Annotated in this window: 54 protein-coding genes and 1 tRNA gene (2 of these 55 only partly in view); 9 read left to right on the forward strand and 46 right to left on the reverse strand. The window is 37.6% G+C overall.

Annotated features, from left to right (window positions below; translation table 11 throughout):
- On the reverse strand, window positions 1-551 hold the 5' portion of the coding sequence (glmS, locus tag JG29_RS05595; RefSeq protein ID WP_045922981.1) for a glutamine--fructose-6-phosphate transaminase (isomerizing). The gene continues 1,261 nt to the left of window position 1, outside the view; 551 of the gene's 1,812 nt are visible here — the first part of the coding sequence; the start codon lies at window positions 549-551; its stop codon lies off the left edge, out of view.
- 234 nt (window positions 552-785) lie between these two features.
- Here glmS and JG29_RS05600 point away from each other — a divergent pair, with 234 nt between their 5' ends.
- Window positions 786-1,121, forward strand: a complete 336-nt coding sequence (locus JG29_RS05600; protein ID WP_045922982.1) for a hypothetical protein — start codon at window positions 786-788, stop codon at window positions 1,119-1,121.
- 9 nt (window positions 1,122-1,130) lie between these two features.
- Window positions 1,131-2,015 carry an SPFH domain-containing protein gene (locus JG29_RS05605; protein ID WP_084232611.1) on the forward strand — a complete coding sequence of 295 codons (885 nt, stop codon included), beginning with the start codon at window positions 1,131-1,133 and terminating at the stop codon, window positions 2,013-2,015.
- A gap of 254 nt (window positions 2,016-2,269) precedes the next feature.
- Here JG29_RS05605 and glmM read toward each other — a convergent pair whose 3' ends face one another.
- From glmM to murB, 4 genes are read right to left on the reverse strand one after another with little or no spacing between them, the layout of a single operon-like run.
- A complete protein-coding gene (gene glmM, locus JG29_RS05610; RefSeq protein WP_045922983.1) occupies window positions 2,270-3,625 on the reverse strand; it encodes a phosphoglucosamine mutase in 1,356 nt (451 codons plus the stop codon).
- Between the two features lie 35 nt (window positions 3,626-3,660).
- Window positions 3,661-4,671, reverse strand: coding sequence for a CdaR family protein (locus JG29_RS05615; RefSeq protein WP_045922984.1), 1,011 nt, complete (start codon window positions 4,669-4,671; stop codon window positions 3,661-3,663).
- Entirely contained in the window at window positions 4,668-5,507 is an 840-nt protein-coding gene (gene cdaA, locus JG29_RS05620; protein ID WP_045922985.1) for a diadenylate cyclase CdaA, read from the reverse strand. The genes JG29_RS05615 and cdaA overlap by 4 nt, the downstream gene beginning before the upstream one ends.
- 17 nt (window positions 5,508-5,524) lie before the next feature.
- Window positions 5,525-6,415 carry a UDP-N-acetylmuramate dehydrogenase gene (gene murB, locus JG29_RS05625; RefSeq protein ID WP_045922986.1) on the reverse strand — a complete coding sequence of 297 codons (891 nt, stop codon included), beginning with the start codon at window positions 6,413-6,415 and terminating at the stop codon, window positions 5,525-5,527.
- Between the two features lie 101 nt (window positions 6,416-6,516).
- On the opposite strand from murB, the gene JG29_RS05630 reads away from it, so the two are divergent.
- Window positions 6,517-7,053, forward strand: a complete 537-nt coding sequence (locus JG29_RS05630; RefSeq protein ID WP_045922987.1) for a 3'-5' exonuclease — start codon at window positions 6,517-6,519, stop codon at window positions 7,051-7,053.
- Window positions 7,054-7,076: 23 nt separating this feature from the next.
- Here JG29_RS05630 and tsaE read toward each other — a convergent pair whose 3' ends face one another.
- The 3 genes from tsaE to JG29_RS05645 are packed head-to-tail and all read right to left on the reverse strand — an operon-like array spanning window position 7,077 to window position 9,221.
- Entirely contained in the window at window positions 7,077-7,544 is a 468-nt protein-coding gene (gene tsaE / locus JG29_RS05635) for a tRNA (adenosine(37)-N6)-threonylcarbamoyltransferase complex ATPase subunit type 1 TsaE (protein ID WP_156961653.1), read from the reverse strand.
- Between the two features lie 7 nt (window positions 7,545-7,551).
- Entirely contained in the window at window positions 7,552-8,520 is a 969-nt protein-coding gene (pta, locus tag JG29_RS05640) for a phosphate acetyltransferase (RefSeq protein ID WP_045922989.1), read from the reverse strand.
- Window positions 8,521-8,531: 11 nt separating this feature from the next.
- Window positions 8,532-9,221: a uracil-DNA glycosylase gene (locus tag JG29_RS05645; protein WP_045922990.1), complete on the reverse strand. Its 690-nt coding sequence runs from the start codon at window positions 9,219-9,221 to the stop codon at window positions 8,532-8,534.
- A 724-nt stretch (window positions 9,222-9,945) separates the two neighbouring features.
- On the opposite strand from JG29_RS05645, the gene JG29_RS05650 reads away from it, so the two are divergent.
- Window positions 9,946-10,530 (forward strand): LURP-one-related/scramblase family protein, encoded by a 585-nt coding sequence (locus JG29_RS05650; protein WP_156961637.1) that lies wholly within the window; start codon window positions 9,946-9,948, stop codon window positions 10,528-10,530.
- A gap of 21 nt (window positions 10,531-10,551) precedes the next feature.
- Here JG29_RS05650 and JG29_RS05655 read toward each other — a convergent pair whose 3' ends face one another.
- The 13 genes from JG29_RS05655 to JG29_RS05715 form a co-directional block, all read right to left on the reverse strand.
- A complete protein-coding gene (locus JG29_RS05655) occupies window positions 10,552-11,103 on the reverse strand; it encodes a GNAT family N-acetyltransferase (RefSeq protein ID WP_045922992.1) in 552 nt (183 codons plus the stop codon).
- Window positions 11,104-11,284: 181 nt separating this feature from the next.
- The gene (locus tag JG29_RS05660) at window positions 11,285-11,845 is read right to left on the reverse strand and encodes a TetR/AcrR family transcriptional regulator (protein WP_045922993.1); all 561 of its coding nucleotides are present in this window, start codon (window positions 11,843-11,845) and stop codon (window positions 11,285-11,287) included.
- Window positions 11,846-11,876: 31 nt separating this feature from the next.
- The gene (smpB, locus tag JG29_RS05665; RefSeq protein ID WP_084232613.1) at window positions 11,877-12,350 is read right to left on the reverse strand and encodes an SsrA-binding protein SmpB; all 474 of its coding nucleotides are present in this window, start codon (window positions 12,348-12,350) and stop codon (window positions 11,877-11,879) included.
- Between the two features lie 24 nt (window positions 12,351-12,374).
- Window positions 12,375-14,693 carry a ribonuclease R gene (gene rnr, locus JG29_RS05670; RefSeq protein WP_045922994.1) on the reverse strand — a complete coding sequence of 773 codons (2,319 nt, stop codon included), beginning with the start codon at window positions 14,691-14,693 and terminating at the stop codon, window positions 12,375-12,377.
- Window positions 14,694-15,449 (reverse strand): alpha/beta hydrolase, encoded by a 756-nt coding sequence (locus JG29_RS05675; protein WP_045922995.1) that lies wholly within the window; start codon window positions 15,447-15,449, stop codon window positions 14,694-14,696.
- Window positions 15,450-15,506: 57 nt separating this feature from the next.
- Window positions 15,507-15,743, reverse strand: a complete 237-nt coding sequence (gene secG / locus JG29_RS05680; RefSeq protein ID WP_045922996.1) for a preprotein translocase subunit SecG — start codon at window positions 15,741-15,743, stop codon at window positions 15,507-15,509.
- Window positions 15,744-16,042: 299 nt separating this feature from the next.
- A complete protein-coding gene (locus tag JG29_RS05685) occupies window positions 16,043-17,713 on the reverse strand; it encodes a 6-pyruvoyl-tetrahydropterin synthase-related protein (protein ID WP_045922997.1) in 1,671 nt (556 codons plus the stop codon).
- A 96-nt stretch (window positions 17,714-17,809) separates the two neighbouring features.
- Window positions 17,810-19,105 carry a phosphopyruvate hydratase gene (gene eno / locus JG29_RS05690; protein WP_045922998.1) on the reverse strand — a complete coding sequence of 432 codons (1,296 nt, stop codon included), beginning with the start codon at window positions 19,103-19,105 and terminating at the stop codon, window positions 17,810-17,812.
- Between the two features lie 69 nt (window positions 19,106-19,174).
- Window positions 19,175-19,930: a triose-phosphate isomerase gene (tpiA, locus tag JG29_RS05695; protein WP_045922999.1), complete on the reverse strand. Its 756-nt coding sequence runs from the start codon at window positions 19,928-19,930 to the stop codon at window positions 19,175-19,177.
- A 17-nt stretch (window positions 19,931-19,947) separates the two neighbouring features.
- On the reverse strand, window positions 19,948-21,162 hold the full coding sequence (locus JG29_RS05700) for a phosphoglycerate kinase (protein WP_045923000.1): 1,215 nt from the start codon (window positions 21,160-21,162) through the stop codon (window positions 19,948-19,950).
- A 95-nt stretch (window positions 21,163-21,257) separates the two neighbouring features.
- Window positions 21,258-22,277, reverse strand: a complete 1,020-nt coding sequence (gene gap / locus JG29_RS05705; RefSeq protein WP_045923001.1) for a type I glyceraldehyde-3-phosphate dehydrogenase — start codon at window positions 22,275-22,277, stop codon at window positions 21,258-21,260.
- Between the two features lie 32 nt (window positions 22,278-22,309).
- A complete protein-coding gene (locus tag JG29_RS05710) occupies window positions 22,310-23,353 on the reverse strand; it encodes a sugar-binding transcriptional regulator (RefSeq protein WP_045923002.1) in 1,044 nt (347 codons plus the stop codon).
- A 199-nt stretch (window positions 23,354-23,552) separates the two neighbouring features.
- Window positions 23,553-23,624 (reverse strand) — tRNA-Arg (locus JG29_RS05715).
- A gap of 317 nt (window positions 23,625-23,941) precedes the next feature.
- Here JG29_RS05715 and JG29_RS05720 point away from each other — a divergent pair.
- The 4 genes from JG29_RS05720 (at window position 23,942) to clpP (ending at window position 27,149) form a co-directional block, all read left to right on the forward strand.
- The gene (locus JG29_RS05720) at window positions 23,942-24,361 is read left to right on the forward strand and encodes a GNAT family N-acetyltransferase (protein WP_345787371.1); all 420 of its coding nucleotides are present in this window, start codon (window positions 23,942-23,944) and stop codon (window positions 24,359-24,361) included.
- A 57-nt stretch (window positions 24,362-24,418) separates the two neighbouring features.
- The gene (locus JG29_RS05725) at window positions 24,419-25,741 is read left to right on the forward strand and encodes a replication-associated recombination protein A (protein WP_045923003.1); all 1,323 of its coding nucleotides are present in this window, start codon (window positions 24,419-24,421) and stop codon (window positions 25,739-25,741) included.
- A 110-nt stretch (window positions 25,742-25,851) separates the two neighbouring features.
- The gene (locus tag JG29_RS05730; protein ID WP_045923004.1) at window positions 25,852-26,406 is read left to right on the forward strand and encodes an NADPH-dependent FMN reductase; all 555 of its coding nucleotides are present in this window, start codon (window positions 25,852-25,854) and stop codon (window positions 26,404-26,406) included.
- Between the two features lie 152 nt (window positions 26,407-26,558).
- Window positions 26,559-27,149 (forward strand): ATP-dependent Clp endopeptidase proteolytic subunit ClpP, encoded by a 591-nt coding sequence (gene clpP / locus JG29_RS05735; protein WP_045923005.1) that lies wholly within the window; start codon window positions 26,559-26,561, stop codon window positions 27,147-27,149.
- Window positions 27,150-27,249: 100 nt separating this feature from the next.
- Here clpP and JG29_RS05740 read toward each other — a convergent pair whose 3' ends face one another.
- From JG29_RS05740 to JG29_RS05755, 4 genes are all read right to left on the reverse strand, one after another.
- Window positions 27,250-28,491, reverse strand: a complete 1,242-nt coding sequence (locus JG29_RS05740) for a metal-dependent hydrolase family protein (protein WP_045923006.1) — start codon at window positions 28,489-28,491, stop codon at window positions 27,250-27,252.
- A gap of 33 nt (window positions 28,492-28,524) precedes the next feature.
- Window positions 28,525-30,141 carry a peptide ABC transporter substrate-binding protein gene (locus JG29_RS05745; RefSeq protein WP_198139903.1) on the reverse strand — a complete coding sequence of 539 codons (1,617 nt, stop codon included), beginning with the start codon at window positions 30,139-30,141 and terminating at the stop codon, window positions 28,525-28,527.
- A gap of 630 nt (window positions 30,142-30,771) precedes the next feature.
- The gene (locus JG29_RS05750) at window positions 30,772-31,521 is read right to left on the reverse strand and encodes a tyrosine-protein phosphatase (RefSeq protein WP_045923008.1); all 750 of its coding nucleotides are present in this window, start codon (window positions 31,519-31,521) and stop codon (window positions 30,772-30,774) included.
- A gap of 105 nt (window positions 31,522-31,626) precedes the next feature.
- On the reverse strand, window positions 31,627-32,994 hold the full coding sequence (locus tag JG29_RS05755; RefSeq protein WP_045923009.1) for an amino acid permease: 1,368 nt from the start codon (window positions 32,992-32,994) through the stop codon (window positions 31,627-31,629).
- Window positions 32,995-33,096: 102 nt separating this feature from the next.
- Here JG29_RS05755 and mmuM point away from each other — a divergent pair, with 102 nt between their 5' ends.
- Complete coding sequence (gene mmuM / locus JG29_RS05760; protein WP_045923010.1) at window positions 33,097-34,017, forward strand: homocysteine S-methyltransferase; 921 nt, start codon at window positions 33,097-33,099, stop codon at window positions 34,015-34,017.
- Window positions 34,018-34,412: 395 nt separating this feature from the next.
- Here the strand turns inward: mmuM and JG29_RS05765 are convergent, their stop codons facing one another.
- The 21 genes from JG29_RS05765 to secA form a co-directional block, all read right to left on the reverse strand.
- Window positions 34,413-35,093, reverse strand: a complete 681-nt coding sequence (locus tag JG29_RS05765) for an SDR family oxidoreductase (protein WP_045923011.1) — start codon at window positions 35,091-35,093, stop codon at window positions 34,413-34,415.
- Between the two features lies 1 nt (window position 35,094).
- The gene (gene whiA, locus JG29_RS05770) at window positions 35,095-36,063 is read right to left on the reverse strand and encodes a DNA-binding protein WhiA (protein ID WP_045923012.1); all 969 of its coding nucleotides are present in this window, start codon (window positions 36,061-36,063) and stop codon (window positions 35,095-35,097) included.
- Between the two features lie 2 nt (window positions 36,064-36,065).
- Window positions 36,066-37,106 carry a gluconeogenesis factor YvcK family protein gene (locus JG29_RS05775; RefSeq protein ID WP_045923013.1) on the reverse strand — a complete coding sequence of 347 codons (1,041 nt, stop codon included), beginning with the start codon at window positions 37,104-37,106 and terminating at the stop codon, window positions 36,066-36,068.
- A complete protein-coding gene (rapZ, locus tag JG29_RS05780) occupies window positions 37,103-37,996 on the reverse strand; it encodes an RNase adapter RapZ (RefSeq protein ID WP_084232615.1) in 894 nt (297 codons plus the stop codon). Before rapZ ends, JG29_RS05775 begins: the two co-directional genes overlap by 4 nt.
- Before the next feature lie 135 nt (window positions 37,997-38,131).
- Window positions 38,132-40,969, reverse strand: coding sequence for an excinuclease ABC subunit UvrA (gene uvrA / locus JG29_RS05785; RefSeq protein ID WP_045923014.1), 2,838 nt, complete (start codon window positions 40,967-40,969; stop codon window positions 38,132-38,134).
- Entirely contained in the window at window positions 40,969-42,978 is a 2,010-nt protein-coding gene (gene uvrB / locus JG29_RS05790; RefSeq protein ID WP_045923015.1) for an excinuclease ABC subunit UvrB, read from the reverse strand. Before uvrB ends, uvrA begins: the two co-directional genes overlap by 1 nt.
- Before the next feature lie 97 nt (window positions 42,979-43,075).
- Window positions 43,076-43,711 carry a YfbR-like 5'-deoxynucleotidase gene (locus tag JG29_RS05795; protein ID WP_045923016.1) on the reverse strand — a complete coding sequence of 212 codons (636 nt, stop codon included), beginning with the start codon at window positions 43,709-43,711 and terminating at the stop codon, window positions 43,076-43,078.
- 85 nt (window positions 43,712-43,796) lie between these two features.
- Complete coding sequence (locus JG29_RS05800) at window positions 43,797-45,515, reverse strand: phospho-sugar mutase (protein WP_045923017.1); 1,719 nt, start codon at window positions 45,513-45,515, stop codon at window positions 43,797-43,799.
- A 70-nt stretch (window positions 45,516-45,585) separates the two neighbouring features.
- Window positions 45,586-46,521: a thioredoxin-disulfide reductase gene (trxB, locus tag JG29_RS05805; RefSeq protein WP_045923018.1), complete on the reverse strand. Its 936-nt coding sequence runs from the start codon at window positions 46,519-46,521 to the stop codon at window positions 45,586-45,588.
- 74 nt (window positions 46,522-46,595) lie between these two features.
- Window positions 46,596-47,429: a prolipoprotein diacylglyceryl transferase gene (gene lgt / locus JG29_RS05810; protein ID WP_045923019.1), complete on the reverse strand. Its 834-nt coding sequence runs from the start codon at window positions 47,427-47,429 to the stop codon at window positions 46,596-46,598.
- Window positions 47,426-48,376: an HPr(Ser) kinase/phosphatase gene (hprK, locus tag JG29_RS05815; RefSeq protein ID WP_045923020.1), complete on the reverse strand. Its 951-nt coding sequence runs from the start codon at window positions 48,374-48,376 to the stop codon at window positions 47,426-47,428. The genes lgt and hprK overlap by 4 nt, the downstream gene beginning before the upstream one ends.
- A gap of 23 nt (window positions 48,377-48,399) precedes the next feature.
- Complete coding sequence (locus tag JG29_RS05820; protein WP_045923021.1) at window positions 48,400-48,750, reverse strand: phage holin family protein; 351 nt, start codon at window positions 48,748-48,750, stop codon at window positions 48,400-48,402.
- 72 nt (window positions 48,751-48,822) lie between these two features.
- Window positions 48,823-49,491 carry a phosphate signaling complex protein PhoU gene (phoU, locus tag JG29_RS05825; RefSeq protein WP_045923022.1) on the reverse strand — a complete coding sequence of 223 codons (669 nt, stop codon included), beginning with the start codon at window positions 49,489-49,491 and terminating at the stop codon, window positions 48,823-48,825.
- 41 nt (window positions 49,492-49,532) lie between these two features.
- A complete protein-coding gene (gene pstB / locus JG29_RS05830) occupies window positions 49,533-50,291 on the reverse strand; it encodes a phosphate ABC transporter ATP-binding protein PstB (RefSeq protein WP_045923023.1) in 759 nt (252 codons plus the stop codon).
- Between the two features lie 11 nt (window positions 50,292-50,302).
- Complete coding sequence (gene pstB, locus JG29_RS05835) at window positions 50,303-51,103, reverse strand: phosphate ABC transporter ATP-binding protein PstB (RefSeq protein ID WP_045923024.1); 801 nt, start codon at window positions 51,101-51,103, stop codon at window positions 50,303-50,305.
- Window positions 51,104-51,106: 3 nt separating this feature from the next.
- Window positions 51,107-51,991 (reverse strand): phosphate ABC transporter permease PstA, encoded by an 885-nt coding sequence (pstA, locus tag JG29_RS05840; RefSeq protein WP_045923025.1) that lies wholly within the window; start codon window positions 51,989-51,991, stop codon window positions 51,107-51,109.
- Window positions 51,988-52,908: a phosphate ABC transporter permease subunit PstC gene (pstC, locus tag JG29_RS05845; RefSeq protein WP_045923026.1), complete on the reverse strand. Its 921-nt coding sequence runs from the start codon at window positions 52,906-52,908 to the stop codon at window positions 51,988-51,990. Before pstC ends, pstA begins: the two co-directional genes overlap by 4 nt.
- 1 nt (window position 52,909) lies before the next feature.
- Window positions 52,910-53,773: a phosphate ABC transporter substrate-binding protein PstS family protein gene (locus JG29_RS05850; RefSeq protein WP_045923027.1), complete on the reverse strand. Its 864-nt coding sequence runs from the start codon at window positions 53,771-53,773 to the stop codon at window positions 52,910-52,912.
- 67 nt (window positions 53,774-53,840) lie between these two features.
- Window positions 53,841-55,499 (reverse strand): sensor histidine kinase, encoded by a 1,659-nt coding sequence (locus JG29_RS05855; RefSeq protein ID WP_045923028.1) that lies wholly within the window; start codon window positions 55,497-55,499, stop codon window positions 53,841-53,843.
- A 19-nt stretch (window positions 55,500-55,518) separates the two neighbouring features.
- A protein-coding gene (prfB, locus tag JG29_RS05860; protein WP_232297092.1) for a peptide chain release factor 2 occupies window positions 55,519-56,638 on the reverse strand; the annotation gives its coding sequence in 2 pieces (ribosomal slippage) (window positions 55,519-56,565 and window positions 56,567-56,638; 1,119 coding nt in all).
- 98 nt (window positions 56,639-56,736) lie between these two features.
- Window positions 56,737-57,671, reverse strand: the 3' end of a protein-coding gene (gene secA, locus JG29_RS05865; protein ID WP_045923030.1) for a preprotein translocase subunit SecA. 1,423 nt of this gene lie beyond the right edge of the window; only the last 935 of its 2,358 coding nucleotides appear in the window; its start codon lies off the right edge, out of view; its stop codon occupies window positions 56,737-56,739.

Genomic DNA, 57,671 nt, shown 5'->3' on the forward strand with positions numbered 1-57,671 from the left:
AGACCTATTAATAAAGGGCTCTTATTTTTAGCAATAAAAATCTTATCCGGTTCTTGACGATCCATTAAGGCAAAAGCATAGGAGCCTTCCAATAACTGCAAAGTTTTGCGAAAAGCTGTTAAAGCATCAACTTGATCTGTTACCGCAAAATAATCAACCAGTTGAACTACTACTTCAGAATCAGTATCACTTTGAAATTCTACTCCTGTTAAATATTTAGCTTTCAGCTCTGCAAAATTATTAATTACTCCGTTATGCACTAAATAAAAACGCCGATCTTGAGAAAAATGCGGATGCGCATTACTTTGACTAGGTTTACCGTGAGTGGCCCAGCGAGTATGACCAATCCCGGTTATTCCGCTATCCTCATTAGTGATTGCTTGTTGCAAATTAACGATTTTTCCTACACGTTTAATTAAATGGTCATTCCCATGTTGGTCATTAACATATATTCCTGCAGAATCATAGCCTCGATATTCTAGTCTTTTTAATCCTGATAACAGTATTTCCGTGGCATTATTGTTGCCAACCACGCCTATAACTCCACACATAAATTTCTCTCCTAAAATTGGTATAGTCCTAATTAGTTGAATATAACATCACTCAACAATTGGTATCTTAGCAATATAGGATATAATTGTCAATAAATATCTATAATTGGTATGCCTATTTTTCTTCTCTTTTTATCAAGCCTTTTCAAGTAATCGTTCCTTAATTATAAATTTACTGTATTCTTAATAATACTAGTATGATATTATTAAATTTATAAAAGGAGTCCAGTAAAAATGAAAACGATTTTAGCAACTATTCGCTTTCCTAGTGAACTCTATCAACAATTAAAGAGTGCCGCCCAAGCGCAAAATATTAGTATTGATCAACTTATTATTCAAAGTGTTCGACAAGCTCTACAAAATAATGAGATTCCGTCTATTGAAAATCAGCTAGTACTCAATCAAATAGTAAGTCCAGCGCAAATTTTTCCAGAAAGTGGTTTACTTAAAGTTAACGGGATTTTTTACCGTTATTTAACTGAAAATAATGCACCCATTCTGAATTCGACGGCCTATTTAGTGATTGGCGTTACCGGTAATATACTTACCATTAGAGCAATTAAAAAGTGAGGTTAGACAATGCCCTTAGGAATTAAAATAGTACCCCAAAACTGTCAAGGATTAGTAGAACTATTTGGTAAATATCAACGTAGTGTTGAATCAGGTCTGCATTTTTATATTCCCCTTGTCCAGCATATTCGGACAGTCAGTTTAGCTATGCAACCAATTGAACTGCCGCACTATTCGATTATTACTAAGGATAATGCTGAAGTTTCTACTTCCATTACCCTTAATTACCATGTTACAGATGCTGTTAAATATGAATATAATAATACTGATTCCGTAGAATCAATGGCCCAGCTAGTCAGAGGACATTTACGCGATATTATTGGCCGCATGGAATTAAATGATGCCTTAGGCTCCACGGCTAAAATTAATGCTGATTTATCTGTAGCAATTGGCGATTTAACCAATACATATGGTATTAATGTTGATCGGATCAATATTGATGAATTACTGCCTTCAGAAGAAATTCAACGGGCAATGGACAAACAGTTAACCGCCGATCGGCAACGGATTGCTACTATTGCTAAAGCCGAAGGTGAAGCTGAATCGATTCGCCTTACCAATGAAGCCAAAAATAACGCTTTAATTGCAACTGCTAAAGCGCAGGCAGAAGCAACCCGGACTAAGGCTGATGCGGAGCGTTATCGGATTGATACCGTTCAAGCAGGTTTAACCCATGCGGATGAAAAATATTTTCAGAATCAATCAATTAATGCTTATAGTAAATTAGCTGCTTCACCAGCTAATATTGTGGTTGTGCCTAACAATGACAATAGTAATTACGGTCAGACGGCACTTTTAGCACAGGCTATTACTAATCACGATAAAAATTCAAAGCCTAGTAAAGACGTCCAAGCCCAAAAAGACGAACCAACAAGTCTGGAAGAACATAATTAAAATTTAGATTTTACATTAATTGGTTTATAATCAGGATGAATTTTATAATATAGGTTAAATATTATAAATAACCTCATAGTACAGTTTTTCAACCACTAAAATATATCCTTTTTATTCATCAAAATGAACATTAACCAAAATTTTCCAGTTATTATTTTTCATGGTAACTCTTTGATTAAGAAAAATATTTTTTCAAAAAGAAAAAAGCTTATCTTCAAAAAACACGATAAGCTTTTTATTTTATCTAATTATTCTTAAAATCCCATTTCATTTTGAACTACACGGGCAATTTGCTGCGTGTATTGATTAGCCTGCTCTTCAGTAGCGGCCTCAACCATAATTCTTAGTAAAGGTTCCGTTCCACTCGGCCGAACTAAGACACGACCGTCACCATTCATTTCTTTTTCGACTGTATCAATTTCAGCCTGAATAGCAGGATAGTTACGCCAATTTCTCTTATCAGCAACCTTAATATTAACTAATTTTTGCGGATAAGTTTTTACCGGTGCGGCTAATTCAGACAAACTTTTACCAGTTTGTTTAATAACATTTAACAATTGGATTCCGGTCAACATACCATCGCCAGTATTATGAACATCAAATATAATGATATGTCCGGACTGTTCACCGCCCAAGTTATAACCATTTTTCACAATTTCTGCTGCCACATGACGATCGCCTACAGCGGTTTGCACTGACTTCATTCCGTTAGCCGCCAAAGCTTTATATAATCCTAAATTACTCATCACCGTGGTCACGACGGTATCTTTTTTTAAACGGCCGTGATCTTTAAAATAGCTTCCCAAAATATACATAATTTTATCGCCATCAACAATATTGCCTTTTTCATCAACCGCGATACAACGATCACCATCACCGTCAAAAGCCAGTCCTGCCTGAGCATTTTGGGCAACAACTTCTCGAGCCAGTTTTTCCGGATGAGTAGAACCAACACCGTCATTAATATTCGTACCATCCGGATTAGTGGCTATAGTGGTAAAATCTACATTTAAGTCAGCATACAATTTTGTCAATAAATCACTGGTAGAACCATTAGCACCATCTAAAACTACTTTAATTCCTGATAGATCTTCAGAAATACTCTGTCGTAAAAATTCTAAATATTTGAGCGAACCTTCTTTATAACTTTCTAACGTTCCCAGTCCTTCCGCTGCCGGACGTGGCAAGCTATCAACTTCTTGGTCTAAGAAATGTTCGATTTCCTCTTCCGTAGAATCTTTCAATTTATAACCGTCAGGTCCAAAAAATTTAATCCCATTGTCACTGGCCGGATTATGGGAAGCAGAAATCATTATTCCCGCATCCGCATCTTGGACTTTAACCAAATAGGCTACGGCCGGAGTAGTAATAACACCTAAGTCCAAAACCTCAATTCCAACTGATAATAGTCCTGAAATTAAGGCCATTTCCAACATTTGCCCAGATTTTCTTGTATCGCGAGCAACTAAAACTGTTGGTCTGTCATCATCTTTATCTTTTTGTTCTGATAAAACGTAACCTCCGCAACGACCTAATTTAAAAGCCAGTTCCGGAGAGAGTTCTTTATTAGCAACTCCGCGAACTCCATCAGTACCAAAATATTTAACCATCTTTATTTTTACCTCTTACTTGCTTATTTATTAATTCATTGATTGCTTCCATTAATTTCACCACTATTAGTAGTATTCGATTCAGAGTCATCTCCGCGGTGAATATATACTTTAATAGTGCGCGGGCTTGAGTCTATGATATCAGATTTCACCTGATTAAGGGTTATTATTTCATAATTCTTCTTATCTAACTTATTAACATCAATTGGAATTTCCAGTTCATTAATCTTATCTAAGACAGACTTACGAGCAAAAATTGTGACCGCCGATATCTCGGACGAAAAACTATAGGTCTTGTCACTAGAGCCGGTTTGGGTAAATTTAACGGGAACTCTTTTTTTCGGCAAAGAAATCGGAATTTTAACATTAGCAGTTTGCGGAGACAAGAGAACTGATAAGGTATGACCTTGACTGTCTAAGGCTTGTAACAGTACTTCACGATTAAAATCAGTCGTGGAATCCTTCGGCAAATTAGCACGTGCGACAATTTGACTTACTTTCTGCACTTCCGAGCGGGCTCCGACAACTTGTACTACTTGTGGACGAACAGAGATTTCCCCCACCTGATAGCCTTCAGCTACTCCGGCACTATTATAGGCTGTTTGAATAGGGAAAGTTTTTTCCATGCGCGGTTCAATATCAATATCTACATATTCCGGTTTAATACTATACTTTAACTCACGATTTAAACCATTTTGACGAACACGAACTCGATGCTTGCCAATTCCTAATTGCCGTAAATCAATGTAAGTAGTAAAATTTTGCGTATTTTTGGTAGCTGTGACTAAAGCCGCAGGTCCCTGGATTTTAACTGCTACTTGTTTCGGATATCCAGTGACAAAAAAACTATTAGAATCCACATCTACTTGTAAGCTCATATTAACTGTGGCTGTTTTTTCAGCTACAGCCACATTATTAGAGTTAGTAGCATTACGGGTGCTGCCAATACTGGGAGCAGAAACACTAACATAAATCCAGATTGCTAAAGCCAAAGATAAGAGCATATAAAAATATTTAGAATTAGTAAACTGACGCCATTTATTCATTTAGTATTTTCTCCTTTATGCCCGGTTAAAAGACTACTCAAAAAGGATTTAGTTTTTTCTTCCCGCGGTTCTAATTGGGCTCGCAAGTAATTGAGATAATCCTCACGACTTAAATCTTGCAGCATGTGATTTTTGTGAGTAATCATAACACTGCCGGTTTCTTCAGAAACTACAACCGTCAAAGCATCAGTCACTTCGCTAATACCTACAGCTGCTCGATGTCGGGTACCTAGCTTCTTAGGAATAGCATTGCTTTCAGACAAAGGTAAATAGGCCGCTGCTACTTCGACTTTGTTCTTATTAACGATTACCGCTCCATCATGTAACGGAGTATTGGGAATAAAAATATTGATTAATAATTCACCCGTAACATCGGCATTGAGCTTAATGCCAGTTTCCACATATTCTTCTAAGCCGGTATCCATCTGGATTGTAATTAACGCCCCAATCCGTCTTTTTGACATATACTGAATGGATTTATCCAAAGCTTGAATTAAGTTATCTGCAATATCTTTTTGTTCATTTTTAACAGGCAAAAAGATGGGAATGCGGCCCAATTTCTCTAATCCACGGCGAATTTCCGGAGCAAAAATAATGATAATTACAATTACAGCCCAATTAAAAACTTGATCAGTTAAATAAGCCACCGTGTGAAGATTTAAAAACCAGCTAATCAATTTTATAATAATAATAATTAATAAACCCTTTAATAACTGAATAGCTTTTGTACCGCGAATAAGCATCAATAGTTTATAAATCAAAAACCAAACAAATAAAACATCAATAATATTGGTTAAAGTATTGAGCGTAAATAAGTTACTGATAAAATTTTGCATAGGATCATCCTTAATTTCTAATCTTCCCCAATAATGCGGACTTCAGTTTCTAATTGTACCGCAAATTTTTCCTTGACTGTTTTTTGAATTAACTGAATTAGTTGTAAATAATCCGTGGCAGTGGCATTGCCGGTGTTAATAATGAACCCTGCATGTTTGTTGGATACTTGAGCCCCACCGATACTTTTGCCTTGTAATCCGGCTTTAATAATTAAGGGACCCGTAAAATGGCCTTGTGGCCGTTTAAAGACACTACCGCAAGATGGATATTCTAAAGGCTGTTTTGAACGCCTTAAAGCATTTAATTCATCCATTTTATCTTGAATTTGTGGCTGCTGACCTACCTCTAAATTAAAAGTGGCTGCTACTACGATACCATGATTTTCCTGGACAATACTATGACGATAACCAAAATGCAAGTCTGACCCGCTAATTTGTACTTCGCGGCCATCGGGCAAAATTTCATCAATACTGCTGACTACATTAGCGATTTCTCCTCCATAAGCCCCTGCATTCATAAAAATAGCTCCACCAACACTGCCAGGAATTCCGGCTGCAAATTCCAAGCCAGTGAGACTAGCCTTACTGGCTGCCTTAGTAACTGCAATAATGGCCGCCCCCGCTTCTGCGGTAATTTGCTGTTTTTTGACTTCAATTTTATTGAACTCCGGCAACATAATGACCAAACCCCGGATACCGCCATCTTTAATAATTAAATTGCTGGAATTGCCCAAAGTAGTTACGGGCATTTTTTGTTTTCGAGCCCTTACTAATAGATCTTTTAATTCTTGGCGAGTAGTAGGAAACGCTAGATAATCGGCTGGCCCACCTGTTTTAGTATACGTATACCGACTTAAAGGTTCATTAGTCTTAATTTTAATTGGTAACGTCAGTAAATCATTTGTCATTTAAATTAACCTCTTAACAGTATTAGAAATTAAAACTTCTCCTTGGCAATACTTATAGTATATAATGAAAGACCAGATAGTTACAAAAAAGGAAGTAAATTATGAATTTTGTTGCCATGGATTTTGAAACTGCTAATGGAAAAAGCTCTAGCGCTTGCTCATTAGCTTTAGCCTTAATCGAAAATAACCAAATCACAGATACATTTTATACATTAATTAATCCTTTACAAAATTTTAATTATCGCAACATCGCTATTCACCATATTCAACCAGCGGATGTCCAATCGGCCCCTACCTTTGATCAGGTTTGGCCTCATATTCAATCCCTTTTTACACAAGACAATTTGATCGCTGCGCACAATGCTCCGTTTGATACCCGGGTTCTCCGGGAAACTTTAGCTATGTTTAATTTACCGGCGCCAACTTATCCAGCTATTGATACAGTGCGAACCTCACGAAAATTATATCCGCAAATGCCTAACCATAAGCTCAATACCGTTGCTCAGCTTCTCAAAATCCCATTAAACCACCATCATCACGCTCTTGATGATACCATTGCCTGTGCCGAAATTCTAATTAAAACTGCCCTTCAGTTTGGCGAAGAGCCAATTAAAAAGATGACCAAATTAATTCATTAGTCATCTTTTTAATATGGTTATAATTACTTATCAGCAATTGCTTGTTGGAACTGCTGCAGCAATTGTTGATAACGACAGCCCAAGGCCTGAAAAGTTAATTCACGACTAGTCGGCTGTTGTTGCTTAAGAACGATCCGCAAATAACTTGTAGGTACTAAATCCTTAATAAATTGGGACCATTCAATGACTACAGCTCCATCCCCATTAAAGTATTCACTTAATCCTAATTCATCAGCTGAAGAATTTTCTAAACGATACATATCCATATGATATAAAGGAATTCTCCCCGACTGATATTCGCGAATTAAAGTAAAGGTGGGGCTTTTAATCGGTCGTTTAATTCCTAGCCCTTGGGCAATACCTTGAGTTAGCGTTGTTTTACCAGCTCCCAAATCACCATCTAATAAGATCAGATCTTGGGGCTGTAATAATTGGCCTAATTGATACCCATAAGCGATGGTTGCTTGATAATTGGTAGTTACCAGGTGCATTGTCATATTAGAGTGCTTGGGCTGCAGTAATTAAGGATAATTTATAAACATCCTCTTCATTGCAACCGCGTGATAAATCTGAAACCGGCTTGTTTAATCCCTGCAAAACTGGGCCAATTGCTTCAAAACCACCAAAACGCTGGGCAATCTTATAACCAATATTTCCCGATTGCAATTCTGGGAAAACAAATACTGTAGCCTGACCAGCAACCGCAGAATTAGGTGCTTTTTGTTGAGCTACTTTCGGCACAAAAGCAGCATCAAATTGTAATTCTCCATCCAAGGCCAAATCAGGATCCATCTGTTGAGCCAATTTTGCAGCTTCTGCTACTTTGGTAACCTCATCGCTTTTAGCAGAACCTTTAGTCGAAAAACTTAATAGGGCCACTTTGGGATCAATATCAAATAACTGAGCCGTTTTGGCGGAAGTAACTGCAATTTCGGCCAATTCTTGACTATTAGGATTTATATTGATGGCACAATCTGCAAATAAATAACGCTGATCATCTTTTTGCATAATAAAAGCCCCACTAGTCCGCGTTAACCCCGGCTTAACTTTAATAATTTGTAAAGCCGGACGTACCGTATCTCCAGTAGGATGAACCGCTCCAGAAACCATTCCGTCAACTTGTCCCAAAAAGACAAGCATAGTACCGAAATAATTAGGATCACGGAGCATCTTTTGTGCTTGTTCTTTAGTATTCTTGCCGTGACGTCTTTCTACAAAGGCATCCACCATTTGTTCAAAATCAGAATAATTATTAGGATCTAAAATTTTAATCTGGGAAGTAGTAACTCCAGCAGCAAGTGCTGCTTTTTGAATTTCTTCAGCAGCACCCAAAAAAACTGGTTCGACCAGATTTTCTTGCTGCAAGCGCACAGCCGCTTTTAAAATCCGTTCATCAGTTGCTTCTGGAAATACAATTCGTAAATTTTTTCCCTTAATCTTTTGCTTTAACGATTCAAACAATTCCATCATATTGCCTCCTAATTTTCTGTTTCTGGTTGTGCCGGTAATTGCCAATCTATTGGCGTTTCTCCATACTGGGTCAATGCTTGATTAGCCCGGGAAAAAGGATGCGAACCAAAAAAACCATAATTTGCGGAAAACGGGCTGGGATGAGTTGAACTAATTATAGTATTTTGCCGGGTATCAATTAAACTTGACTTCGATTTGGCTGCTTTTCCCCATAAAATAAAGACTACATGACCTTTTTCAGAAAGTTTGCTAATAGCCTGATCAGTCAATTTTTCCCAACCTTTGCCTTGATGAGAAAAAGCCTTCCCACGGCGCACTGTTAACACAGAATTTAATAATAAGACTCCTTGATCAGCCCAATGTTTTAAATAACCATGATTAACGGGAGTACAGCCGACATCTGCTTGCAATTCCTTATAAATATTTTGTAAGGAAGGTGGTACCTTATTGCCAGGCAAAACGGAAAAACTTAAGCCATGAGCTTGATGTGGTTCATGATAAGGATCCTGCCCTAAGATGACCACCTTAGTTGCTTGAAATGAGGTCCACTCAAAGGCTTGGAAAATATGATACATATCAGGATAAATGGTCTGAGTTTGATATTCCCGCTTCAAAAATTGATGCAGTTGTCGATAATACTCTTTATCAAATTCGGCCCCTAAAACATCCTGCCAGTCATTTTTTATTAGTTGTTTCAACTCAATAATCACCCTGCTTATGGTAAAATTTTAGTATAACGTCAAAAGAAGTTTTCCACATGCCAAAATTTAATAACTGCCACTAAAAGAAACTTACTTTATTCAAGTAACTATTTTAAGCTGCTAATATCTTTTCTTGTTACTGTCATTACAGTCATTTCTCAACCAATTTCTGAGTTCAAGAGCTAACTTCTAGACTAATTTCAAAGATATTTGAAACTAAAAACAACCAGCAAATTTCTTGGTGCGGCCACTATATTTTGACAAATGTTACTTTTTTTAAAAAACATCACCTCTATTATGAAATCGTAACCACCAGTGGTATCTATTCTACCAGTTAGAGGCCCAGAATTCAAAAGACAGTTTAGTTCTCAAAAATCAATTTCTAGTTTTATTGTATAAAACGACAAGAGCTCCTGCAACAACTCATTGTAAATTAATCAACCTCACTTTTACTCACAGCTTGCTTGTTATCAACCAAAGTATACCGAGCTCTAATTTACAATTACTAGCCAGGAGTCTCTTTTTTAACAAAAGCTGCTTCTAGCTAAAATTCTAGAGTATTTTTAATAACCATGTTTAAAAATATTTTGTTGAACGCGCACTTCTTATTATGAATCATACGTAGTAAACTTATTAAACATTACTAATTAACTCTGCAAAACAAGACTATCCCAATAACTTTGATGTTAATAAGCTTTTGTTCAAACCTTAAGTTGAACGGATGCAGAAAGAGTGGTATCAAATAATGATCTTTTATATGCAATTTAATGCTGCTAATATTGCCGGCATTATTCAAATTACCAACGTTAAACAAGAACCTCTGTACTACTTAATTCGGATTCCGCCCCATTGGAAAACCAGTTATAATTTACTAGGCGTTAGTCAAGATGTTATTGGAAGTATTGAACAAATATCTCATAGCAGCTGGCCTAATTATCAAATTAAAATTGGGTCCAATTTAATCACCAAAGTGTATCACCTCAACAATTCCCGTCATCAACTTATGCTCGCTCCTACAGTGCATTGGTTAATTACTGGTAACCTAATCGAAAATAATTATGTGGTTCATGATTTTCATCATCAAGTAATTATGACTGTTGATAACATTTACTTTAAAAATGGACATGAAGGATATCTTTTAAATATTAATGATAATGCAGAATATAAAGTTGGAATTTTACTAGCAGCTGTTTTAAATCAGACTAGTCGTAATACAAAAAATAAACGTTCCTTAGAACGTTTAAAAGGGAGGCAATTAAGAGTGCAATTGAAAAGAAATATTAATTTTCCCTCTGACAAAAACTAATTTTAATCAGCTTCTTCAGCATTAATCATTGGGAAAGATACTTTTTTGCATATGATGATACTGATGAGAACCAATTTTTGTCGTTCCCACAATTCGAAAACCTAAGTGTTGATATAAGCGTAAAGCCCGTTGATTTTGAAAATCAACATTTAGACCCACCAAAGAAACATCAAAAAATTGCGGAAGTGCTGCAATTAATTTAGTAGCTAACCCCTGTCCCTGATAAGCCGGGGCAACGGCGATAGAATCTAAATACCATTCATCAGGCCAGCTTTCTTCTGCAAACAGCTCTAAATTACGTGGTAAACCATATTTAGGAGCTAACTTTTGATAATAACTATTAATTTCTTTTTCTAAAGCCGCTGGATAACCGATCAAGACTCCCACTACCTGCTGCTTTTTTTCGATTACAATTGTATTTTGATAAACCTTTGGTTCACGAAAAGTTTCCTCTAGTAAATTATGAATTTGCTGAGGATATTTTTGCATTATTTCTAATTCCATATCTGTAAAAATTTGTTGTAAAAGTTCTAATACTACTTGCGCATCTTGGGCGTTGGCACGTCTAAGCATAAATCCATCCTTTGTCTATAATTAAATAACATAAATCACAAAAAGGCCGGATGGCCTTTTTTACGATCGTTTACTGATTTAAAAATTTGTCGCCAGCAGAATTGCTGACGCTTTCATGATAACAACATTGCCTGTGAAGATAAAGCTACATTTTAATAAATATGTCTCATTTTGAGAATATTTAATCACATTGATTTTGATAAAAGTGAAATAAAAATAACTGAACTCCGCTCAGCAATTGTTGAATAACTACTTCGGGTTTAGTTTTCAATTGACCATCTAACCAAACTAAAAGCTGAAATAATATACCCGCCGCCAGAAAATCTAATTCATAAGGCCGTTTCTGAACAAAATCCAGTAATTGATCAGCTTGCAGTTGCTGGGTAATATAAGACAACAAAAACTTTTTAAAAATTTTTAACCAAAAACTCGGAGTTTGTTCAAGAATAACTAATTTATAAAGATTAATAAAACGCCAGCGGTGTTGAGCAATGTAATTAACACTAACCTCAATTACACCCTGCCAGCTATTACATTCGTATTGCAACAGCTTATTAGCTTCTTCTTTTAAGATTGCCAAACAAAGATCTTGCAAACCAGCCGGAAAATGTCGATAAATAGTACTACGGCTGACCGCACAACAAGCAGTTAATTCTTTAATAGTTAAATTAGCCCCTTGAGGCTGCTCTAATAAATTACATAATTTTCTAAGCAGATAACCAGAAGTAACCGCAGCTGACATATCCTTCCTCACTTTTAGTTATAGTATTAAATCAACGTAAGACATTTTTTAAATGCCGCCGTATTTCCCGTTCTTGATCCCGGCGTTTTAAAGTCTCACGTTTATCATATAGTTTTTTACCTTCGGCAACCCCCAGCAAAACTTTAGCAAAACCGTGTTTCAAGTAGACTTTTAAAGGCACAACGGTAACACCTTTTTTTTGAATTTGACCAGCTATTTTATTAATTTCTCTTTTATGCAAAAGTAATTTTCGATTGCGTAAAGGGTCATGATTAAATTGATTGCCTTGATCATAAGGACTGATATGCACATTAGACAGTAATAATTCTCCATTATGGATTTGAGCAAAACCATCTTTTATGTTCATACGTCCAGCACGAATTGACTTGATTTCTGTCCCGGTTAAAACGATTCCTGCCTCATAAGTTTCTAAAATATTATAGTTGTGACGGGCTTTTTTATTAGTCGCCATAACATTGGCTGCTTTTTGGGGATGTTTTTTCAAATCAAATCACCTTCTTAATCATAATTACAACTTACGCTCATATTTATTTTTTCTAGAGTTGTTATTTTTGGTTTTAGCAGAATTATTTTTATTGTTAAAACGATGTCTGGATCTTCCTTGAGGCTTAGCAGCTAAGCGCCGTTTCTTTTCTTCATCGGCACGTTTTTGTTCCTCTGGTTTCAAAACCAGTTCAAAGTCGACTTGGCGCTGCTGGGCATCAGCCCGAATCAAACGAACTCTAATGGCCTCACCCATTGTATAGGTCTTATGGGTTCTTTTTCCCACCAAGGATAATTCCTGTTCGTGAAATTCATAATAATCATCTAACATATTAGAAATATGAATTAAGCCTTCAACGGTATTTTCTAAAGAAACAAACATGCCAAAACTGGTGACTGAATTAATAACCCCATCAAATTCCTGACCAACTTTGTCTGTCATATATTCGGCTTTCTTCAAGTCATCGACAGCTCTTTCGACATCAATCGACTTTCGCTCGCAAGCAGAAGTATGAACTGCAACTTCAGGCAAGCGTTCGTTCCATTTTTCCTGAATTGGTAACGCGGTCCCTTCCTGGGCGTAGCTATGAATCATTCTGTGCACCATCAAATCAGGATAACGCCGAATAGGAGAAGTAAAATGAGTATAGTAGGTGGCCGCTAAACCAAAATGTCCGAGCGGATCAGGTGAGTACTTCGCTTGTTGCAAGCTGCGTAATAACATTGTAGTAATTACCGCTTCTTGCGGGGTATCTGCCACTTTTTCTAGCACTGCTTGAAACATTTTTGGAGAAACGTCTTGTGCATTACCAGCAACAGAAAGTCCAAAAGAACTTGCCATTTCAAAAAAGTTTTTTACTTTATCTGGGTCTGGTTGTTCATGAACCCGATATAAAAAGGGAACGTGCATTTTATTATAATGCTCGGCCACAGTTTCATTGGCTGCCAACATAAAAGATTCAATCATTTTTTCAGCAGTTCCGCGTTCCCGCAATTTAATATCAATTGGTTTGCCATTTTCATCTACAATAATTTGAGCTTCAGTTTCTTCAAAATCAATGGCTCCTCGTTGATGACGCATTTTAAATAATATTTCGTGTAGTTGTGCCATTTCTTCCAGCATCGGTACCAGATTATGATATTCCTGCCGCAATAATGGATCCCCATCTAAAATCTTGTTCACATTATTATAAGTTAAGCGGGCCTGGGATCGAATAACACTAGGATAAATTTCATGATGCAAAATTTGTCCAGTAGAGCTAATTTCCATGTCACAACTTAAAGTACAGCGGTCTTCTTGAGGGTTTAGGGAACAAATACCGTTGGATAGACGAAAAGGCAGCATCGGAATGACACGATCAACTAAATAAGTACTCGTGCCCCGCTCATATGCTTCGCGATCCAACCAGCTGCCTACTTTGACATAATGGCTAACATCAGCAATATGAACACCCAAATGGAAATTGCCATTTTCTAATTTCCAAACAGTGACCGCATCGTCAAAGTCCTTAGAATCATCCCCATCAATCGTAACCACTTGCTGTTTGGTATTGTCGCGCCGTCCTTGCCAATCTACTGGTTGTAGCTGATCGGGAATGTTTTGAGCTTCCTGTAAAACTTCATTAGGGAACTCATCTTTTACCTCATTTTGATAAACAATGGTCATTTCATCGACGCCGGGATTATCTTTATTACCAAGAGTTTTCAAGGCAATTCCCAACATACTGCGGGGAAATTCATCACTAGGATAAGAGATGATTTCCACCTGTACCATATCTCCCATTTGCGGACTAATACCAGTATTTTTAATAAAAACAGGGTTATTAGCTAATTTTTTTTCATAACTATGAACATAACCAAGTAGACCAGTTTTACGAGCCTGAATCTCACTGTAAGGCATAAACTCACCCACTAGTTTTTTGACCCCGTGATCCAAAATCTTGGTAATTTGACCCTCAGCTCCATTATCACCCCAAGGATTAGCCGGTTTAACAATCTTCACTTCCACTTCATCATCATTAATAGCATGCAAAGTGTTAGGCCGCGCAATAAAAATATCTGGTTCTTCTTCATCATAACGAACAAACCCAAAACCTCGATCATTAGCCCGAAAAGTACCCGTTACAGTTTGATTAATCGGTGCTAGTTTAAATTGATTATTATTATTAACCGTGATCTTATTTTCGCCTTCTAGGATAGCTAAAGCCTTTAGAATTCGGTTATAAGCAGTTTTGCCGTGCAAACGTAAAAGATCAGTAATTTGTTGTGCCGTATAGCGTCGATCAGGATAATGCCGAAAGATTTCTAAAACATCAGAAATCAACTTGTTTTTTTCAAATTCCATTCAGTTTGTTATACTCCTATTTTTAGATAAAAATTGTAATAAATCTTGTTCCAATTGCGGTCGTGCCTTATTAACTGTAATCACATGGCCAGCATTAGGATAAAGATGGAAATCTACGGTAGTCTGAACATGCTCGCGTAAAAGTTTAGAAGAAACATTATTAATGATTTCATCATTACTTCCATGGCCAATAAAAAGTGGCTGTTTAATTTGGGACAACTGCTGCCGCACTTCTAGTGTCGTCTGCGAAATAGCATTCAGGGCCGGATTGAGTAATTGTTCAATCAACCGCTGTTGCTGAGTTTGTTGTCCAAAGCTCAGATCCTGGTGTTGTTCAATTTTTTGAGCATATTGGAAAAATCCAGCGCGCACGTTGGTCATATCGGAAGCAAACATTGGGGACCCAAAAACTCCTCCCAGATCAATCTGAGGATAATTTTCTAGAGCTTTTAAGGCAAAGATTGAACCTAAAGATAAACCGAAAATTGCCAACAAATGTTTGTTATGCTGCTGAACAAAATCAATAGCCTGTTGGGTGTCCTGCCACCAAGCTTGCACACTGCCCTGTGTTAAAACATCTGTGGGATTGTTCGTTCCGTGGCCGGTAAAGAGGGGAGCATAAACACTATAGTCGGCTTGGGCCAACCCCCGCATTAAGGAACGAAAATCATTCGGTGAACCCGTATAAGAATGAAGCAGGATAATGGCCTGTGGCCCACGATCGGTAAATAAAGTTTGCGGTGGTACTATTTTCATTATTAAAACCTCACAATACAAAAAAATCCTACCGTCAAAAACAGGAGGATTTCATAATTATTTCGATGATAGGAAAGCTAACGCTAACGCACAAACAAAGAAAATAATTGCCAAGATTGCCGTTACCTTTTCCATAAAAGCTTCAAAGCCACGCTTTTTCTGGGTACTAAATAAATCTCCGGCTCCTCCAGACAAAGCATTTAACGCATCTTGCTGTTTTTGAGGCTGCATCATAACGGCAATAACGATTAAAATAGAGTCAATAATCAAAATATTCATGATTAGATTATACAAATTAAAAACCTCCGCTACTAGCACTCTAACTAGGATATCATAAAATTACCGGCTTTACCAGCAAGAGATGCTCTCCAGGCGAAAAATACCGCCATTAATTTTTTGAAAAATCGACAACAATGGAATCTGGAAAATTTTTGCAATTTTTATTGATATAGCAAAAATTGTAGACCATTAAAAACCAATAGAAGTAATTTCGCAATGAATTATGAACCAAATTATTAGGCAAGAAGAATTCAGATCTCATGTCGAAAGTCCAAGTTATTTTAACTGTTTAATTATTAAAACAACACCAATTTCTACTCAGAATTATCAGCTCCAGCATTTAGATTGATGGTCTTCGTAGAGCGAACTAAAAGTAGTAATAACCATCCTAGCGCTAATAGACTTATCAACAGACTAACTTGAGCCAGGAAAGTATAGTGATAACTAATTTCGATCTGATTAACTCCGGGTTGTAGCCGCAATTGAACCGTTCCCCGCGCTGAATTTTGAACTTTTTGCCTAATATTATTAATGCTTGCCTCCACTCCTTGATAGTACAAAACCGGAATATCTAATTTTACGGGGTGTTGACTATAGTATTTAACATTAAAAGTATTAGCAGTAGTATGGTAAAAAGTGTGTACTTTTTTCCCATTTACAAAAAATTGATGCTGTTTAATTGTGGCAAGTACCGGCAGACTTTTTTGGGGATAATAGTCTTGCTGATCAAAACTGTAAATTTTAGATTGGATGTTTTGAGGAGTAACAATTGCCAGCGGCTTGGTGTTTTCAAACAACTGCTGTGAACTAAGCACTACTTGGGTCAAACAACCGGCTAAAACGGCTGAAAAAGCTAATAATTGCATTATTCCGGTACTTTTTTGAAAAATCTTTCTGATAATGTGACTCAAATATACTGCCAAAAAGAAATTAGCCAGATTTAAAAAACGCCACGGAAATTGAAGATAATTAAAGAAAGTATTTTGCAAATATTGCCAAGGAAACAGTTTCGTCGATAGAAAAATCGCCAGTAATGCGGCAACAGCTACTAAACGATAGGCGGTTGTATCTCGCCAGATAAAAATAACAATAGTAATGACTGCTAAAATTGCTATAATCCCAAGCGAATAGCTACGAACGTCTGTCTGTAAAGAATTCTTTAGTAAGAGTAGAGGATCTTGCGCTGTTTGCGCTAAATTAAGTAAGGCCGGACGATTAGTATTAATGGCTTTTTTTTGTTCCAACAATGGAACAATAAAACCGCAACTTAACAAAGCTGACAGCAGCAAAGTTTTCCCCGCACTTAAAAAGAGGTTTCCCCAGTAACGCCAATTATGCGCAATTTTAGTAAACAGCATCAAGACCACGAAAACACCAATCATCATGATTACTAAAAAAGCGGTTAAGGGATGCGTTAAAATAATAAGTCCCAGACCCAAAGCTAATAAGGGCCATTTTTGAAAGTTTCCCTGCAAAATTTTTGCTAAAGCATAAAAAACCATTGGCATAAACATATAAGATAAATATTCAGCTAGACCCACACGATAAAAAACACTGGCTAAGCGGAAAAAAGAAAGTGAATACAGTACTGCAAATAAAAGAGCCTGTAATGTGCTAGTGCTAAATTTATGCATAAAGTAATAGGAACTAACCAGGGTTAAAAAAGTAATAAGAGTTAAAAATATTAAAAAACCGATAAAAGGTGAACCAGCCAACTGAAAAATCAGATATCCCGGTAAAATTGTTAACCAAGGATAAAAAATATTGGTAAAATTACCTACGTGATTCCAATAGTTAAAATTAACAGGTGAAGAAAAAATATTGCCTAAACTACTGATTCGATTCCAATGAAATAATAAATCATAACTATCTAATAACCGAATATTACCAGGTTTAATAAATAAAAATGTGTAAAAAAGACTAATAACTATAAACAGCAAACCAATAATTACGTTTTTAAGTGTTAGATAATTACGATTCTTCATGATGACTCCTAAAATATAAATAATCTATAATAAAAAGAATGAGATAATCAACTATCTCATTCTTTTTATTATAGATTAAAATCGTTTTTTAAAAAACTATTTCTTCAAGTTATAGAAACTTTGAGCACCCTTATATTCAGCAACAGATCCTAATTGTTCTTCGATCCGCATTAACTGGTTATATTTGGCAATACGATCAGTCCGACTCATTGAACCTGTCTTAATTTGTCCAGCATTAGTAGCTACAACTAAATCAGCAATGGTGGTATCTTCAGTTTCACCAGAACGGTGCGATACAATTGCTGTATAGCCGGCTTCTTTAGCCATTTCAATAGCTTCAAAAGTTTCTGTCAAAGTACCAATTTGGTTAACCTTAATCAAAATGGAATTGGCTACACCCATATCAATACCTTTTTTCAGATAATCAGTATTGGTTACAAATAAATCATCACCGACAATTTGTACCTTATTGCCCAATTTAGTAGTGAGTAACTGCCAATCTTCCCAATTATTTTCATCTAAAGGATCTTCAATGGAAATAATCGGATATTTATCTACTAAACCATCTAGCAAGTCAACAATTTCAGCAGCTGTATAAGATTTACCGTCGCCTTTCATATCGTACTTGCCGGTTTCTTTATTATAATATTCAGATGAAGCACAATCAAAGGCAATAGCAATATCAGTACCTGGCTTATAACCTGCACGTTCAATTGCTTCAACTAATACTTGGAAAGGCTCTTCATTATTTTGCATCTTGTTAGGTGCAAATCCACCTTCATCACCAACAGCAGTGGAGTCACCACGTTCTTTTAAAATAGACTGTAAATTATGGAAGGTTTCTGCTCCCATGCGAATAGCTTCATGAATACTTTTAGCTCCAACCGGCATAATCATGAATTCTTGGAAGTCAACATTGTTATTTGCATGTTTACCACCATTGATAACATTCATCATTGGTGTTGGCATCACATGACTATTAGGTCCACCTAGATATTCATACAAAGGCATTCCTAATTCATCTGCTGCTGCATGAGCTGCGGCTAAGGAAACACCTAAAATAGCGTTGGCACCTAATTTACCTTTATTAGGAGTACCGTCTAAATCGATCATTGCTTTATCAATTGCCCGCTGGTCAGTAACATCCATACCCACAATTTTTTTAGCAATTACATCATTAACATTTTTAACAGCTTTTAAGACGCCCTTTCCCATAAAGCGGGATTTGTCGCCATCACGTAATTCCACTGCTTCATGCTCACCAGTGGAAGCACCAGAAGGAACGCTAGCCCGGCCAAAGCCACCTAATTCAGTATAGACTTCGACTTCAACCGTCGGGTTGCCACGAGAATCTAAGATTTCACGCGCAAAAATATCAGTAATTACAGACATTTATAATTCTCCTTTTGTTTAAATACGTTCGCTTTTATTTTAACATTTACCTATTGACAAATAAATATATTAATCTTGATAATTGACAAGCTCTAAAAATGACTCTGGCTGTAGGCTAGCGCCACCTACTAAACCGCCATCGATATCAGGTTTACTCATTAATTCTTTGACATTCGCTGGTTTGACCGAGCCACCGTATTGAATACGAACCTGTTCAGCAGTTGTGTCATCATACAAACTTTTGACCGTTTCACGAATAACATGACAAATCTCCTGAGCCTGATCAGAAGTAGCAGTTTTACCAGTGCCAATAGCCCATATCGGTTCATAAGCAATTACCAATCGTGCTACTTGATCTGCAGACAAATCTTTTAAAGCTGCTGTAACTTGATTTTGAACCCAAGTTTGGGCTTGATTAGCCTCTCTGGTGGCTAAAGTTTCCCCACAGCAAATAATCGGAACCATCTGATTATTAAAAATTGCATGGGCTTTTTTATTGATTTCTTCATCGGTTTCGTGAAAATAATCCCGCCGTTCAGAATGACCAATAATTACGTAATTAATACCCATTTGGTGTAAAACTTGTGGACTAGTCTCACCCGTATAAGCACCGGAATTTTCAAAATAACAGTTTTCAGCCGCGGTTTTTAAATTACTGCCTTGAGCTGCCTCTAATAAGGCAGGCAAATCAACCGCTGGTGCTGCAATCACTGATTCTACTTTTTCAGGGCTGGGCAAGTTAGCTTTAACAGCCGCCACAAATTCGATCGTCGCAGACGGATCATTGTTCATTTTCCAATTACCCGCAATAATTGGTATACGCATATTTAGTCTCCTTTAGCTTATTTATCAGAAATAGCAGCAATTCCCGGCAATTCTTTACCTTCTAAATATTCAAGAGAAGCACCACCGCCAGTAGAAATATGAGTTAATTTATCAGCAATTCCTAATTGTTGAGCTGCAGCAGTAGAATCGCCGCCGCCGACAATCGTAGTTGCACCTTGGAGATCGCCTAAAGCTTTACCAACTTGTAAAGTTCCATTAGCAAAATTACTCATTTCAAAAGCACCCATTGGTCCGTTCCAAACTACAGTCTTAGCGCCTTTTAATGTGTCTTCAAACAACTTAATAGTTTGCGGTCCAATATCTAAAGCCATCATTTCTTCAGGAATCTCTACTCCAGATGTAACTTCATGATCAGCATCATTGGAAAATTCACTAGCAACAACATGATCTACTGGTAAAACAATCTTATCGCCTGCTTTTTGCAATAAATCTTTTGCCATAGATACACGATCTTCTTCAAATAAAGATTTACCAATTTTATGACCTTGAGCTGCTAGGAAAGTGTAGGCCATCCCACCGCCAATTAAAATATGATCAGATTTAGGAATCAAATTATCAATGACAGCAATTTTATCAGAAACCTTGGCACCACCTAAAATCGTAACAAAAGGATGAACCGGATTTTCTACCGCATTACCTAAGAATTTAATTTCTTTTTCCATCAAAAAGCCAGCAGCTACCGGCTTACCTGCAGCTTCCATTGCCTTAGCAATCCCGACGTTGGATGCATGAGAACGATGAGCTGTCCCAAAAGCATCGTTGACAAATACATCACCCAAAGAAGCCCAGTATTCGCCTAATTTTGGATCATTTTTACTTTCGCGCTTGCCAAAATCATTGTCAATATCTTGAAAACGCGTATTTTCCATCAGAATTACATCGCCATCATTCATGTTATTAATGGCTGTTTCTAGTTCAGGACCTTCATTTACAGGAATGAATTTTACATCTTGATTTAATAACTCAGATAAACGTTGAGCAACAGGTTTTAAAGTTAAACCTGCTTTATCAGCAGCACTTTTAACCCGGCCTAAATGTGATAAAAGAATTAACTTACCTTGATGTTCAATAATATACTTAATTGTAGGCAAAGCAGCTACAATCCGGTTATCATTAGTAATTTGATTATCCTTCACCGGCACATTAAAATCCGCCCGCATCAAAACTTTTTTATCTTGGACATCAACATCAGAAACGATTAATTTTGCCATCTATTAAATGCCTCCATTGAAATAAAAAAGGCTGAAGGAGAATGCCTCCCTCCGCCTTCTTCAAGTAATTTTTATCTAACTTTAAGAGTCGTGGTTTACAACAAACTTGCAAATTTTTGCAAAGTACGGATCATTTGAGCTGTAAAGCCGGATTCATTGTCGTACCATGCAACAACCTTAACAACTTGGGCACCATTAGCACCTTCAACAACTTGAGTTTGAGTTGGGTCAAAAACAGAACCGTATTCAGTACCAATAATATCTGAGGAAACAATTTCATCAGCATTGTAACCAAAGGATTCACTGCCATCAGTAACCTTTTTTACAGCGGCATTAACTTCATCAGCTGTAACTTTCTTATCCAAAACAGCAACTAATTCTGTCAAAGAACCGGTAATTACAGGAACACGTTGTGCATGGCCATCTAATTTACCCTTCAATTCAGGAATTACCAAACCGATAGCTTTAGCAGCACCAGTTGAATGTGGAATAATATTTTGAGCAGCTGCACGAGCATTACGTCTGTTACCCTTACGGTCAGGACCATCTTGCAATTTTTGAGTTGCTGTATAAGCATGAATTGTAGTCATAGTACCAGTTTGAATGCCAAAAGCATCATTAATTGCTTTAGCAGCAGGTGCTAAACAGTTAGTAGTACATGATGCAGCGGAGATAATTTGATCATCTTTAGTAATGGTATCATCATTAACACCATAAACGACTGTCTTCAAATCACCAGCAGGTGCAGAAATCAAAACTTTCTTAGCACCAGCATCTAAGTGAGCTTGAGCTTTTTCTTTAGATGTGTAGAAACCAGTACTTTCCAAAACTAATTCTACACCATCATTTTTTACCCAAGGAATGTTGCGGGCATCAGATTCTGCATATACAGGGATCTTCTTACCATCAACAACAATTGCATCATCAGTTGCAGATACTTCATGTTTGAAATTACCATGAGCTGTATCATATTTTAATAAGTGAGCCAACATATCTGGTGATGTTAAATCATTAATTGCAACAACTTCCAAATCATCATTTGCAACTTCATAAATACGACGCAATGCCAAACGACCAATACGTCCGAAACCATTAATACCTACTTTTGTAGCCATGTTAAGATTTCCTCCTTCAGGAAAAATAAGTTTTATTTTAAAGGTTTTTTACCCCTTAAAATCATTTCTGAGGCTGCCTCATCAGTAATTAAAGTTGTCTGGTGAGGAGCAACTTTCATATATGCCGCAATTGCTGCCGCTTTGCTGGGTCCTCCAGCAATTGCAATCACATGTGAAATATCATGAAGATCCGAAATTTGTAACCCTATTTTCGGTACCTTATAAACAACATGTCCTTGAGCATCAAGAAAATCACCAAAAGCTTCTGCTACTGCCTTTTTTCTGGTCAAAAGGTCAATTTCCGAGCTCGTCATATTACGCCGATTAGCCATCGTTCGTGCCCGACCAATGCTATGAATTACGACATCAGCGTGATTAATCAAATCCAACACTGATTTAACCACTGGTTCTTGCAATAAGGGGGCCACGCTTTTAGCGGAAATATCTTCCGGAACATACAAATTACGATATAAACCGCCGCTGTGTTCCGCCATTTCTGCACAAATCGTATTTGCTTGAATGGCCATAGTCTCACCTAATCCACCACGGGCTGGAACAAATAATAAATTTCTCTCATTGGCTAAGCTTGGTGATAATGACTTACTTACCGCTGCCATAGTTGTACCACCCATTACGGCAATAATAGAACGACCACCAGGTAATAACAACTGTAACAGTTCATCTAGCTGTTGTCCCATTAAACTTAAAACACCTTGATGGCGTTCACTGTTACCTGGAACGATAATTACCTGGGCAATACCTAAGACTGCAACCAGTTGTTTTCTTAAAGCCGAAGTATCATGTAATTGATCCATCAAACCACTCAGTTGCTGTACCAATTGCCGACCTTTGCCCGTCAAAGACATTCCTGATTTTGATGTTTCTAATAAGCCATTCTTACGAAACAGATCTGTCTCTCGACGCAAAGTTCGTTCTGATGTTCCTAAATCAGCTGCCAAAATCCGCCGCCCTACAGGTTGCATCCAACTAATTCTCTGCAATATTCGATATCGCCATTGAACTGTTTGTAAAAAGTCGGGCGCAATGGATTCAATGAGCTGTAAATCACTATCCATTTATACACGTCCTTTTTCACGGGACACTTATCGTCCCTGTGTGACTTATTAAGACCCATCACTTCCAAAATAAAGGTGAGTTGTTATTTCCTAACTCACAACTAGATTATAACAACTGCTATTTTCATTTGCAACTCTGAAGCCCAAAATATTTACATAAATAAAAAAGCTTAGACAAAATTTTTGTCTAAGCATACTATGCGCCACCTGGGAGTCGAACCCAGATCCCAAGAACCGGAATCTTGTGTGCTATCCATTACACTAGCGGCGCAACACCTGTTATATTGTACCTTGAGTTTTGGGTTTTGGCAAGACTAAATTTTTTATTTTGAGGAGAAAACAATTATTTGAGGAGAAAACAATTATTAGTCAGATTATTCTGAATTAAAAATTTTCAGAAAAAGGGAAATTAATAATCTTACCTAAGCAGCTGCTAATTGGATTATAATTAGAATAGTTTTATACAAGAATGAAATACTGGAGTATTTGAAAAACACTCTAGTTATATAGTCTTTCAACACTAGTTAGCCCAAACATATTTCTATAACAACCTTATCCAGAAATGACTCCAAAGAAGGCATCTATAAAATGGACATTAAACCTTTTACCAGCGTTTCAGCAGACCAATATGAATTATTGCTAATGGCGGATCCTAGCCGATCAATGATTGCTAGTTATGTAAACCGCGCTTTTAAATTTGCAACAGAAATAGATAATCAATTAGTTGGCGTTATCCTTCTATTACCAACACACCCGCAGACCTTAGAAATTGTCAATCTAGCTGTCAGCAAATGCCACCAAAATCATGGTATTGGTACCAAATTATTACAATTTGCCGCAACTTGGGCTCAAGAAAGGCACTACCACACTCTCGAAATAGCTACTGGCATTACCAGCTTGGGCCCCTATATCTTTACCAAAAGCAGGGCTTTAGAGTTACCAGCATTGAGCAAGACTTCTTTAGCCGCCATTATCCACAAACCATTTGGGAAAATAAACTCATTTTAAAAGCTTTAATTCGGTTACAAAAGTCCCTGTAATGAGAATGTCAAAGAGATGATATTTATGAAACAAGAATCATTATTTGCTAAAGCAGAGCAAAATGAACCTTTGGCTGCAAGAGTTCGACCACAGAATTTGGATCAATTCGTGGGTCAACAACATTTATTGGGTCCAGGAAAAATCCTGCGTGAAATAATTGCCAAAGATCAGGTATCTTCAATGATTTTCTGGGGTCCTCCAGGTGTGGGAAAAACAACCCTGGCTGAAATTATTGCCCGACAAACCCAGGCTCAATTTTGGAGTTTTAGTGCCGTTGACAGCAGCATTAGTAAGATTAAAAAAATTATGCAACAGGCCGAGACTGAACGTGAACTTGGTGGAAAAACAATTGTTTTTATAGATGAAATTCATCGATTTAATAAAGCTCAGCAAGACGCTTTTTTGCCTTATGTAGAAAAAGGCAGCATCATCCTTATTGGTGCTACTACTGAAAATCCTTCCTTTGAAGTCAATTCTGCTTTATTATCCCGGTGTAAGGTTTTTGTTCTCAAAACTCTCAAAGCTTCTGATATTATGCAGTTACTGCACAATGCCCTGCAAAATCCGCGGGCTTTTCCCCAGAAAAAAATCAATATTGACAAAAAGGCCCTAAAAGCTATCGCTGAATTTGCCAGTGGCGATGCACGCACAGCTTTAAATACCTTAGAAATGGCCGTTTTAAATGGTGACCAGCAGGGCCAAGTTATTACTATTACGCACCAAAATCTGCAACAACTAATTAGCAAAAAATTTATGAATTACGATAAAAAAGGTGAAGAGCATTATAATTTAATTTCAGCATTGCATAAGTCGATGCGCAATAGCGATGTTGATGCTGCAATTTATTGGCTTGCCCGGATGTTGGAAGGTGGCGAAGATCCTCTTTATATTGCCCGCAGATTAATTCGCTTTGCCAGTGAAGATATCGGTTTGGCCGACACTAATGCCTTAAATGTCGCCGTTAATGTTTTCTCTGCTTGTCAATTTATTGGAATGCCTGAATGCGATGTCCATCTCGTAGAAGCAGTAGCTTATCTAGCCTTAGCACCCAAGTCTAACGCTATTTATCAAGCCCGCTTAGCTGCTCAAAAAGATGCCCAAAAAACGCTCAATGCCCCTGTACCTTTACAAATTCGCAATGCTCCGACAAAACTAATGAAAGATTTAGGCTATGGTCAAAACTATCAATTAGCCCATAACCATCCTGACAAGCTAACAACCATGAAGACCATGCCACCACAATTACAAGGACACCAGTATTATTTTCCAACTGAACAAGGACATGAAGACCGTTTTAAAAAACGCCTCGAACAAATTAAAGCTTGGCATCAAAAATATGATTCCTGATTAAATTTAATTAATCAGCGTTTTTAACGCCAAACAAATTTTCACAATCTTATAATAATTTAGTTATACTAAAGATTGTGGAAATTAAATTTTGAAATGAGGTCTTTTTCATGACTAAAACTATTGGAATTTTTCTCGGCAGTTTACGGCAAGGCTCCTATTCACGAATTATTGCCCAGGAACTGGCAAAGTTATTACCAGCTGGTTATGTGGCTAAATTCATAGAAATTGGTAATTTACCCTTATATAATCAAGATTTTGACGACGTGGGACCAGTACCTGACGAATATATTAAATTTCGTGCTGAAGTTAAACAGCTTGATGCGGCACTTTTTGTAACTCCTGAATATAATCGTAGCGTGCCGGCTGTCTTAAAAAATGCGCTCGATGTTGCTTCCCGTCCTTATGGGGCCAATGTTTGGGATGGCAAACCCGCAGCTATTATTTCTGTTTCTCCAGGGGCAATGGGTGGATTTGGTGCTAATCACCATTTGCGACAAGCACTTGTGTTTCTCAATATGCCTACCTTGCAACAACCGGAAGCTTATCTTGGCCATGTGGATCAATTTATTGATGAAGACAAAGGAGAAGTTAACAATCAAGGTACGAAAGATTTTCTGCAATCAATTGCTGACGCCTTTGTTCAACTAATTGAGCGTTATTAAATAGTTCCCATCTTTTTTCTTTCCAACGCCGGAACCTAGTCTTCCTGCGTTTTTTCTTTGTTGCCTAAGTTTTAACATTTGACTTTTTCGTTAAATGTGATAAATTAGCAGAGTAACTACTAGAGTGCTAATTATTAAGAGGAGGCTACGTTATGTTAGTTCCAACAGTTATTGAACAAAGTCCCCGTGGCGAGCGGGCCTATGATATTTATTCCCGCCTTTTAAAAGATCGCATCATCATGTTATCAGGTGAAGTCACTGACCAAATGGCTAATACCGTGATTGCACAATTATTATTCTTAGATGCTCAAGATTCTAAAAAAGATATTTACATGTATATAAATTCTCCCGGTGGTTCGGTTACTGCTGGTTTAGCCATCATGGATACAATGAATTTTGTTAAGGCTGATGTTCAAACCATTGCTATGGGAATGGCAGCTTCGATGGCTAGTGTCTTGTTATCATCCGGTACGAAAGGTAAAAGATTTGCTTTGCCTAATTCTACAGTTTTAATTCATCAGCCTTCTGGTGGTGCTCAAGGTCAACAAACAGAAATTGAAATTGTAGCAGAAGAAATTTTAAAAACTCGTGATCGGCTGAATAAAATTTTGGCAGATAATTCTGGTCAAGATATTGAAACGATTAAAAAAGATACCGAACGGGATAATTATATGACCGCTCAAGAAGCCAAAGATTATGGACTAATTGATGATATTATGGTTAATAAATCATCAGAAAAATAAAATTGTACCATTAAAAAGTAAAAAGAACCGTCATCATGACGGTTCTTTTTTTATTTGAACTACATTTAGATCTAGAAATACTGTGACTTTATTATTGATTTTAGCAACCAATGCCACTTTTAACTTCTTGATCAGCTGGGTGATGAACACAGACTCCACCTTGATAGACAGCTTTGTCCTTTTGGAGAATACTAATATCTGTGAGTGGATTATCAGCTGTAACAATAAAATCCGCTATCTTCCCTACGGCAATTTCGCCAAAATCATTAGCTACATGTAGGGCGCGGGCGCAATTAATTGTGGCTGTGTCAATTGCTTGCGCAGGCGTCATACCTGCTTTGTCTACATACAGTTGCATTTCATAAGCACTTTCACTTTCAAAGCCATTATATGGAGTTCCCGCGTCAGTGCCCATTGCAATAGGGATACCGGCAGCAGCAGCTTTTTTGATGCTGGCAAAGTGTTTTTTAATATTGATAATTACCTTATTACGCGCCCAATCTGGAACTGTTCCTTCACCATATTGATAAATAGCATACATGGCATTCATAGTAGGTACAATAAAAGTTCCCTGTTCTTTCATTATTGCAATAGTTTCATCATCAACATCAAAGGCGTGCTCTACTGTGTCTACACCAGCACGCGCTGCTTCTTTTACTCCAGCATTACCCTGAGCATGAGTCGCTACAGTTTTATTTTTATGATGGGCTTCGCGAACGGCAGCTCGAATTTCATCGGCATTAAATTGGATATCATCAGGAGTTTCCCCATTACGTAATACTCCTCCGGTAACCATCAATTTAATATTATCAACACCTCTTTTTAAAGCTTGGCGCACTCCTTTGGTCATTTCATCAACGCCGTCAACTTCAATCCCACTACTATCGCCATGACCTCCGGTAATAGTGAAAGCTCGACCAGAAGTCATCACTCGCGGTCCTGCTATCATTTTTTGCTGTTGCATTATTTTAATTGGTATATCCAAATCATAAGCTGCTCCAACATTACGAATATAAGTTACTCCATTATTAATCAGATCTTGCATATTTTTAATGGCAAACATAGTTTGCATAGCTTTTGCATCAGCAGCTTTAATTGCTGCTTTCTTTTTTGTCCAATAAGTAGGGATATTGGCAATATGTGTATGAGCATTCATAATCCCAGGCAAAACATATTGATTCTGAAAGTCAATAACTTTATCCGAGCCCTGCTCAGTAGGTTGTCCTGACCCTATTGCAGTTATCCGCTGAGTTTGAGTATCAACGGTAAAATATTGCCCCTTTTGAAAATCCTGTTGTTGATGTTGATAAATATTAGCATTAATAAAAGTTATCTTGGTCATCTTTATTATCCTCACTTAATTAATTTTATAAAATTATTTCCAGTATGCATATTGTAATTGTCCTGAATTACCGGACAGAACATCCCACTTTAAACCACCTACCTTTTTATTAACAAAGTGTGCTTGGGCAGCTTGATAAGTTGGAGCTACACCCGCAATTTTCATCAACCGTTGATCAGCCTGTTTCTCAAATTCCCAAAGTTGTTGAGCAGAATAAGTGGTTGTGTCTGAAACTTTATCCATAATTTCGTCATATTGAGCATCTTTAGTTTTCGCAAAGTTAATTTGATTATTGCTGCGCATTCCATCTAGAAAATTCTGAGCATCGGGATAATCTGGTCCCCAACCTACAGTACAGATATCAAAATCACAACTAAAATCCCGGGAAACATGGCTAGCATGAGGTACTGAAACAATATCAATTTTTAAACCAGGTAGGTTTTTGTGAATCGCACCTTGAACATATTCGGCTAATTTCTTCTCGGTATCTACATCATCAACTAAGAAGTCTAAAGTTATTTTGGATTTTCCCAGTTCACCTTGAGCTTTTTGCCAATATTGCTTAGCCTGATTGATATCAGTTGGTGCTAAATCACCTACTTCATCAATAAAATCGCGTCCATTTTGAGGATTTTTAGCATAGTTTTTAGGAACAATATTAGTTGCCGGTTGGGAGCCATCTTGTAAAACGCGTTCAGCCAATTGCTTACGGTCGATGACTAAACTAATTGCATGCCGTAAATTCTCATTAGCGGTGATTTTACGTTTCGAGTTGAAATAAATATAGTTATTTCTTCCAGTCGGCGTTACTACCAGTTCTTTACTACCGCGATTTTGTTTTACAAATTGACCACTGACACTGGTTAAGTCCACACTGCCTGATTTGAACATACTTTGAGCTGTATTATCATCTTTAACAACGTTGACATCGACATGAGCAATTTGTACATTTTTGGCGTTCCAATAATATTTATTCTTAACATAATGCCAAGAATCATTGCTACCATTCCACCCCTTAAGGACATAAGGGCCATTAGCAACTGTGTTTTTTTCACTAGTGCCGTATTTTTCGCCATATTTTTTAATAGCTGCAGTTTGCAATGGTTTATATCCAGTAAATATATAATTCATAAAAGGAACCGGTTTTGTTAACTTAATAGAAAAGGTTCGCTTATTTAAGGCTTTGACACCTAATTGGCGCGGATTCATTTTACCGGTGTTAATGGCTTTAAAATTCTGAATATATTGCACACCTGTAGTTGCTTGTGACTTGGTTTTAGGATCAGTTGTTCGAATTAAAGAATTAACAAAATCTTGCGCTGTTACCGGGGTTCCATCTTGCCAACGAGCATTTTTACGGATCTTAAAAGTATATTTAGTTCCATTTTCGGTCGGTTGAACAATCTTTTCTACCATTCCGGGAGCAATTTTATTATTACGATCCCGTCGATAAATTCCTTCACTAATTTGATCAATAATTGCACTACCATTAGTTTCAATAGATTTATTAGGATCAACTGTCATCGGTTCACCAGGGATTGTAATTTTTAAGGTTTGTTCACCTGCAACCGCTGCTTTAGTACCACAACCGGTTAATAAGACTATTCCCACCATTAAATACATCAACAGCCGCTGCTTATTTTTTTCCATCATTACTTCCCCCTTATTTTTAAAAATTAGTTGATAATTGCTAATAAAAAAACGCCCTTTTAGATAAACTATCTAAAAGGACGCCAACACGCGGTACCACCTTCGTTACGAAAATTAACTTTCGTCGCTCACGTACGCCTGAACTTAATCAAGATAACGTTAGCGCTATAGAGGGCGCACCCATATCATTCTGAGCGAATGATCTGCTCTAATTTAACTTTTATTTTTAAGATGCTACACCCTCCCAGACAACGGTGCTCTCTTGAAACCTCTTAAAAACTACTCCTTAAATTATCTTAGCAATTTCTCATCAACATTTAATGATTATTACTATAACAGATTAAAAAAACTTGTCAAGGTAGGAAATTAATTTTAATTATCTAAAAATATTGTATTTCGATTTCCTCAGACTGAGACTTTTTCATTTACCAATCATCTTTTATCGTTATGCTTATATCACTTATAAGGTCTTCATTGAAAGACATAATTTTTAATATTTAGGTTTAATTGACATGATCTGATAGAAATTGCTATCTAAAATTGCTTATTTAATATTCAATTGAAAAAGGGGTTCTAACTATTTCTCTAATAGTTAGAACCCTTAATTAAATTAATTTATAACTTTCAACCTTATTCCAAAAATTGCTTTTGTAATTTTTGAACTTTTTCTGGTCCAAAATTCAACTGTGTCTGAGCATAATGAAAAACATCCTGATAATTAGACTTAATTAAACGAAAAGAATTTTGTAAATATTCCGTCTTAACATATAAAGCAATGGCCAAGGCTTCTAGGGCCTCCGGTTTAGCCCCTTGCTGACGATAATAATCTATAATTTGATCATTAGCCTGTTTACGATCTTGATTAGTTTTTAAATAATCTTGCATAATTTGTTCTTCACTAACATTTAACAAGGCTAAAATTAGCGCTGCTCCAAAACCTGTACGATCTTTGCCCGCAAAGCAGTGAAACAAAGTGGCTCCGGTTTGATTATTTAACACTAAATCTAAAAACTGCTCGTAACCTGCTTGGGCGTTAGGATCCATGACTAAATCATGATAAATATTCAGCATATGCTGATCAACCTTGTCACTAGCACCAATGGTAATAAAGTCCTCTAAACTAGCATTATTCTGTGCCGACTTTAAGATATCAATATTGACAAATTGCACCCCGGGAATTTGATCATCAGGACGTTCTTGGATTTCAAAATCACGGCGAAAATCGATTACTAACGTCACATCATAATCTGTAGCCAATTGCGTCTTAGTAGTTTCGTCAAGTTGGACTAATTCCCCTGATCTTAAAATTTTTTTAGTTCTAACTTTTTGCCCGTTGGCTGCCACTAATCCGCCTAAATCTCGAAAATTAGTTAATTTCATTTTTTGACTCCAATTTTTTAATATGTTTTTAGTGTACTACATTTTTATCTTGTTACTTACAAAGAAAACTCGTTTGCTAAAACCAAATTCCCAACTGCATTAATTTCAATGGGATAAGCGATTTGATAAATAATAAATCACATAACAAATTATAACAAAAGGAATTGTACAATATAGAGCCACTCGCTGCTTAGGATCAAACCAAATTAATAAGCAGGAAAGACCACTGGCAATCAAAGCAAAATAGGAAACCCACGGGTAACCCGGTGTTTGAAATTTTAACTCGTTTAATGAATGACCGGCCGCTTGAAACTCCTTGCGAAAATTAATTTCTGACAAAGCAATCGCCATCCACACGATCACTACTGCCAAACCAGAGATGGAAACTAATACTAAATAGACGGTATCAGCGGCGACCACACTAGAAATCAAGGCCAAAATTCCACCCAACATGCTAAAACATAAAGCAACCACGGGCGAATTATTTTCATTAGTATGAGCAAACCATTCGGGAATGGTGCCCTCATTTGCTAATGACCAGAGCATTCTTGTCGAGGCGTATAAACCAGAATTAGCTGCCGAAATAATCGCAGTTAAAACCACGAAATTCATAACATCACCAGCAAAAGGAAGCTTCATCATTTTTAAAACATAAACGAAGGGACTTTGAGTAACTCCGGAAACTTGATAAGGAATTAAAGCAGCCATTACACAAATACTACCTACAAAAAAGATAATTAAACGCCACAAGGTTGTATTAATAGCTTTGGGAATTGTTTTATCAGGATTTTTAGCTTCACCAGCAGTTATACCAATCAACTCAGTTCCTGAAAAAGCAAAATTAACGGTTAACATTGTTGTGAAAACACCATGAAAGCCATTAGGAAACCACCCATTTTTATAGAAATTAGTGAATCCCGGTGCGTGATGATAATGGTTCAAAGGAATGATTCCGACGATTGCTAAAGCGCCTAAAATAATAAATACCACAATAGCAACTACTTTAACTGCGGAAAACCAAAATTCACTTTCAGCAAAAACCCGTACGGAAAAATAATTGGTCAAAAAAATTACGATCATGAATAAGAGGCTCCACACCCAAACGGGAATATTAGTAAACCACTGCCGCATAATTATTCCGGCAGCTGTAAATTCGGACCCTAAGGCAATTGTCCAAGTAAGCCAATATAAAATGGCAACAACAAAACCAGTTGCAGGGCCAATATACTTTTTAGCATAGACATGAAAGGCACCCGTATACGGCATAGCTACGGACAATTCACCTAAACAAAGCATGACAGCATACACTAAAATAGCACCAAATAAATAAGCGATGATTGTCCCTAAAGGACCAGCTTCATGAATTGTGTACCCAGAACTTAAAAACAGTCCGGTACCAATCACCCCGCCTAAAGAAATCATCCGAATATGGCGGGCTTCCATTTTTCTTGTTAAATGAGTTTTATGAACCATTAATGTCACTCCTTATTGCTGTTAACTCTAAAAAACAATATAATTAGAATATTATAACCAAATTATCATTTAAGCAAATGGAATTGGGAGGTTTACGGCAATATGGATTTAATCACAGCAGTTCACAATAAGGGGCTAGTAGTTGATGGAGCAATGTCTACTGCCTTAGAAAAATTAGGCGTCAATACTCAAAATAATCTTTGGACAGCCATTGCGCTAGTCAACGATTTAGAAAAAGTCTATCAAGTTCATTGGGACTATTTTCAAGCTGGTGCTCAACTGACCATTACTAATACTTATCAAGCCAACGTTCAAGGCTTTCTTAAAGCAGGTTATTCGCAGCAACAAGCACAGCAGTTTATCGCTCAAGCTGTTCAGATTGCTAAACAAGCGCGTTCGGATTATGAAAAAAAGACAGGCCGGCATAATTTTGTGGCAGGCACTATTGGTTCTTACGGGGCTTATTTGGCAGATGGCAGTGAGTACCGGGGTGATTATCATTTAACTACACAAGAATTATTGGATTTTCACTTACCACGGTTACAAGTTATTTTAAAACAAGAGCCTGATTGTTTGGCAATTGAAACTCAACCCCAGCTTTTCGAAACCCAAACCCTCTTAAACTGGATGCAAAATAATGATTCCACTGTACCGATTTATGTTAGTTTTACCTTAAGAGATCCTAAGACTCTCAGCGATGGCACTACATTAGCACAAGCAATTAAAGTCATCAATCAATATCCGCAGGTTTTTGCTGCGGGGGTCAATTGCATTGCCCCAGCTTGGGTTTTACCGGCTGTCCAACAAATTCACACACAAACTACTAAAGAGATAATTGTTTATCCCAATTCAGGTTCCAGTTACGATCCTCAAAGTAAAACCTGGCAGCCGCTCTCAGAAAAAATTGATTTTTATAGTTTAGCCAAAACCTGGTATCACGCTGGTGCTCATCTTATTGGCGGCTGCTGCACTACCGGCGTAAAAGAAATCCAAGCCATTGCTCAGGCTTTTGAAGAACTTTAAAAAGATTTCGAGTAATTTTACTGATAAAAAATTTCATCAGAGAAAATAACAGAATTTTAGAAGCGCCTCTTAATGACGTGAATACTATTAACTTAACTGCTGGCTATTTTTCACTATGGCAAAATAGATTTATATTAAATTTCTATCAAAATAAGGATGTGTAAGGTGGAAGTTGGACAAAAAACTGATCTCTGATAACGGCTCGCTTTTATAAAACTGAAAAACTTCATTAAGAAAGCCACAATCCAAGTTTTATTTGGTGCTTTTACCAATTCCAAAATTATACCGATATTTTTATGTGAGTGATCCATGTGTTTTAGCAATTATAATTTGCATAATATAATAAGAGCTGAAATCAGAAAATTTCAGCTCTTATTATTTTCAACTTTATTTTATTATTGTAAATTTGCGAGCGCCTGTGCAATAGGTGTACTACCATTGCTCAAATCAAAGCTCTGTTTAATTGTATTCGGCTGCTTTAAACACTCTACAATCGTTTCGGCTACATCACTTCGAGTAATGGTACGCACTTTTCCAGCAACTTCCAACTCTAAGTTAGGAGCTAAATCAATTTGCCCTTGGGGCGCATCATTTACTAATAATGCTGGGCGAATAATTGTATAATCCAAATTACTATTTTTCAGCCAGATATCAGCATAATATTTTGCCGCATAATAATAATTACCAGTACTTAAATTTCGTTGTCCGTAAGACCACAATTCCCGATTTTGACTGCCAATCGCACTAACAAGAAGAAAACGCGGTACTGACATAGTTTTTGCAGCCTCAATTGCTTTAACTGCACCATCTAAATCCACCATCATTGTTTTATCAGCCCCGGTTTTACCGCCTGAACCTACTGCAAATACTACGGCTTGAATATCCTGCATTGCCTTTTGCAGTTGTGTCATATCTTTTTCTACATCAACTAAAACACTATTGTAACCATGAGCCTGATAGTCCTCAACTTGTTTTAGCGAACGCAAGCCGCAGACTACGTCAAAAGCACTTTGTTGTAATTTCTTAACTAGTATTTGACCAATTTGCCCGTGAGCACCCAATACTAAAACCTTCATATTAACCATCCTCCTTATCAGTTGAATTAACCGCAATTTGATAATGATTTTGAATTAAATCATCTAATTTTCGCAAACGGTGATTAATTCCAGATTTAGAAATAGCCCCGCTGGGAACCAACTTTCCTAGTTCGGTTAAAGACATTTCCGGATGGGCCAAGCGTAATTCCGCAATTTCTTTTAATTTGGGGGGTAATTTATCCAAACCATAATGATCCCGTAAAAACTTAATATTAGATATTTGGCGGCTCGCGGCTTTAATAGTTTTATTAATATTGGCATTTTCGCAATTGACCAATCGATTCACCGAATTCCGCATATCACGCACAATGCGGATGTCTTCAAACTTGAGCATGGAACTAGTAGCCCCAATAATTTGCAAAAATTCAGAAATTTTTTCCGCACCTTTTAAATAAGTAATATAGCCATTGCGTCGCTGTGTCGTCCGAGCTTTTAAATTAAATTGGTTCATTAAATACAAAATTCCTTGATTTTGATTTTCATAAAGTGAATAAATTTCCAAATGATAACGTGATGTTTCTGGACTATTAACGCTGCCACCAGCTAGAAAGGCGCCGCGCAGATAGGAACGCGCCCGCTGTTTAGAATCCAGTACATCTTCCGGGATGTCGGTCAGAATTTGAAAGTTGTTATCCTTTATAATGCGCAAATCAGCTAAAATCTCTGGAACATGTTGGCGTAAACGCACAATATATTGATTATTCTTTTTCAATTTCATTTTCCGCCGGACCACTAAGTCAGAATCTACAGTATATAACTGATGCAACAAGGAATAAATCCGACGGGCGATCGCAGGATTTTCGGTAGGAATATTTAAAATAAAGTGATGCTGGATCAAAGATAAGCTGCCACTCATGCGAATGATGGCCGACAATTCTGCGCGAGCATGTTCAGGATGAACTTCTAATCCAGTTAATTCTTTTTTAACTTCACTTGCATAAGATGCCACATTTACCGCTCCTCATTTTTTCGGTTACCGGCCTGAAATGCTAAATTAACAATCTCTTGAGCCACCTTATGCCCATCATGAAAAGCCCCGCCATCATGCAAGGACAGAAAATCATCAGTAATTACCCGACAGCCCATTTGCCGCAAACCAGCAAAATCATTGCCTACTTGGCGCAAATACTCATTATAGCGGACATAGTCCATATAATCGCTTGGAACCGGCGTACTATTTACTAAAACAGTATCAATGTAATGCCCACCTAAGTGCCGATTTAATACGCGCACATGATCGGCATCCGTAAAATTAACAGTTTCACCCTTTTGCGTCATGATATTACAAATATATATCACTTCTGCTGCGGTTTCACGGATCGCTTCGCCTAAATTTTTAATCATTAAATTAGGTAAAATACTCGTAAATAAACTTCCTGGGCCCAAAACAATCACATCTGCTTGCATAATCGAAGCTAAAACCGGCAAGACTGCTTCAGGTTCTTCACTGGGATCATTAGTATCCGTAACCCAAACTCGTTCAATAGTTTTATCAGCGTAAGTAATTTCATGTTCACCCGCTAAAGTCGTTCCATCAGTAAACTTAGCATTTAAAGTTAATGGTTCATTTGAAGCTGGAAAAACATGACCTTCTACTTTCATCATCTGGGATAATTCCTGCACCGCATCAAAAATATTATTACCATCCATTTCCGATAAAGCGGCAATGATTAAATTACCGATCGCATGTCCTGCCAAAAAAGAATCATCACTTGCAAAGCGATATTGAAAAACATCCAATGACAACCGATCCAGATTGGAAAGTGCTACGAGGACGTTACGAATATCCCCCGGTGGCACCACGTTAATATAATTACGAATAGCTCCTGAAGATCCGCCATTATCGGCTACCGTAACAACAGCAGTGATATCAGCATTTAAATCACGTAAACTATTTAAAATAACCGGTAAGCCTGTACCGCCGCCAATGACAGTAATCTTGGGTCTTCTACCCTTAATAACTTTAATAGTCTTTGCCGCATTTGAACTCATGAACGATGCACCGTTTCCTTATGTCGATTTATATCCCGATGAACAATCTTAACAGGATATCCTGCTTCTTGCAGATCCTGACCTAATCGCTGAGCAATCGCAACCGAGCGATGCTGGCCGCCAGTACAACCAATTGCAATCGTGAGGCTGGTCTTGCCTTCTTGCTGATAACCGGGAATAATACTTTTTAAAAGTGTTAAATATTGATGAAAAAAGTCTTGTGTGACCTCTTGTTGAAAAACATAGGCTGCTACTGCCGGCTGTAAACCGGTCTGTGGCCGCAATTCTGGTTGATAATAAGGATTCGGTAAGAAACGAACGTCCATCACATCATCAGCATCAATGGGAAGACCATATTTAAACCCAAAAGACATCATAACGATATGAAAAATATTGTCTTTTTTTTCTTCAAATTTTTTAAAAATTTGTTCCCTTAATTGCCGTGGTGCTAATTCAGAGGTATCAATTACCAATTCTGCTTTTTTCCGAATCGGTGTTAACAGCTTCCGTTCTTTATTAATACCATCAATTAATCTGCCTTCCATGGCCAAAGGATGCGAACGGCGCGTTTCTTTATAGCGGGCTACTAATTCTGAGTCAGTGGCATCTAAAAATAAAATTCGGGTGCGGACGGATTTAATATCTTCAAAATCAGCAAATGCACTTAAGGCCTGATCATAAAATTCCCGCGAGCGAATATCTATCACTAAGGCCACGCGTTCAATTTTTTCTGAATTTTTTAACAATTCACCAAATTTTTCCAATAAAGACGGGGGCATATTGTCGATACAAAAATATCCCATATCTTCAAACGCCTGCACTGCCACAGTTTTACCGGCACCGCTCATTCCCGAAATAATTACTAGATCCTTGATAGTAGTTTCAGCCACAGTCTTCACTCCTATTTTGCCACTAACCTTATTATATAATAACTTGTCTTCATCTTTGCAATTCTAATCTAATATTTAACTATCACTTTCTAGAATAAATACTATGCAATCAGAACATTTATAATATCCACTAAATTAAGATATTTTTTCAAATTTTTCTAATACAGGTTTCAGATATTGACCCGTATAAGATTCTGCTACTTGGATAATATCTTCCGGTGTACCAGTAGCTACAACTTGCCCTCCTAAATCGCCGCCTTCCGGTCCTAAATCAATGACCCAGTCAGCAGATTTAATCACATCCAAATTATGCTCAATAACTACTACGGTATTGCCTTGATCGACTAACCGCTGTAAGACCATTAATAACCGTTTAATGTCGTCAACATGCAGCCCGGTAGTCGGTTCATCTAAAATATAGAAATTATGGCCATCAGACTTTTTATACAGCTCCGAAGCCAATTTCATCCGTTGTGCTTCCCCACCAGATAAGGTAGTAGCCGCTTGGCCTAATTGCACGTAACCTAAACCTACATCAGCAATCGTTTGTAATTTGCGCTTAATTTTAGGCAGATGTTCAAAAAATTTTAAGGCTTCGGCAACTGTCATTTGCAAGACCTCAGAAATATTCTTCCCTTTATAAGTGACTTGTAAAGTTTCGGAATTATAGCGAGTACCATGACATACTTCACACGGAACATAGACATCAGGCAAAAAATTCATTTCAATTTTTATAATTCCATCCCCCTTACAAGCTTCACAACGGCCCCCTTTAACATTAAAAGAAAAGCGTCCTTTAGTATAACCGCGCACCTTGGCCTCGTTAGTTTTCGCAAATAAATCACGAATATCATCAAAAACCCCGGTATAAGTTGCCGGATTACTACGAGGTGTGCGACCGATAGGACTTTGGTCAATACTAATAAGAGATTTCAGATTCTCATAGCCCAAAATTTGTTGAAACTTACCCGGTCGCTGACTACTATGGTTTAATTTTTGAGCAAGTGCGCGCTGGAGGATTTGATTAACTAAAGAAGATTTGCCTGATCCGGAGACACCTGTCACTACAATGAATTTTCCCAAAGGAAAATCTACATTAATGTTTTTCAGATTATTTTCGGCAGCCCCTAAAATACTTATTTTTTGGCCATTACCAGCACGTCTTTTGGCCGGTAAAGGTATAAACTTTTTACCTGCTAAATATTGACCCGTTAAAGAATGCTGATTACGAGCCACTTCTTGAGGCGTGCCCGCAGCTACAATTTGTCCGCCTTGAGCTCCGGCTCCTGGCCCGACATCAATTAAATAATCAGCTTGCCGCATAGTATCTTCATCATGTTCTACAACAATTAGGGTATTGCCCAAATCACGCATCGCCTTTAAAGAATTAATCAAACGGTCATTATCACGTTGATGCAAACCGATAGAAGGTTCATCTAAAATATATAAAACTCCGGATAAATTGGAACCAATTTGTGTTGCTAAACGAATCCGCTGAGCTTCACCACCGGAAAGTGTTCCTGCTGAACGGGATAAAGTTAAATAATCTAAACCAACATTTTGGAGAAAGGTTAAACGATCAATTACTTCTTTAAGAATAGGCTGGGCAATAACTGTATTTTGCGGTGATAATTTGATTGATTGAAAAAAGGGTAAAGCCTGTTTAATTGTAAAGTCCGAAACTTGAGCAATATTTTTGTGCGCAATTTGGACACTTAAAGCTTTGGGATTCAAACGTGCTCCCTGACAAGTCTGACAGACAGATTCTGTCAGATATTTTCGCATAATTTCACGCATAAAGGCACTGGAAGGTTTCCGATAACGATGAGCAATATTGGGAACCACTCCTTCAAAAGTGGTATCAACATCCCGCACATTGCCAAAATCATTATCAAAATGAAAATGAAATTGCTGCTCCTGCGAACCATAGAGTAAAAATTTTTGTTGCTTGGACGGCAATTTTTGAAAAGGAGTATCCATGTCAATTCCAAATTGTTCTGCTGCCTGGCGCAATAAGTTGGGATAATATTGGGAATGCTCCTCATTCCAGGGAACAATAGCTCCTTCATTAAGAGTCAAAGAACGATCCGGAATCACAAGATCAAGATCGACTTCCAGATTCATTCCTAAGCCATCACAGTCAGGACAAGCCCCAAAAGGAGCATTAAAAGAAAATAAACGCGGTTCTAACTCTCCTACCGTAAAGCCGCAGAGCGGACAAGCATAGTGCTCAGAAAAGACTAACGGCTCTTTGCCAATAATATCAGCTACCAAATAGCCGCCTGACAGGCGTAGTGCAGATTCAACAGAATCAAAAAGGCGCGAACGAATACCCTCTTTAATGATAATGCGATCGACAACCACTTGCAGATCGTGTTTTTGATTCTTATTTAGTTCAATCTGATCACTGATATCATGTAATTGACCATCAACAAGCACCCGCACATAGCCTTGTTTAGCAATTTGTGCCAATACTTTCTTATGCTGGCCTTTTTTGCTTCGGACTACCGGAGATAAAATCTGCAAGCGCGTCCGTTCAGGCAACTTTAATAATCTATCTACCATCTGTTGGGCCGATTGGCGGCTAATGACTGTACCATCATTAGGACAAATAGGCGTGCCTACCCGAGCCCACAATAAACGTAAATAGTCATTAATCTCGGTAGCAGTTCCGACAGTCGAACGCGGATTTCTAGAGGTGGTTTTTTGATCAATGGAAATAGCAGGACTCAATCCGTCAATAGAATCAACATCGGGTTTATCCATTTGTCCCAAAAATTGACGGGCATAAGAGGATAAACTTTCGACATAACGACGCTGACCTTCAGCATATAAAGTATCAAAGGCTAAGGAACTTTTCCCTGATCCCGACAAGCCGGTCATGACTACTAACTTATTTCGCGGAATAGTTACATCAATATTTTTTAAATTATGTGAACGTGCACCATGAATCTCAATATTATCATTTGCCATTAACTAATCTCAGCCTTCAATTCTAAAATTGTATCCCGCAAAGTGGCAGCTTGCTCAAAATCTAACTCTTTAGCAGCTCTTTGCATTTGTGCGGTTAATTGTTGTAGTAATTCTTGCTGTTCTTGATCCGACATACTATCAAAATCAAGTTCTTGGGCCGCAATTTGTTCATTTTCGCCTGTATGATCAATTGTTTTGACCGCGGTAATAGCATCTCGGATTGGTTTTTGAATAGTCTGAGGAGTAATTTGATGCTCTTCATTATACTGTTCTTGAATTTGTCGCCGGCGTTTAGTTTCACCGATCGCCACTTTCATTGAATCAGTTTGATGGTCCGCATACATAATTACATGTCCATCTTTATTACGGGCTGCTCGACCAATAGTTTGAATCAATGGTCTTTCCGAACGTAAGAAACCTTCTTTATCAGCATCTAAAATTGCAACTAAAGATACTTCCGGCACATCAATACCTTCCCGGAGTAAATTGATTCCCACTAAGACATCATATTTACCTAAGCGTAAATCACGGATAATCTCTGTCCGTTCCAGCGTTTTAATATCACTATGCAGATAAGCTACTTTAATTCCCAAGTCCTTTAAATAATCACTCAAATCTTCGGCCATTTTCTTCGTTAAAGTAGTCACCAAAGTACGTTCGTTATGTTCAATACGTTGATTAATCTCAGCTACTAAATTATCAATTTGACCCATAATTGGACGAATTTCTACATCCGGATCCAATAAACCAGTGGGCCGAAGTACTTGTTCAACCACTTCCGAAGTGCGTTCTAATTCATAGGGACCAGGAGTTGCAGATACATACAAAATTTGGTGTACATGCTTTTCAAATTCATTTAAAGTTAACGGTCGGTTATCTAAAGCACTGGGTAAACGAAAACCATAATCTACCAGCATTTGTTTCCGGGCCCGATCACCATTATACATTCCTCTGATCTGCGGCATAGTCACATGAGATTCATCAATCATAATATTAAAATCATCAGGGAAGAAATCTAATAAAGTAAAGGGTGGCTCACCTTGAGCCCGGCCTTCCATATGCCGCGAATAGTTTTCAATGCCGGAAGTATAACCCATTTCCCGCATCATTTCAATATCATAGTTGGTCCGCTGTTCTAAGCGCTGGGCTTCCAAGAGCTTGCCTTGGCTTTTAAGTTCTGCCAGTCTTTGATCTAATTCATGACTGATCCGTTTTAAGGCAGCTGTCATTTGTTCTTCGTTAGTCATAAAATGGGTAGCCGGAAAAATCGAAACCTGATCTCTTTCACCCAGAATTTCTCCAGTTAAGGGATTCATCTCTAAAATACGGTCAATTTCATCGCCAAAAAATTCAATTCGTAAAGAATTATCGTCACGCGATGCTGGAAAAATATCAATTATGTCACCGCGCACACGAAAACGACCTCTTTGAAAATCAATATCATTGCGTTCAAATTGATTATCTACTAAATCCTTCAATAATTGCTGGCGATTAACTTCTTGGCCCTGTCTTAAAGAAATTACATTGGCTTGATATTCACGTGGATCACCTAAACCAAAAATACAAGACACCGAAGCCACTACAATAACATCATTGCGTTCTAATAAAGCTGAAGTAGCAGCATGCCGTAATTTATCAATTTCATCATTAATACTGGAATCTTTTTCTATATACGTATCACTAGAAGGCACATAAGCTTCTGGTTGGTAATAATCATAATAGCTGACAAAATATTCTACTGCATTGTGCGGAAAAAATTCTTTAAATTCCCCATATAATTGACCCGCTAAAGTTTTATTATGAGAAATAACTAAAGTTGGCTTATTTAAATTCTTAATAACATTAGCCATGGTAAAAGTTTTGCCCGTACCGGTTGCACCTTTTAAAATTTGCTCGCGATTACCCTTTTTAAAATCCGCGGTAATTTGATCAATTGCCTGTTGCTGATCTCCCGCTGGTTTAAATTTAGAAACTAACTCAAATTTGTTATCAGTTGTCCGTTCTAGCACGTATTTACCTCCTCACACTAAAAAAGTTGGAGTAATTTCCAACTTTAAATTCTAAGGCTATAATAGCATAGCGAACATATTTTCGCCATCCATAAGATTAATTTTCTGACAGAATCTGCCGGCTAATGGCGGATAATTTTTCTCTGGAGGCAAAATCTTCATTCAGCAAATCCGGCAAAACTTCCTGTAAAAAATACCGGCCGCAAGCCATATTTTGAAACTGTTTAATAGTGGTCAAGCTTTCACTAAAAATTTCAATAAATACATTATCCGGATTGCCTTTTTCAATTTCACCAAAAGACTCATACAATAAATCAACCTTATCTGCAATAGCCAAAATATGCCCCTCAATCGTATCATCTTTGCCCTCACCTAGACGGCGACGAAACCGATCCTGCAGATTATGGGGAATTTCTTTTTGAATAAAATTTTCTGTCATATCATTATCTACCTGGGCTAACATTTGTCGCAATGATTTAGTAGCATATTTAACCGGAGTTTTAATATCACCGATAAAGCGTTCCGTGTAATCATGATTTAAAGCTTTTTCATATAAGGATTGCCAATTAATCTGCTGTCCGGCCAACTCTTCAATATCACCTAAAATTTGAGCGATTTCAGCTACTTTAAAAGAATGAGCGGCCACACTATGTTGTTGATATTGAAAATGTCCAGGGGCGCGATCTAAATTTTCTAAATTAGTTAGTCCTTGAATAAATTGATGAATGCCCATATTAAAAAACGCCTCCCTAATTGCTTAAAATTTCTAATATGTTAATCCAAATTAGAAATAATTGCAATTAGAGAGCCGCTACAGACTAATACCAGCTATTAATAGCTTCTACATAAGCCGCCAATTTTTCATCAGCAGCAGCTTGATTAGCAGCTGTTACTCCCACATAATTCTTGATCTTAGGTTCCGTTCCTGAAGGCCGCACTGCAATCCAAGTTTCATCAGCTAATAAGAATTTCAAAACATTAGCCCGCGGTAATCCTAAAGAACTAGTAGTTCCATCCACATTTTTCTGGATACCACTTTGAAAATCTTGGACACTTTGAACGGGAGTGCCGTTAATTTCCTGAGGTTCACTCTTTCGAAATTGCGCCATCAACTGGGCCATCTTTTGGGCCCCATTGACTCCGCTAAAAGTTTTCGAAATAGTTTGCTCTTTAAAATATCCATATTTTTGATAAAGATCTTGGATGCCGTCATATAAAGTTTTACCTTGGCTTTTATAATAAGCAGCCACCTCAGCTAATAATAAGCTGGCCTGAATGGCATCTTTATCGCGAACAAAAGGTTGAATTAAATAGCCGTAACTTTCTTCAAAGCCAAATAAAAATTGATAATTTCCCTGATCTTGAAATTGCTGAATTTTTTCGGCAATAAATTTAAATCCGGTCAACACGTTAATCATTTTAACGCCATAAGCAGCAGCAATTTTGGCAGCCAGTTCCGTCGAAACAATCGATTTGACGACCGCACCGTTAGCCGGCAGCGACTGGTTTCTTTTTTTAGCACTTAAAATATATTCTAATAAGACACTGGCAATTTGATTACCCGTCATTAACTGATATTTCCCACTAGGCTGGCGCACAGCAGCTCCTAAACGGTCGGCATCAGGATCAGTAGCAATCAAAACATCGGCTGCAGTTTTGTTTCCATCACGAATAGCCAGATTAAAAGTTTCAGCAAACTCCGGATTGGGAAATTGAACTGTAGCAAATTCCGGATCTAAAATGGCCTGTTCTTTAACTAACTGCATTTGCGTAAAACCAGCTTGACTAAAGGCACGGCCGGCTAACATTTTCCCGGTTCCATGTAAAGGAGTATAAACAAATTTTAAGTCAGAATACTTTTGTAACAGATTTTGATCGATCGTAACCGATTGTAATTGTTGTAAATATGCTTGATCAATATCTTCGCCCAGTAACTGCAACAATTTGTTTTGGCGCATTTCATGAATATCAGCTACCTTAATGGCAAATAGGTCAGATGCTTGGCGCACATATTGAGTGATTTGATCCGATTCTTGTGGTGGCATTTGGCCGCCGTCAGGGCCATAGATTTTAAAACCATTGTACTGAGCCGGATTATGACTGGCCGTGATCATAATACCTGCATAGGTCTGCAAATAACGGACCGTAAAAGATAACTCAGGAGTAGGCCGCAAACTATCAAATAAATACACTGGTATTTGATGATAACCTAAAACCCGCGCGGCTTCTGTCGCAAATAATGATGAATTATAGCGGGAATCAAAGCTGATAGCTACCCCCCGTTGTTTTTGCTCGGCTGTTAAGGTATCCATAAAGCGAGCTAACCCTTCTGCAGCTTGGCGGACAGTGTAAATGTTCATACGGTTAATACCGGGTCCAATCACCCCCCGCATTCCAGCAGTGCCAAATTCTAACGGTGCATAAAAAGCATCTTCCAGTTGTTGTGCATCATTTTTTAACGCTTTTAATTGGGCTTTTAGGGTTAAATCCATTGCTGGACAATCAACCCACGTTTGATAATTATCTTGCCAGTTCATAATTAACCTCCAAAGATTACTCACTGCTTTAAATTATAACGTTTCTTATAAAAAAAGACTAACACAATTGTTAGTCAGCAGTAGTTAAACCTTGTAAGAAATTAAAGACTCCCTGGCCCGCGATTCCCCCTTCGCCGACGGCTGTAGTGATCTGGCGTAAATCTTTTTTACGAACATCACCAACCGCAAAAATCCCGGGAATCTTGGTTCGCATGTGGTCATCCGTTTCAATCCATTGGTCGTCATTAGTAATTCCTAAATCTAGAAAAGACTCAGTGTTTGGCTTAATGCCCACATAAATGAACACACCGGCAGCATTTAAGACTTTTTGTTCTCCTGTCTTCTTATCACGATACTTTACCCCAGTCACATGTTTATCATCACCTTGAATTTCTTCAACGGCCGCATTCCAAATAAAATTAATTTTTTCATTACTAAAGGCCCGTTTTTGTAAAATTTGTTGGGCTCTTAATTGATCGCGCCGATGAATAATAGTAACTGATTTGGCTAACTGTGTTAAATAGATTCCTTCTTCAACGGCCGAATCACCGCCACCAATGACCGCTACATCTTCTCCTTTAAAGAAGGCTCCATCACACACAGCACAATAAGAGACGCCCTTTCCAGAGTGTTCATTTTCTCCGGGAATACCGATTTTTTTATACTCAGAACCCGTAGCAATTATTAAGGCGGGTGCCCGATATAATTCATCTGTAGTTTTTACTAATTTATCGTGACCTTCAAGTTGCACACTTTCTACGGAACCATATTGATAATCCACTCCAAATTGAATAGCAGATTGATACATTTCTTCACCTAATTTGGGACCCATAATGGATTTAAAACCAGGATAATTTTCTACTTCTGCTGTATTATTCATTTGGCCGCCATAAATACCACGATCTAACATCAAAACTTTTAAATTAGCTCGAGAAGCATATAAAGCAGCTGTCATTCCCGCAGGTCCAGCTCCGATAATAATAACGTCATAATTCTTTTCTGCCATCAATTTATCCTCCTATCTAACTCATTCATATCATAGATGGACCCTCAAATAATTACCAATAATTTGCCTTTACCTTAATGATGATAAGGATATTTCAGGCCGCTGCCAGCTAAATAATCAGGCACTTGATCGCGTTTTCTACGATAAATAAAGATAACCGCTGCCGTCACAAATAAAATGACCGACAACATTTGGGAAACGCGCCAAGGACCCCAGTACAAACTATCTGTGCGCAAACCTTCCACAAAAAAGCGCCCACACGAATACCATAAGATATAGCTTAAGAAAATTTCTCCCTGTTTAAATAAATGCGGATGATGTCGCAAAAATAATAACAATATCAAGCCCAGCAAATTCCAAGCTGATTCATATAAAAAAGTCGGTTGACGAAAATGACCATTAATATACATTTGTTGAATAACAAAATTAGGAAGCTGCAGACTCTGTAAAAAGTGAGCTGAGGTAATGCCGCCATAAGCTTCCTGATTCATAAAATTGCCCCACCGTCCCACTATCTGTCCGATTAACAAACTAGGGGCCGCAATATCTAAAATAAGCCAAAGGGGTAAATGACGTTTATAAGTAAAAACAATCGTCACAACTAAGGCCGCCAAAAGCCCCCCGTAAATAGCAATGCCGCCATGCCAAATTTTAATAATTTCACCGGGATATTGGGCATAAAAGGGCCATTGAAAAATTACATAATAAATTCGTGCTCCCAATAAGGCAAACGGGACTCCCCATAGGACTAAGTCAATAATATCATCAGCCATAATCTGGCGCTTCGGTGCTTCTTTGAGAGCCATCCAAACACCAATAGCTGCTCCAGCAGCAATTAAAATGCCATACCAGCGAATAGTGACAGAGCCCAGTTTTAAAAAAATAGGATTTAATACTAGCAGACTCATTTTTCCAAATCACTTTCTGAATTTTGTTGGATTAAACCGGTCAGCTTATCTTCAAAACGGGCTGCTGCATCGTAACCCATTTTTTTCGAACGATAATCCATAGCTGCGACTTCAATAATATTAGCAATATTTCGTCCAACTTTTACCGGAATAGTTATTGCCGGTACTGAAACATCAAAAATTTGTTCGGTTTGGGTATCTGAGCCAATACGTTCATAATTTACCTTTTCGGACCAACTTTTTAGGTTAATAATCAAGGATATTTCCATCGATGTCCTAACGGCTCCTGCTCCGAAAAGGTTCATAACATCAATAATGCCGATACCGCGCACTTCCATCATATTTTTGAGAATTTCAGGTGCTTCACCCACGAGAGTATGTTCATTTTGCTGATAAACATCGACCCGATCATCAGCTACCAAACGATGCCCGCTTTTTACCAACTCTAACGCAGTTTCACTTTTGCCAATACCTGAATCTCCTTTAATTAAAATTCCCAAACCGTAAACATCTACTAATACTCCATGAATGCTTTGGCGCGGTGAAAGAACCTTTTCAAAATATTGGGTAATAATATTTGATACTCTTGTAGTCGTTAACGGTGATCCTAAAATAGGAATACGATGCTCATTAGCAGCCCGTCTCATTTCCATGGAAGGTTGAATTCCCCGGGAAAACACAAAGGCCGGCGTTTGAGCAGTACACATTTTAGATAATATCCGATAACGATTTTCCGGCGTCATTGTCTGGGCATAAGAAGTTTCCGTTTGCCCAAACAATTGAACTCGTGTGGAAGGATAGTAATCAAAATAACCCGCTAACTCTAGACCAGGACGAGAAATTTCAGTTTCTACTACCCTTCTTTCCGACATATATTCTTTACCATAATAAGGTCGAATATTAGTATTATCCACCAAATCGTGAATCGTAACTTTAGTTTCTTCCATAATTTCTTTCCTCCAAATTCAGATTATCTACGCTTTTGAAAAGCATGGTAGCCGACAAAGGAATTGGCAATCGACATGATTAAAGCAATAATTATTGCAGCACTGAAACTGCGTAATACAAAACCATTGATTAACCAAGCCACAATTTCTAAGGTCAAGCCGTTAATAATTAAAGAAAATAACCCAAAAGTTATGAGTGTAATGGGAAAAGAAATTATATGCAAAAGCGGCTTAATAGTCATATTCAATAATACCAAAACAAAACCAGCAATAATGGCAGTTATAAAATTATCAATAAAAAAAAGGCTCGGTAAAACTCGGGCAAGTGCCATAAATAAAAGAGTATTAATAATTGTTTGATAAATAATTTTCACAACTGCAACTCTCTTTCTTTTTCGAACTAAAAATAACCTTAACTTAAGCTAGATTGAAAAGTTTAAAAACTGCTAGCCAATATTTTTACTATTTAAATCAGACAACTTTCCTTGTTTCAAATAAACAACCCATTCACACAAGTTAGTTACATAATCACCTGTTCGTTCCAAATAATTAGCTACCAGCATATAAGTGGTGCCATTTTCAACTGCTTGCGGGTTAGTTTTCATGCTTTGAATACAGGTTTGATTAACTGTGCGTACTAATTTATCAATATCATTATCTTCTAGAGCGATTTCAATGGCTTGCTGGTCATCTTGCTGCAAATAGGCTTCAATGGCCTGATTAAACATGCTTTCAACCAAATGCGAAATTTTACTAATCAATTGTTCAACTTCAGGCAAGATCGCATTCTTTTGCAAACGAAAAGTTGCGCGGGCAATACTGACAGCATGATCACCCATTCGCTCTAAATCGGAACTAGCTTTTAAAATAGTTACAATCATTCTTAGATCACTTGTTACCGGTTGTTGCAAAGCAATCATTTCAAATGATCGTTTCTCCAAATCAATCTCACGATTATTAATATTTTGATCATTTTGGATGACTTTCTTAGCCAACTCTTGATCATGGGTAATAAAGGCAGTTACCGATTTTTGGATCGCTTCATTAACCATCATTGCCATTTCGGAAAAACGGATATGCAAGTTCTTTAGCTCCGTTTCAAATTCATTTCTCACAATAAACCACCTCAATAACTTATTTTCATTAGCAACGATTTTCAACCAAAGCGTCCACTAATATAATCTTCTGTTTTTTGTTCGCGCGGATTTAAAAAAATCTGCTTGGTTTTATCCATCTCAATTAATTCACCCTGATAAAAGAAGGCCGTTTGGTCTGAAATTCGTGAAGCCTGATGCATACTATGGGTGACAATAACGATTGTATATTGTTCTCGTAATTCTAATAACATATTTTCTATTTGCGTCGCTGAGATCGGATCCAGTGCTGAGGTTGGTTCATCCAGCAAAATCACCTCCGGCTTGACCGCCAAAACCCGTGCAATACAAACACGCTGCTGCTGGCCTCCCGATAAAGCCAAAGCACTCTGATCTAATTTGTCTTTAACATCATCCCAAATGGCTGCCTGACGCAAACTAGTTTCTACCGCTTCATCTAAAACAGCACGTTGATGAATGCCCGCAATTCTTAAACCAAAAACCACATTATCATAAATAGAAAAAGGAAAAGGATTGGGTTGTTGAAAAACCATTCCAATGCGTTTACGTAATTGGACAGTATCCATTGTAGGAGCATAGATATTTTGCCCTTCTAAAGCAATATTACCGGTAATTTTCACGTTGTCAATCAAATCATTCATTCGGTTTAAACTACGTAAAAAAGTTGATTTACCACAACCGGAAGGACCAATCATCGCCGTAATCTCCCCCCGGTTAATCTTGAGGGTAATACCCTTTAAAGCCTCTTTTTGACCATAAAATAAATGAACATCCTGAGCTGTTATAATTGCATCTGTCATTAATACTACTCCTAACCAAAATGTCCAGAAACGTAATCTTCTGTCAACTGCACTTGCGGCCGTGTAAAAATGCGCCGAGTTTGATCATATTCAATTAAATTTCCTTGATGAAAAAAGGCTGTATAGTCACTTACACGTGCCGCCTGCTGCATATTATGAGTCACAATAATAATTGTATAACGATCTTTTAAGTCCTGCATTGTTTGTTCAATATTAGCAGTAGAAATCGGATCTAAGGCACTGGCCGGTTCATCCATTAATAAAATATCCGGTTCTAAAGCTAAGGCCCGGGCAATACAGAGGCGTTGTTGCTGTCCTCCTGAAAGTGCTAAGGCACTTTTATTTAAATCATCTTTCACTTGCTCCCATAATGAAGCCTGTTTTAAAGTAGTTTCGACAATTTGCGCCAACTTCTGCTGATCATGCTGACCGCGTCTTTCTAAAGCAAAGGTAATATTTTCTTTAATTGATTTAGAAAAAGGATTAGGCCGCTGAAAAACCATCCCAATATGTTTTCGTACTTCGTAAACGTCAACTTGGTCAGAATTAATATCTACTCCCCGATACATAATATTGCCGGTGACTTGAGCGCCAGCTACCGTATCATTCATTCGATTCAAACTGCGTAAATACGTCGATTTGCCGGAACCGGAAGCTCCAATTAAAGAAGTAATTTTAAAACGTTCAAATTGAAGACTGACTCCATGTAAAGCCTCATGTCCGGCATAACTGACTCGCAGATCCTTAGTTGACAAAGCTATTTCATGTTGCTGCTCATCTAAAATACGTGTAAAACTAGTTTTTTGTGCCATCGATTACTCACCTGTTAGATGTTTGTACAATTTACCGCCTAAATAACGCGCCGCTAAATTAAACAGTAAAACTACGATTACTAAAACCAAGGATGAACCTGCCGAAACTGCGCTGGCATCCGGAATTAAACCTTCAGAGTTAACTTTCCAAATATGCACCGCCAAAGTTTCTGCAGGACGCATAAAATTCAGGGGTGACGATAAACTTAGAACATTCCAATTAGTAAAGTCTAACGGCGGTGCACTTTGACCAGCAGTATAAATCAAAGCTGCCGCTTCCCCAAAAACACGCCCTGCAGCCAAGATAATCCCGGTAATGATTGCTGGCAAACATTCTGGAATAATTACATGAATAACTGTTTCCCAACGTGATAAACCTAAAGCTAAACCAGCTTCTCGTTGATTTAAAGAAACTGTCTGCAAGGCATCAGTAATACTTCTCACTAATAAAGGCAAATTAAAAATGGTTAAGGTCAAAGCACCTGACAAAATAGAAAAACTGAAATGAAAATGTACTACAAAAATTAAAAAGCCAAACAATCCAACTACAATAGAAGGCAAAGAGCTTAAAACTTCAATCGCTGAACTAATTAGATTGGTCAATTTTTGATTAACTGTATACTCGGACAAATAAATAGCAATTCCAATTGCCAAAGGAATAGAGACCAGCATTGATAAGATGAGTAAATATAACGAGTTAAACAGTTGTGTACCAATGCCGCCTCCAGCTCGAAAACTTTGAGCTGCTCCCGTTAAAAAGTGCCAATTAATATGCGGCAATCCGGCCCCAAAAATATAAATCAATAAGGCAATCAAAATAGCCACAATAATCGCCGACATTAAATAAATAACTCCGGTCATTAAGCGGTCAATTTTTTTAGCTTTCAATGTAGTTCACCTCGTTTGGCTAAATATTTAATGACAATATTAAATACCAAAGACATAAGTAACAGTAATAACGCTAACGACCACAAGGCGTTATTGGCAGTAGTACCCATAACAGTGTTGCCCATATTCATTGTTAAAACACTAGTCAAAGTAGTGGCCGGTGACGCTAAATTGCTGGGCATTAAAGTCGCATTGCCAATGACCATCTGCACCGCTAAGGCTTCTCCAAAAGCTCGAGACATTCCAAAAATAATCGCCGTCATTAATCCGGGTGCGGCCGCGCGCAAAACTACCCGATAAATAGTCTGCCAACGTGTAGCTCCTAAGGCTAGTGAAGCTTCACGATAATATCGCGGCACTGCTTTTAAAGCATCAACGGCCATCGAGGTAATCGTTGGTAAAATCATTACCAGTAACACTAAAGTACCGGCTAGAATTCCAAAACCGCTGCCCCCCAATACTTTTTGCACAGCCGGAACAATTACAGCTAAACCAATAAAGCCATAAACTACGGAAGGAATTCCCACTAACAATTCAATCACCGGTTGTAAAATTTTATTGCCTTGCCGAGGTGAAATCTCACTCATAAAAATAGCCGCCGCTAAAGCAAAGGGTGTTGCTAACAACACTGCCAATAATGTCACTGCAAAAGATCCAAAGATCATTGGTAAAGCACCAATGAGGGGACGATGATGAATATCAGTTTGTTCCGGTGACCACGAAGTTTTAGTAAAAAAATCCACTAAACTGCCATGATCTTGAATAAATATGGCTACTCCCTTGGTAGCAACAAAACCAAAAATAGCTAAAACCAATAAGATAATAACTAAAGTACATAATTGAGTAATTAGGCGCCCCCGCGTTTCAATTTTAGCCGATAGTGATCTTTCTTTGAGGCTTTTAGCAATCGGATCCATTTTATTCACCTGCCTTAATTTTGGTAACTTTACCATGAGAATCTTGTTGATAGTGCATGGCTTTTATAGGAATATAACGCATTTGTCGAACCTCATGTTTTTGAAATTGATCGCTCAACACATAATTAACCAAACGTTTCGTAGCAGCTGTGGGCTGACGCTTAGTATACATATGTTCATACGACCAAATAGGCCAACGATTATTAGCCACATTATTAATCGAAACCTGCACCCCGTTAATTTTTAAAGCGGGTGTTTCTTTAGTTAAATAAGGCCAGGCTAGATAGCTAATTGCTCCGGGAGTATTTTTAACTATTTGTCGAACCATACCACTGGAATCTTGTTCAGAAGATTTTTTAGTTGGGCGCCCGTGCATTACTTGCTGTTCAAAGATAGTGCGCGTCCCACTGCCTTGGGCGCGATTAACAATCGTGATTGGTAAATTAGGACCACCTAATTCCTGCCAATTAGAGATTTTACCCATAAATATTGCCTGCAATTGGGTTAAAGTCAAATTCCTTATTGGAACTTTATGGTTAACAATGGGCACGACAGCTACTACACAAACTCTGTTATCACTAATTTCTTGAGTCCGAATTCCTTTTTTCTGCTCAGCAAATACATCAGAATTACCAATTTGAACTGCTCCTTGTTGAACTTGAGATAACCCGGTTCCACTTCCACCGCCTTGAACGTTGATATAAGCCTGAGGATTTTGTTCAGTGAATTTTTCTCCGGCGGCTTCAACCAGTGGCTGAAGCGCTGAAGATCCCACCGCAGTTACAGTTTGTTGATGTGTCTGCGAGCAGGCAGTTAAGCTCCAGAAAAATATTACCACTAATAATATTTTGAAATATCTTTTCATATTTTCCTCCATTAATTAACTTAACAGAATTTTTCTTAATAATTAAGACTTGTAATTTTTTCTGTCATTATAGTGGTAAATGAACCTTGACCTTGGTCCCTTCATGTAACTTGCTCGTTAATTTAACTGTTCCATTTAAAGTTTGAGCCGCTTCTTCAACAATGGCCAAACCTAAGCCCGTACCTTGATTTTGTTTAGGATCCACTTGGTAAAAGCGTTCAAAAATCCGTTTTTGTTCCGTTGCGGCAATCCCGATTCCACTGTCTTCCACAGTGATATTTAAATAATTTTCTACTTCATTATGATCTAGAGTAATTGATACAGTCCCATGCGGGCGATTATATTTAACTGCATTGCTGATTAGATTTTGAATAATTTGTTCTAATTCACGCTGATAAGAACTAACCCACTTGTTACCATTAATTTGTTTTTGAACCTGCAAATCCAGCTTTTTAATTCCCGATTGCTGTTTAGTCAAGGCCGTATGGATTAAATCTGCAGTATTCACATGATCTGGCAACAAATTCTCCTCTTGATCTAATTTATTCAATGCTATTGTGTCTTCCAGCAATTCCTCTAAATTATGCGCCTGATTTTTAATATTTTCTAAAGACGAAACATTCTGAAACTGTTTTTCCTGTAAAAGTTCTTCAGCTTCTTCTGCAATTTCTATAACTGATGGCTGTAATTTTTCACTAATATTATTAATAAAACTTAAGCGCTGCTGCTCTAATTGATAAATATTAGTTAAATCATACAAAATTACAATTACTTGTTGTTTTAAATCCTCTTCACTATGAGCAATCCGAATTACATTTGCATCAACATACCGATCCGAATCACCGTATAATTGAATATTGCGGCGATGATTACGATTTTCTCTTAGTGTCCCTTCAATCATTTGGCTTAAAGCATAAGTTTGAATATCATCTACAAAGGGATGTTTTTCTTCGGAAATTTGTCGGCCCAACATAATAGCCAACATTTGATTATGCAATAAAACATTGCCGTCTTCATCCAAAAGCATTACTCCCACAGGTAGATGCCCCATTAAGCTTTGAAAGCGTCGTTTTAATACGGAATTAGCAGCCAACTGGTGGCGATGATCTTGATCTAACTCATTCACCAGCTTAATCAAGGTGGTGTAAGGAGTATTATCTTTAGCAATCAAGGAATCTGTTTGTTCATTATCTTTGATTTGCTGCAGCTTTTGAATAATGGCTGCTAAGTATCGGCGTTGCTGCCGATAGGTCAAATATTGAATAGTTAAAACTACTAACCATAAAACTAAATAAACTGCTGAAAAAATGCCGCACAAATTGGAGTGCTGCCAAACAGATTGATAATGCTTCACCATGACCCGCTGTTGATTAGCGCTAGTTGAATCCAGTAAATACAATAAATACCGTTTGCCCCGAAAATATTGTAAATGATAAGGATTGGTATTATCTAATTGATTTTGATGCAAGGCGTCATGGACTTGCTGCTGGCGAATGGTGCGGGGATGATTAGAGTCGGTCACAATCGTCAATTGATGATCATCAGCCCAAGAAGCCAATGAACGAGAATGACTATCCTTTTTCAAAACTTGGTAATCATTTTTCAAAGCCGCTAAATGACTAATCTGATCTTGCTTAACAAACTGGCTGAGAATGAATAAACAAAAGCTGTAAATTAAGATACCTATTATGGCAGTTATCATCATCGTTCGGCGTTGTCGGCGCATACTAACTCCTCTTTTCTAGTTAATTAGACTCATTTTGTTGCAATTTCCATTGTAAATAAGCATAGATAAAATCATCCAAATCCCCATCCATTACCGCTTGACCATTACTAGTTTCATAATTAGTTCGATGGTCTTTGACCATCGTATAGGGATGAAAAACATAGGAACGAATTTGTGAACCCCAACCAATTGCGGACTGTTCACCCTTAATTTGGGCTTCACGTTGTTTTTGAGCAGCTAATTGCTTTTGGTAAAGTTTAGCCTTCAGCATATTCATCGCAGTTTGACGATTTTGTAATTGTGAGCGCTGAGCTTGTGAACTGACTACAATTCCTGTCGGCAAATGGGTAATTCTTACCGCCGAAGAAGTTTTATTAATATGCTGTCCGCCGGCACCACTGGAGCGAAAGACGTCCACGCGCAAATCGTCGGGATTAATCTCTACTGTAATCGTATCATCTAATTCCGGCATTACTTCTACAGAAGCAAAAGAGGTATGTCGCCGCCCAGCAGCATCAAAAGGAGAAATTCTTACTAAGCGATGGACACCATGTTCAGAGCGCAACAATCCGTAGGCATTATGGCCTTTAACCATCAAGGTAACACTTTTAATCCCTGCTTCTTCTCCTGTTTGATAGTCTTCTATTTCAACTTGAAAATGATGCTGCTCTGACCACCGTTCATACATCCGGAGCAGCATTGCCCCCCAATCTTGGGATTCTGTTCCTCCGGCCCCAGGATGAATTTCCACGATAGCATTATTGGCATCGTAAGTTCCACTTAATAATAGAGCTAATTCGTACTGGTGCAAATCACTTTCCAAAGTATGCAAATTCTGACTCAACTCCGCAGCTAATTGATGATCGGAGGAATCCTCCTGTAAAAGTTCTAAAGCCACAGCAGCATTTTCTTGTTCCTCTTGTAAATGCATAAAATTATCATATTTTTCTTTATCTTGATTCGTCTGTTTAATTAACGTTTGCGCCTTTTCTGGCTGTTGCCAAAAATTAGGCTGAGCCATTTTTTGCTCATTAATTGCAATTTCTTCCTTTAGATTATCTAAGTCAAAGAGACCCCCTGAATTGTTTAATTTTAGCAGCCGTGGCTGCTACTTTATTTTTCATTTCAGCTAATTCCATTTATCTTCTCCTCAAACAAATAAGTCTTTTTTAAAATTAAAACTGTGACAATATAATCATCACAGTTCTTATTTTATAATTATATAAATATATCTGCATTATCTTTGCACGTTTTGTCGAATTTCGGCTTTCATAAAGAGGCGTGTAACGTCATATTCAATATCAGCAATCATTTGTTCAAACATTTTGAAACCTTCTTCTTGATACTCAACCAACGGATTCATTTGCCCATATCCCCGTAAACCAATAGATTGGCGCAACTGATCCATTTCATCAATATGATTGGTCCAATGTTCGTCGACAACCCGCAAGATAACGACTTTTTCAAATTCCAACATTTGCCCATCATTTTGCAATTGTTGCCGTTTTTGTTGATAGTTATCCAACACAAAATTTTCCAGCATTTGATAAATTTCTGTTTGTGATTTTTCATTGAGATCACTACGCCGCATTTGCGAAGGACTAATTAAAGTCGAAATAGCAAAATCATAAATTCCATCTAAATCCCAGTTCTTGGTATCGCCATTAATTCTAGAATCAACTTGACTTTTGATAGTTCTTTTAATCATATCCAGCAAAATAGTCTTCAGGCTCTTCGTTTCCGTAATTACCTGCATTCTTTGCTTATAAATAACTTCCCGCTGTTCACGCATAACATCATCATATTGTAAGGTATTTTTTCTTGTATCGTAGTTGTTACCTTCAACGCGCTTTTGGGCCGCTTCTACCTGCCGGCTTAACATCCGACTTTGAATGACTACATCATCAGCACCACTGCTATTTTGCACCCATCTGCGAGCTTTTTCCGAAGCAAAACGTTTCATTAGGTCGTCTTCAAAAGACATATAAAAGACTGTTTCTCCAGGATCACCCTGTCTACCAGAACGTCCCCGCAACTGGTTATCAATTCGCCGCGATTCATGACGTTCAGTGCCTATAACACATAAACCGCCCAGTTCTTTAACACCGGGTCCTAATTTAATATCAGTACCACGTCCAGCCATATTAGTAGCAATAGTCACTGCTCCTCTTT

Origin of the sequence: Bombilactobacillus mellis, from assembly GCF_000967245.1 — a bacterium.
In the GTDB taxonomy this organism is placed as follows: domain Bacteria; phylum Bacillota; class Bacilli; order Lactobacillales; family Lactobacillaceae; genus Bombilactobacillus; species Bombilactobacillus mellis.

Coding starts and splice junctions, on each gene's coding strand:
- JG29_RS05600 (WP_045922982.1), top strand. CDS start 786: ATGAAAACGATTTTAGCAACTATTCGCTTTCCTAGTGAACTCTATCAA.
- JG29_RS05605 (WP_084232611.1), top strand. CDS start 1,131: ATGCCCTTAGGAATTAAAATAGTACCCCAAAACTGTCAAGGATTAGTA.
- glmM (WP_045922983.1), bottom strand. CDS start 3,625: ATGGTTAAATATTTTGGTACTGATGGAGTTCGCGGAGTTGCTAATAAA.
- JG29_RS05615 (WP_045922984.1), bottom strand. CDS start 4,671: ATGAATAAATGGCGTCAGTTTACTAATTCTAAATATTTTTATATGCTC.
- cdaA (WP_045922985.1), bottom strand. CDS start 5,507: ATGCAAAATTTTATCAGTAACTTATTTACGCTCAATACTTTAACCAAT.
- murB (WP_045922986.1), bottom strand. CDS start 6,415: ATGACAAATGATTTACTGACGTTACCAATTAAAATTAAGACTAATGAA.
- JG29_RS05630 (WP_045922987.1), top strand. CDS start 6,517: ATGAATTTTGTTGCCATGGATTTTGAAACTGCTAATGGAAAAAGCTCT.
- tsaE (WP_156961653.1), bottom strand. CDS start 7,544: ATGCACCTGGTAACTACCAATTATCAAGCAACCATCGCTTATGGGTAT.
- pta (WP_045922989.1), bottom strand. CDS start 8,520: ATGGAATTGTTTGAATCGTTAAAGCAAAAGATTAAGGGAAAAAATTTA.
- JG29_RS05650 (WP_156961637.1), top strand. CDS start 9,946: ATGCAGAAAGAGTGGTATCAAATAATGATCTTTTATATGCAATTTAAT.
- JG29_RS05655 (WP_045922992.1), bottom strand. CDS start 11,103: ATGCTTAGACGTGCCAACGCCCAAGATGCGCAAGTAGTATTAGAACTT.
- JG29_RS05660 (WP_045922993.1), bottom strand. CDS start 11,845: ATGTCAGCTGCGGTTACTTCTGGTTATCTGCTTAGAAAATTATGTAAT.
- rnr (WP_045922994.1), bottom strand. CDS start 14,693: ATGGAATTTGAAAAAAACAAGTTGATTTCTGATGTTTTAGAAATCTTT.
- JG29_RS05675 (WP_045922995.1), bottom strand. CDS start 15,449: ATGAAAATAGTACCACCGCAAACTTTATTTACCGATCGTGGGCCACAG.
- JG29_RS05685 (WP_045922997.1), bottom strand. CDS start 17,713: ATGAAGAATCGTAATTATCTAACACTTAAAAACGTAATTATTGGTTTG.
- eno (WP_045922998.1), bottom strand. CDS start 19,105: ATGTCTGTAATTACTGATATTTTTGCGCGTGAAATCTTAGATTCTCGT.
- tpiA (WP_045922999.1), bottom strand. CDS start 19,930: ATGCGTATACCAATTATTGCGGGTAATTGGAAAATGAACAATGATCCG.
- JG29_RS05700 (WP_045923000.1), bottom strand. CDS start 21,162: ATGGCAAAATTAATCGTTTCTGATGTTGATGTCCAAGATAAAAAAGTT.
- gap (WP_045923001.1), bottom strand. CDS start 22,277: ATGGCTACAAAAGTAGGTATTAATGGTTTCGGACGTATTGGTCGTTTG.
- JG29_RS05710 (WP_045923002.1), bottom strand. CDS start 23,353: ATGGATAGTGATTTACAGCTCATTGAATCCATTGCGCCCGACTTTTTA.
- JG29_RS05720 (WP_345787371.1), top strand. CDS start 23,942: ATGGACATTAAACCTTTTACCAGCGTTTCAGCAGACCAATATGAATTA.
- JG29_RS05725 (WP_045923003.1), top strand. CDS start 24,419: ATGAAACAAGAATCATTATTTGCTAAAGCAGAGCAAAATGAACCTTTG.
- JG29_RS05730 (WP_045923004.1), top strand. CDS start 25,852: ATGACTAAAACTATTGGAATTTTTCTCGGCAGTTTACGGCAAGGCTCC.
- clpP (WP_045923005.1), top strand. CDS start 26,559: ATGTTAGTTCCAACAGTTATTGAACAAAGTCCCCGTGGCGAGCGGGCC.
- JG29_RS05740 (WP_045923006.1), bottom strand. CDS start 28,491: ATGACCAAGATAACTTTTATTAATGCTAATATTTATCAACATCAACAA.
- JG29_RS05745 (WP_198139903.1), bottom strand. CDS start 30,141: ATGGAAAAAAATAAGCAGCGGCTGTTGATGTATTTAATGGTGGGAATA.
- JG29_RS05750 (WP_045923008.1), bottom strand. CDS start 31,521: ATGAAATTAACTAATTTTCGAGATTTAGGCGGATTAGTGGCAGCCAAC.
- JG29_RS05755 (WP_045923009.1), bottom strand. CDS start 32,994: ATGGTTCATAAAACTCATTTAACAAGAAAAATGGAAGCCCGCCATATT.
- mmuM (WP_045923010.1), top strand. CDS start 33,097: ATGGATTTAATCACAGCAGTTCACAATAAGGGGCTAGTAGTTGATGGA.
- JG29_RS05765 (WP_045923011.1), bottom strand. CDS start 35,093: ATGAAGGTTTTAGTATTGGGTGCTCACGGGCAAATTGGTCAAATACTA.
- JG29_RS05775 (WP_045923013.1), bottom strand. CDS start 37,106: ATGAGTTCAAATGCGGCAAAGACTATTAAAGTTATTAAGGGTAGAAGA.
- uvrA (WP_045923014.1), bottom strand. CDS start 40,969: ATGGCAAATGATAATATTGAGATTCATGGTGCACGTTCACATAATTTA.
- JG29_RS05795 (WP_045923016.1), bottom strand. CDS start 43,711: ATGGGCATTCATCAATTTATTCAAGGACTAACTAATTTAGAAAATTTA.
- JG29_RS05800 (WP_045923017.1), bottom strand. CDS start 45,515: ATGAACTGGCAAGATAATTATCAAACGTGGGTTGATTGTCCAGCAATG.
- trxB (WP_045923018.1), bottom strand. CDS start 46,521: ATGGCAGAAAAGAATTATGACGTTATTATTATCGGAGCTGGACCTGCG.
- lgt (WP_045923019.1), bottom strand. CDS start 47,429: ATGAGTCTGCTAGTATTAAATCCTATTTTTTTAAAACTGGGCTCTGTC.
- hprK (WP_045923020.1), bottom strand. CDS start 48,376: ATGGAAGAAACTAAAGTTACGATTCACGATTTGGTGGATAATACTAAT.
- pstB (WP_045923023.1), bottom strand. CDS start 50,291: ATGACAGATGCAATTATAACAGCTCAGGATGTTCATTTATTTTATGGT.
- pstB (WP_045923024.1), bottom strand. CDS start 51,103: ATGGCACAAAAAACTAGTTTTACACGTATTTTAGATGAGCAGCAACAT.
- pstC (WP_045923026.1), bottom strand. CDS start 52,908: ATGGATCCGATTGCTAAAAGCCTCAAAGAAAGATCACTATCGGCTAAA.
- JG29_RS05850 (WP_045923027.1), bottom strand. CDS start 53,773: ATGAAAAGATATTTCAAAATATTATTAGTGGTAATATTTTTCTGGAGC.
- JG29_RS05855 (WP_045923028.1), bottom strand. CDS start 55,499: ATGCGCCGACAACGCCGAACGATGATGATAACTGCCATAATAGGTATC.